At 51.8% G+C, this 57,671-nt stretch carries 51 protein-coding genes (1 of these 51 running past the window's edge); 21 read left to right on the top strand and 30 right to left on the bottom strand.

The genetic code is table 11. The features are described from left to right. Positions 1-534 precede the first annotated feature (534 nt). Both CHH75_RS22330 and CHH75_RS22335 read left to right on the top strand, forming a co-directional pair. Positions 535-795 carry a hypothetical protein gene (locus tag CHH75_RS22330; protein ID WP_141235875.1) on the top strand — a complete coding sequence of 87 codons (261 nt, stop codon included), beginning with the start codon at positions 535-537 and terminating at the stop codon, positions 793-795. A 201-nt stretch (positions 796-996) separates the two neighbouring features. After that, positions 997-2,523 (top strand): malate:quinone oxidoreductase, encoded by a 1,527-nt coding sequence (locus CHH75_RS22335; RefSeq protein WP_095265147.1) that lies wholly within the window; start codon positions 997-999, stop codon positions 2,521-2,523. A gap of 117 nt (positions 2,524-2,640) precedes the next feature. On the opposite strand, the gene CHH75_RS22340 is transcribed toward CHH75_RS22335, so the two are convergent. The 6 genes from CHH75_RS22340 to CHH75_RS22365 all read right to left on the bottom strand — a co-directional run bounded on the left by CHH75_RS22340 (position 2,641) and on the right by CHH75_RS22365 (position 8,336). After that, a complete protein-coding gene (locus CHH75_RS22340; protein WP_095265175.1) occupies positions 2,641-3,363 on the bottom strand; it encodes an amino acid ABC transporter ATP-binding protein in 723 nt (240 codons plus the stop codon). A 10-nt stretch (positions 3,364-3,373) separates the two neighbouring features. After that, positions 3,374-4,021, bottom strand: a complete 648-nt coding sequence (locus tag CHH75_RS22345; RefSeq protein WP_095265146.1) for an amino acid ABC transporter permease — start codon at positions 4,019-4,021, stop codon at positions 3,374-3,376. Between the two features lie 94 nt (positions 4,022-4,115). Continuing rightward, positions 4,116-4,943 (bottom strand): basic amino acid ABC transporter substrate-binding protein, encoded by an 828-nt coding sequence (locus CHH75_RS22350; protein WP_095265174.1) that lies wholly within the window; start codon positions 4,941-4,943, stop codon positions 4,116-4,118. A 228-nt stretch (positions 4,944-5,171) separates the two neighbouring features. Continuing rightward, complete coding sequence (aguB, locus tag CHH75_RS22355) at positions 5,172-6,047, bottom strand: N-carbamoylputrescine amidase (protein ID WP_095265145.1); 876 nt, start codon at positions 6,045-6,047, stop codon at positions 5,172-5,174. 51 nt (positions 6,048-6,098) lie between these two features. Then, positions 6,099-7,127, bottom strand: coding sequence for an agmatine deiminase family protein (locus tag CHH75_RS22360; RefSeq protein WP_095399187.1), 1,029 nt, complete (start codon positions 7,125-7,127; stop codon positions 6,099-6,101). 354 nt (positions 7,128-7,481) lie between these two features. Next, positions 7,482-8,336 carry a manganese catalase family protein gene (locus tag CHH75_RS22365; protein WP_095399188.1) on the bottom strand — a complete coding sequence of 285 codons (855 nt, stop codon included), beginning with the start codon at positions 8,334-8,336 and terminating at the stop codon, positions 7,482-7,484. Positions 8,337-8,553: 217 nt separating this feature from the next. Here CHH75_RS22365 and CHH75_RS22370 point away from each other — a divergent pair, with 217 nt between their 5' ends. Further along, a complete protein-coding gene (locus CHH75_RS22370) occupies positions 8,554-9,060 on the top strand; it encodes a DUF3231 family protein (protein WP_095399189.1) in 507 nt (168 codons plus the stop codon). A 67-nt stretch (positions 9,061-9,127) separates the two neighbouring features. On the opposite strand, the gene CHH75_RS22375 is transcribed toward CHH75_RS22370, so the two are convergent. From CHH75_RS22375 to infC, 9 genes are all read right to left on the bottom strand, one after another. Then, positions 9,128-9,424, bottom strand: a complete 297-nt coding sequence (locus CHH75_RS22375; protein WP_095265141.1) for a spore coat protein — start codon at positions 9,422-9,424, stop codon at positions 9,128-9,130. Beyond that, complete coding sequence (locus tag CHH75_RS22380) at positions 9,421-9,639, bottom strand: hypothetical protein (protein ID WP_095399190.1); 219 nt, start codon at positions 9,637-9,639, stop codon at positions 9,421-9,423. The genes CHH75_RS22375 and CHH75_RS22380 overlap by 4 nt, the downstream gene beginning before the upstream one ends. Before the next feature lie 30 nt (positions 9,640-9,669). Then, positions 9,670-10,806, bottom strand: coding sequence for a zinc-dependent alcohol dehydrogenase (locus tag CHH75_RS22385; protein WP_095399191.1), 1,137 nt, complete (start codon positions 10,804-10,806; stop codon positions 9,670-9,672). Then, a complete protein-coding gene (locus CHH75_RS22390; protein ID WP_095265138.1) occupies positions 10,803-11,189 on the bottom strand; it encodes a spore coat protein in 387 nt (128 codons plus the stop codon). The genes CHH75_RS22385 and CHH75_RS22390 overlap by 4 nt, the downstream gene beginning before the upstream one ends. After that, positions 11,186-11,449, bottom strand: coding sequence for a spore gernimation protein GerQ (locus CHH75_RS22395; protein WP_095265137.1), 264 nt, complete (start codon positions 11,447-11,449; stop codon positions 11,186-11,188). Before CHH75_RS22395 ends, CHH75_RS22390 begins: the two co-directional genes overlap by 4 nt. A 286-nt stretch (positions 11,450-11,735) precedes the next feature. After that, positions 11,736-12,722 (bottom strand): DMT family transporter, encoded by a 987-nt coding sequence (locus CHH75_RS22400; protein ID WP_095265136.1) that lies wholly within the window; start codon positions 12,720-12,722, stop codon positions 11,736-11,738. Between the two features lie 7 nt (positions 12,723-12,729). Beyond that, positions 12,730-13,395, bottom strand: a complete 666-nt coding sequence (locus tag CHH75_RS22405; protein WP_095265135.1) for a GntR family transcriptional regulator — start codon at positions 13,393-13,395, stop codon at positions 12,730-12,732. A 139-nt stretch (positions 13,396-13,534) separates the two neighbouring features. Then, the gene (locus tag CHH75_RS22410; protein WP_176475637.1) at positions 13,535-16,801 is read right to left on the bottom strand and encodes an S-layer homology domain-containing protein; all 3,267 of its coding nucleotides are present in this window, start codon (positions 16,799-16,801) and stop codon (positions 13,535-13,537) included. A 371-nt stretch (positions 16,802-17,172) separates the two neighbouring features. Continuing rightward, on the bottom strand, positions 17,173-17,694 hold the full coding sequence (gene infC, locus CHH75_RS22415) for a translation initiation factor IF-3 (protein ID WP_095399193.1): 522 nt from the start codon (positions 17,692-17,694) through the stop codon (positions 17,173-17,175). Positions 17,695-17,959: 265 nt separating this feature from the next. Between infC and CHH75_RS22420 the strand changes: the two genes are divergently transcribed. From CHH75_RS22420 to CHH75_RS22430, 3 genes are all read left to right on the top strand, one after another. After that, complete coding sequence (locus CHH75_RS22420; RefSeq protein ID WP_255223096.1) at positions 17,960-18,796, top strand: sugar phosphate isomerase/epimerase family protein; 837 nt, start codon at positions 17,960-17,962, stop codon at positions 18,794-18,796. Between the two features lie 176 nt (positions 18,797-18,972). Next, positions 18,973-19,869 (top strand): SMI1/KNR4 family protein, encoded by an 897-nt coding sequence (locus tag CHH75_RS22425; protein WP_095399195.1) that lies wholly within the window; start codon positions 18,973-18,975, stop codon positions 19,867-19,869. A gap of 150 nt (positions 19,870-20,019) precedes the next feature. Continuing rightward, positions 20,020-20,511, top strand: coding sequence for a pyridoxamine 5'-phosphate oxidase family protein (locus CHH75_RS22430; RefSeq protein WP_095265129.1), 492 nt, complete (start codon positions 20,020-20,022; stop codon positions 20,509-20,511). Between the two features lie 115 nt (positions 20,512-20,626). Here CHH75_RS22430 and CHH75_RS22435 read toward each other — a convergent pair whose 3' ends face one another. The 3 genes from CHH75_RS22435 to CHH75_RS22445 are packed head-to-tail and all read right to left on the bottom strand — an operon-like array spanning position 20,627 to position 23,513. Beyond that, a complete protein-coding gene (locus CHH75_RS22435; protein ID WP_095399196.1) occupies positions 20,627-21,232 on the bottom strand; it encodes a response regulator transcription factor in 606 nt (201 codons plus the stop codon). Continuing rightward, entirely contained in the window at positions 21,229-22,350 is a 1,122-nt protein-coding gene (locus CHH75_RS22440; protein WP_095399197.1) for a sensor histidine kinase, read from the bottom strand. Before CHH75_RS22440 ends, CHH75_RS22435 begins: the two co-directional genes overlap by 4 nt. Before the next feature lie 26 nt (positions 22,351-22,376). Then, positions 22,377-23,513, bottom strand: coding sequence for a DUF418 domain-containing protein (locus CHH75_RS22445; protein ID WP_095399217.1), 1,137 nt, complete (start codon positions 23,511-23,513; stop codon positions 22,377-22,379). Positions 23,514-23,699: 186 nt separating this feature from the next. Between CHH75_RS22445 and CHH75_RS22450 the strand changes: the two genes are divergently transcribed. From CHH75_RS22450 to CHH75_RS22465, 4 genes are all read left to right on the top strand, one after another. Next, positions 23,700-24,824, top strand: coding sequence for a CdaR family transcriptional regulator (locus CHH75_RS22450; protein ID WP_095265126.1), 1,125 nt, complete (start codon positions 23,700-23,702; stop codon positions 24,822-24,824). A 134-nt stretch (positions 24,825-24,958) separates the two neighbouring features. After that, on the top strand, positions 24,959-26,227 hold the full coding sequence (locus CHH75_RS22455) for a GntP family permease (RefSeq protein ID WP_095265125.1): 1,269 nt from the start codon (positions 24,959-24,961) through the stop codon (positions 26,225-26,227). Between the two features lie 57 nt (positions 26,228-26,284). After that, positions 26,285-27,439 carry a glycerate kinase gene (locus CHH75_RS22460; protein WP_095265124.1) on the top strand — a complete coding sequence of 385 codons (1,155 nt, stop codon included), beginning with the start codon at positions 26,285-26,287 and terminating at the stop codon, positions 27,437-27,439. 329 nt (positions 27,440-27,768) lie between these two features. Next, positions 27,769-29,250, top strand: a complete 1,482-nt coding sequence (locus CHH75_RS22465) for a protein adenylyltransferase SelO (RefSeq protein ID WP_095399198.1) — start codon at positions 27,769-27,771, stop codon at positions 29,248-29,250. Between the two features lie 270 nt (positions 29,251-29,520). Here CHH75_RS22465 and CHH75_RS22470 read toward each other — a convergent pair whose 3' ends face one another. Further along, positions 29,521-30,510 (bottom strand): glycerophosphodiester phosphodiesterase family protein, encoded by a 990-nt coding sequence (locus CHH75_RS22470; RefSeq protein WP_244908145.1) that lies wholly within the window; start codon positions 30,508-30,510, stop codon positions 29,521-29,523. A gap of 162 nt (positions 30,511-30,672) precedes the next feature. Between CHH75_RS22470 and CHH75_RS22475 the strand changes: the two genes are divergently transcribed. From CHH75_RS22475 to CHH75_RS22495, 5 genes are all read left to right on the top strand, one after another. Then, complete coding sequence (locus CHH75_RS22475; protein WP_095265105.1) at positions 30,673-31,362, top strand: FHA domain-containing protein; 690 nt, start codon at positions 30,673-30,675, stop codon at positions 31,360-31,362. Positions 31,363-32,136: 774 nt separating this feature from the next. Continuing rightward, positions 32,137-33,576: a PTS mannitol transporter subunit IIBC gene (locus tag CHH75_RS22480; protein ID WP_095265104.1), complete on the top strand. Its 1,440-nt coding sequence runs from the start codon at positions 32,137-32,139 to the stop codon at positions 33,574-33,576. A gap of 29 nt (positions 33,577-33,605) precedes the next feature. After that, on the top strand, positions 33,606-35,705 hold the full coding sequence (locus CHH75_RS22485; RefSeq protein WP_330164024.1) for a BglG family transcription antiterminator: 2,100 nt from the start codon (positions 33,606-33,608) through the stop codon (positions 35,703-35,705). Positions 35,706-35,739: 34 nt separating this feature from the next. Continuing rightward, positions 35,740-36,180, top strand: a complete 441-nt coding sequence (locus CHH75_RS22490) for a PTS mannitol transporter subunit IIA (protein WP_095265103.1) — start codon at positions 35,740-35,742, stop codon at positions 36,178-36,180. Further along, positions 36,177-37,334 carry a mannitol-1-phosphate 5-dehydrogenase gene (locus CHH75_RS22495; RefSeq protein ID WP_095265102.1) on the top strand — a complete coding sequence of 386 codons (1,158 nt, stop codon included), beginning with the start codon at positions 36,177-36,179 and terminating at the stop codon, positions 37,332-37,334. The genes CHH75_RS22490 and CHH75_RS22495 overlap by 4 nt, the downstream gene beginning before the upstream one ends. 73 nt (positions 37,335-37,407) lie before the next feature. Here the strand turns inward: CHH75_RS22495 and CHH75_RS22500 are convergent, their stop codons facing one another. The 4 genes from CHH75_RS22500 to CHH75_RS25625 all read right to left on the bottom strand — a co-directional run bounded on the left by CHH75_RS22500 (position 37,408) and on the right by CHH75_RS25625 (position 40,946). After that, entirely contained in the window at positions 37,408-37,959 is a 552-nt protein-coding gene (locus CHH75_RS22500) for a class D sortase (RefSeq protein WP_255223097.1), read from the bottom strand. A gap of 233 nt (positions 37,960-38,192) precedes the next feature. After that, on the bottom strand, positions 38,193-38,756 hold the full coding sequence (locus tag CHH75_RS22505; RefSeq protein WP_176475638.1) for a hypothetical protein: 564 nt from the start codon (positions 38,754-38,756) through the stop codon (positions 38,193-38,195). Between the two features lie 140 nt (positions 38,757-38,896). After that, positions 38,897-40,285 (bottom strand): hypothetical protein, encoded by a 1,389-nt coding sequence (locus CHH75_RS22510; RefSeq protein ID WP_176475639.1) that lies wholly within the window; start codon positions 40,283-40,285, stop codon positions 38,897-38,899. 232 nt (positions 40,286-40,517) lie between these two features. Continuing rightward, a complete protein-coding gene (locus tag CHH75_RS25625) occupies positions 40,518-40,946 on the bottom strand; it encodes an integrase core domain-containing protein (protein WP_095399202.1) in 429 nt (142 codons plus the stop codon). A gap of 173 nt (positions 40,947-41,119) precedes the next feature. On the opposite strand from CHH75_RS25625, the gene CHH75_RS22520 reads away from it, so the two are divergent. Then, positions 41,120-42,181 carry an LLM class flavin-dependent oxidoreductase gene (locus tag CHH75_RS22520; protein ID WP_095399203.1) on the top strand — a complete coding sequence of 354 codons (1,062 nt, stop codon included), beginning with the start codon at positions 41,120-41,122 and terminating at the stop codon, positions 42,179-42,181. A gap of 128 nt (positions 42,182-42,309) precedes the next feature. On the opposite strand, the gene CHH75_RS22525 is transcribed toward CHH75_RS22520, so the two are convergent. From CHH75_RS22525 to CHH75_RS22555, 7 genes are all read right to left on the bottom strand, one after another. Then, positions 42,310-43,266: a DUF5643 domain-containing protein gene (locus CHH75_RS22525; RefSeq protein ID WP_095399204.1), complete on the bottom strand. Its 957-nt coding sequence runs from the start codon at positions 43,264-43,266 to the stop codon at positions 42,310-42,312. Between the two features lie 60 nt (positions 43,267-43,326). Further along, on the bottom strand, positions 43,327-44,508 hold the full coding sequence (locus tag CHH75_RS22530; RefSeq protein WP_095399205.1) for a DUF4179 domain-containing protein: 1,182 nt from the start codon (positions 44,506-44,508) through the stop codon (positions 43,327-43,329). Beyond that, a complete protein-coding gene (locus CHH75_RS22535; RefSeq protein WP_445670836.1) occupies positions 44,495-45,031 on the bottom strand; it encodes a sigma-70 family RNA polymerase sigma factor in 537 nt (178 codons plus the stop codon). The genes CHH75_RS22530 and CHH75_RS22535 overlap by 14 nt, the downstream gene beginning before the upstream one ends. 808 nt (positions 45,032-45,839) lie before the next feature. Further along, positions 45,840-47,777, bottom strand: a complete 1,938-nt coding sequence (locus CHH75_RS22540) for an FtsX-like permease family protein (RefSeq protein WP_095399207.1) — start codon at positions 47,775-47,777, stop codon at positions 45,840-45,842. Further along, the gene (locus CHH75_RS22545; protein ID WP_095265096.1) at positions 47,774-48,529 is read right to left on the bottom strand and encodes an ABC transporter ATP-binding protein; all 756 of its coding nucleotides are present in this window, start codon (positions 48,527-48,529) and stop codon (positions 47,774-47,776) included. Before CHH75_RS22545 ends, CHH75_RS22540 begins: the two co-directional genes overlap by 4 nt. A 92-nt stretch (positions 48,530-48,621) precedes the next feature. After that, complete coding sequence (locus tag CHH75_RS22550) at positions 48,622-49,632, bottom strand: sensor histidine kinase (RefSeq protein ID WP_095399208.1); 1,011 nt, start codon at positions 49,630-49,632, stop codon at positions 48,622-48,624. Then, positions 49,629-50,321, bottom strand: a complete 693-nt coding sequence (locus tag CHH75_RS22555; protein ID WP_095399209.1) for a response regulator transcription factor — start codon at positions 50,319-50,321, stop codon at positions 49,629-49,631. The genes CHH75_RS22550 and CHH75_RS22555 overlap by 4 nt, the downstream gene beginning before the upstream one ends. A gap of 238 nt (positions 50,322-50,559) precedes the next feature. Between CHH75_RS22555 and CHH75_RS22560 the strand changes: the two genes are divergently transcribed. The 5 genes from CHH75_RS22560 to CHH75_RS22580 form a co-directional block, all read left to right on the top strand. Continuing rightward, a complete protein-coding gene (locus tag CHH75_RS22560) occupies positions 50,560-54,138 on the top strand; it encodes a collagen binding domain-containing protein (RefSeq protein WP_095399210.1) in 3,579 nt (1,192 codons plus the stop codon). Positions 54,139-54,245: 107 nt separating this feature from the next. Further along, complete coding sequence (locus CHH75_RS22565) at positions 54,246-54,893, top strand: class D sortase (RefSeq protein WP_095399211.1); 648 nt, start codon at positions 54,246-54,248, stop codon at positions 54,891-54,893. A 122-nt stretch (positions 54,894-55,015) separates the two neighbouring features. Beyond that, positions 55,016-56,026: a GNAT family N-acetyltransferase gene (locus CHH75_RS22570; protein ID WP_176475641.1), complete on the top strand. Its 1,011-nt coding sequence runs from the start codon at positions 55,016-55,018 to the stop codon at positions 56,024-56,026. Between the two features lie 294 nt (positions 56,027-56,320). After that, positions 56,321-57,298: a ring-cleaving dioxygenase gene (locus tag CHH75_RS22575; protein WP_095399213.1), complete on the top strand. Its 978-nt coding sequence runs from the start codon at positions 56,321-56,323 to the stop codon at positions 57,296-57,298. A gap of 219 nt (positions 57,299-57,517) precedes the next feature. Continuing rightward, on the top strand, positions 57,518-57,671 hold the start of the coding sequence (locus CHH75_RS22580; protein ID WP_095399214.1) for a BCCT family transporter. Its footprint extends 1,397 nt past the window's final position; only the first 154 of its 1,551 coding nucleotides appear in the window; it begins with the start codon at positions 57,518-57,520; its stop codon lies off the right edge, out of view.

Consider the following 57,671-nt stretch of genomic DNA (forward strand, 5'->3'; position numbering starts at 1 on the left):
CCTCTTTTGCTGTTGTCTGCTTTAAGCGTTGGTGGTCCGGCCATGAGGCGATCATCAGTGATAAGCCAGCCCGAAGCGGCACGGCTTCCAGCTCTGTATGTATCGAGCGGAACGTCGATGATGACTAGAAAGATAGACCGGGAAGGCCGGCAGCGGTCGGAACAGACCTTGGCGGTTTATTCGGATCATTCCATGGCCAGACACCGGTGCTTCGGACTCTTAATGGCTAGCTTATATGCTTATAGTCTGTCTTCTGCTGGAACATGCCGGCTTCGAGGATCGCGAGATTGGCTTGTTCATTCAGACGTTATGGACAAATCAATCCACGCGTTGGCCCGCTCCGTTAGAGCAGGCTGCTGCTCGTACACATGATCAAAATCAAGCACCGTCACATCATGATGTAGAAGTCCCATGATCATCATCTCCTTACAGAAATAAGACTTCATGTTCATTCCGAATCGTTAAGGATGAGCGCTGCCATGATTAAGTTTATCATAAAATTTTGCCGTTTCTCATGTACAAGGTCACACGACTGTGTTCATCACTGCAGAGGAAGCAGCGACGGAGCGGATGTTCCCGGAGGCTCATGCCCAATATCGCTTCCTCTCGCCGCTCCAGTTCACCAGTGGAGAGCTGCCGGAGATGTCGGTCATGCTGGTCAGGATAGAGGCAGGCAAGTCGGACTATGATGAAATGGTCGTCCATGATTTTGTGGAATTTACCCCAAAGGGAGGGAACACGGGCGCCTTCGTTGATGGTTCGTGGGCCTGCCCTATTCCAATGATTCGGTTATAAGTCATGCGCCTATCCAATCTATAAAAAATTTAGATAAATATGATATTAAAATCTACAAATAATAGTGATACACTAGGAATAGGACATCTTGGATCCGAAGGGTGTGGCATGCTATGCAAGCGCGCCCTGGCTTATTGTGGCGTCTGAGCAGGAGCGCCTTTCATCCTTCCTGCAAAATCGTAGGGTAGAGGGACGGTAAATATGGACAACCGACAAACGAAAACCGACGTAATTTTAATTGGTGCGGGCATTATGAGCGCAACTTTGGGATCACTGCTGAAACAATTAGTACCCGAATGGGACATCACCGTATTTGAGAGGCGCTCGGCCGCAGGGGAGGAAAGTTCCAACGAATGGAACAATGCCGGAACCGGGCATTCTTCGCTGTGTGAGCTGAACTACACCGTGGAACAGCCAGACGGGTCTATCAATATTAGCAAAGCGATTCAAGTGAATGAAGAGTTTCAGTTCTCCAAGCAGTTCTGGGCTTATCTCGTCAACAGCGGCGTCATATCCAATCCGAAGGATTTTATTATGCCAGTGCCTCATATGAGCTTTGTTCAGGGGGAGTCGAATGTCGCTTTTCTGAAGAAAAGATTTGAAGCGCTTTCGGTTAATCCTCTGTTCGAGGGCATGGAATACTCGGATAATCCGGATCTGCTGAAGCAGTGGGTTCCGCTGATGATGAAGGACCGGATCGTGGATCAGCCGATTGCGGCTACACGAATTGAATCAGGCACCGATGTCAACTTTGGCGCTTTAACACGTTTACTATTTGATCATCTGCAGAAGAACAATGTCGGTATGCATTTCAATCATCAAGTTGATGATATTAAGCGAAATAGCGAAGGTTTATGGGAACTGAAGGTGCGGGATCTTGCCAGCGGCGCCGTTCGCCGTCATGCAGCCAAGTTCGTCTTTATCGGCGGCGGGGGCGGCAGCCTGCATTTGCTGCAGAAATCGGGCATTCCGGAAGGCAAGGGTATCGGAGGATTTCCGGTGAGCGGGCTGTTCATGGTATGTCACAATCCGGAGGTTGTGGCCCAGCATCATGCCAAAGTGTACGGAAAAGCGGCAGTAGGCGCTCCGCCGATGTCGGTTCCGCATTTGGATACCCGCGTCATTAACAACAAAGAGTCGCTGTTCTTCGGGCCATTCGCTGGCTTCTCGCCGAAGTTTCTGAAGTACGGCTCGATATTTGATCTAATCACCTCGGTGAAGCCGCATAATCTGGTGACGATGCTGGCTGCGGGTGCGAAGAACTTCCAGCTCACCAAATATTTGATCGGGCAGCTGATGCTGTCCAAGGAGCAGCGCCTCGAAGCGCTGCGCGAGTTCGTCCCTAATGCCAAGGGCGAGGACTGGGAGCTTGTGGTGGCTGGCCAGCGCGTTCAGATCATCAAAGATACAGCTTCCGGGAGAGGAACCCTGCAATTCGGGACGGAAGTGATCAGCGCTGCCGATGGTTCGATTGCTGCACTGCTCGGCGCCTCGCCGGGCGCATCGACCGCCGTGTCGGTCATGCTGGAGGTAATCTCCAAGTGCTTCCCGCAGCATATCAAGGCATGGGAGCCGAAGCTGAGAGAGATGATTCCTGCGTACGGCACTTCCTTGCTGCAAGAGCCTGCGCTGCTTCGGGAGATCCAGGCAGAGACATCGCGGACGCTGGGATTAACGAACGGCAATGGCGCGTCGGGTCACGGAGACAAGACTTCTGCGCTTGCATAAGAATTATCGGTGAATAACATGAAAGAGGTTCGATTATGCTCGTCATGGAGCAATCGAACCTCTTTTTTTTGCATATCAGCTTCATGCTGGATGATGGCGATACTCGGGACAAGATACTTATAGCACTTTTGACAGAAAGGAACGGGTGCGTTCCTGCTGCGGGTTGGAGAACAGCTGATCAGGCGGCCCTTCCTCCACAATGCTTCCGCCCTCCATGAAGATGACGCGGTCTCCGACTTCACGGGCGAAGCCCATCTCATGCGTGACGACCACCATCGTCATGCCTTCCCTGGCGAGATCCTGCATGACCGTCAGCACTTCGCCGACCATCTCGGGATCAAGCGCCGACGTTGGCTCGTCAAACAGCATCACCTTCGGCTCCATCGCCAGCGCACGGGCAATGGCCACGCGCTGCGCCTGACCGCCAGACAGAGAGGCAGGATACATATTCGCCTTGTCCTCCAGGCCGACCTTGCGCAGCAGCTCCATCGCCTTCGCTCTGGCCTTGTCCGGCGCCCACTTCCGAACCCGGAGCGGAGCAAGTGTAATGTTATCCAAGACCTTCATGTGCGGAAACAGGTTGAACTGCTGGAATACCATACCGACTTCGGCGCGCATTTCAGTGATGTTGGTGTTCTTGTCCATCAGCGACTGGCCTTCGATGCTTATGTCACCGTGCTCGGGTACCTCAAGCAGATTGAGACAGCGCAGAAAGGTCGATTTGCCCGAGCCGGACGGCCCGATCACAACGACAACCTCCTGGGGCATGATGCGGGCATCGATCTCGCTTAGCACCGTAACCGAACCGAAGGACTTGCTCAGCTTCTTCACTTCGATGATAGGCTGCATGCTACATTCTCCTTTCGATATAGTTCAGCAGCTTGCTGAGGCTATAAGTCAGGATGAAATAGACCAGGGCCGCGGTCAGGTAAGGCTCCCAAATGCGGTAATACTGCCCGGACATCGCCTGGCTCCAGTACATGAGCTCCTGCGCCGCGATGACGGCCACCAGAGAGGAGTCCTTGATCAGCACGATGAACTCATTCCCGAAGGCCGGAATCATTCGTTTGATGGCCTGGGGCAGAATGACATATCGCATCGCTTGAACATTCGTCATGCCCAGCGACTGAGCGGCCTCCCGTTGCCCTTTATCAATGGACTGAATCCCGGCACGATAGATCTCTGCCGTATAGGCAGCCGAGTTCAGCGAGAGGGCGGTTATGGCTGCTATGAAAGGATCGGTGCGTCCAATAATCGCCGGAATTACCCCGAAATGGACGATAAAGATCTGAACAAACAGCGGGGTGCCCCGGAAGAAATTAATATAACTTTGAAAAGGCCATCTGATGTACCAGCGGCTTGACATCTTTCCGAATCCGATTCCAAGTCCAAGGATGGAGCCGAGAATGATCGAGAGGATCGAGATTCCGATCGTCAGCATCGTTCCCCGGAGGATCAGCGGCATGTAGTCGATAATAATGTCGAATCTGAAATCCATGCTATTCGCTCTTCCTTTCTGTCAATAAAAGAGCATGCGTGGTGTGATGCGTACGCATGCTCTTTCAGTGCTTATTGCGAAAACCGGCCGCTGCTTACTCGGCCGCTTCCTGAAGTACCGTAATGTCCGGTGTTTCACCGAACCACTTCTCATAAATCTCGGCATATTTGCCGTTTTCGATCACCGTTTTGATCGCTGGGTCAAGCTTGGCCTTGAGCTCGCTGCCCTTCGGCAGGAGGATGGCATAGAACTCCGAACCGAAGTTCTCGACATCGGTAATGCCGATGAAATGCTTGGTCGGGTTGTTCTTGATGTACTCGCCCACGATGGCGTTGTCAGCGACAACGGCGTCAGCCCCGCCTTTGTCCAGCTCCATCAGCGCGACGGTGTTGCTGTCGAAGCGGCTGATATTCGGGTTGTTCTGTCCGAACAGCTCGCTGACGATAATGTCGGCCGTGGTGCCGCCCTGAACGGCGACCTTCTTGCCTTCCAGATCAAGCGCGCTCTGGATGTCGCTGCCTTCCTTCACCATGATCATGTTCGTGGATTCAAAATAAGGGATCGTATAATCATAGCTTGCCTTGCGGTCCTCCGTAATCGATACGGAAGAGATGCCTGCCTGATACTCGGTACCCTGTCTCACACTGGCTAGCATCGTATCCCAGCCGGTATTGGCTACTTCATAAGGAAGGCCTGCCTCTTCCATGACCGCAGCCAGAAAATCAATGTCAAAGCCAACGATCTTGTCTTTGTCCATGTACTCCATCGGTGCATAGTTCGCGTCGGTCGCGAATTTAATCACTTGTTCTCCCTCTGAGGCGCCGCCTTGCGCACCTTCGCCGCTGCCGTTCGAATTCGATCCGCAGCCGACAATCGACACGGTCAATATGGCGGAGATGAGGAACAAACCCCATTTCTTCATGTTCATGTAAGAATCCCCCTATTTTTATGGATAACATCTTAAAGAGATTTTAGCAGAATCAGGTCAGTGTGACAATTAACTTTTCTGAACTGCGTGAGGTAATCTAACATGTGAAGGAATGCACATGTGGAAGGAACCGCCATCCCAGCCCTTTGACCATGAAAAAAAAGCGGCACGACGTTGTTCAACGTCGCACCGCTCATCGCTTGCTGCTTCAATAAATGTCTGTTACAGGGTGGTCTCCCCATCATAAGTAATGATTCGCTTGTACAGCTCAGGACGGCGGTCGCGGAATACTCCCCATTCGATCCGCATCGTCTCCAGCTCATCCAGATCGAACTCGGCGGTCAGCACCGTCTCCTCGGTCCGTCCAGCTTCGACGATTTTATTCCCTTGCGGTCCAGCGATGAAGGAAGAACCGTAGAAGTCAATGGCTGAATCCTCATCTTCCTCGCGGCCAATCCGGTTGGAGGCGATGACGGGAATCAGGTTGGCTGCTGCATGGCCCAGCATGCAGGTCTGCCAGTGATCCTTGGAATCGATGCTCGTATCCTGCGGCTCTGATCCGATCGCGGTCGGATAAAGCAGCAGTTCAGCGCCCATCAGCGCCATGACGCGGGCGGCTTCCGGATACCATTGGTCCCAGCAGATGCCTACGCCGATTTTGCCGTAACGGGTTTTCCACACCTGGAATCCGGTGTCGCCGGGGTTGAAATAGAACTTCTCTTCATAGCCCGGACCATCGGGGATGTGGCTCTTGCGATAGTGACCGAGCACTTCGCCATCGGCATCGATAACGGCCAGCGAGTTATAACGGGCATAGTTCTTCTTCTCGTAGAAGCTGATCGGCAGCACGACCTTCAGTTCCTTGGCCACCTGACGGAAATGATTCACCGCTTTGTTATGCTCAAGCTCTGTAGCATACGTATAATAATCCGACTTCTCCTTCTGGCAGAAATACGGGGTTTCGAACAATTCCTGAAGCAAAATAATTTGCGCACCCTGCCGGGCCGCTTCCCGAACGAGCTTATCCGCCTTGGCGATATTCTCTTCGATGCTGCCCGAGCAGCTCATTTGTGTCGCTGCAACCTTTACTTTTCTCAAGCGGTTCCCCTCCTTGTATCGTTTATCCCTACATTAGCTCGTCAGCTGCTGTTACGATCTTGCCGGCATTTGCTGGGTGATGCAGTGCACGTTTCCGCCCTCACCGATGATGGCCATGCCGTCGATCGTGCGAATTCGGCGATCCGGGAATACGGCCTGAAGCGTCTCGACCGCCAGACGGTCGGTTTCAGCAGCTGCGCCCCCGAATACCGGCAGGATGATTCCGCCATTCACGAAATAGAAATTCAAGTAGCTAAGCGTCAGGCGGCTCTCCTTGTAAAAGGCCTTCGGCGGCTGCAGGAGCTTCACAATTTCAAGGGCGCGTCCGCGCGCATCGCGTGCCTGCTCCAGAATCTGCAGATTTTCCTGGGTGATGGCGTAGTTCTCATCCTTCGGATCTTCGCACACTTGGAGAATGACTTTCCCCGGTGCCGCGAAGCAGGCGATGTTGTCAATATGACCATCGGTCTCGTCCCCATCCAGTCCGCGCTTTAGCCAAATGACCTTCTCGGTACCGGTATAGGCTTGTACCAATTCTTCGATTTGCTCCCGGCTTAGATCCGCGTTCCGATTCCGGTTCAGCAGGCATTCCTCGGTCGAGAGCAGCGTCCCGTCACCATCAACATGAATGGAGCCACCCTCCAGGATGAGCGGAGCATCGAACTGCTTGACGCCATAATGCTTCAGCAGCGCTGTAGGCACCGCGTTGTCCAAATCCCACGGCGCATATTTCTCGCCCCATGCGTTGAATTTCCAGTTCACACCCGCCAGCTCGCCCGATTCGTTCTTCACGAAGGTCGGGCCGTTGTCGCGCAGCCAGGCGTCACTGTGTTCCAGGGGAAGCAGCTCAATGTTGTCCTCACCCAGCATAAGCGATACTTTCTTCACTTCCTGAGGATCGACCAGAACGGTGACCGGCTCGAACTCAGCGATCGCCTTGATCACCTCGGCATAGCCGTTGCATACCGTTTCATAATCCTCCGGAAAAGTCATTGACTCCTGCACCGGCCAGGAAATCAGGGTTCGTTCATGCTCTGCCCATTCGGGCGGCATTCTATAATTTAACGCACTCGGATTCATCTCGTGTCCTCGACTCACTTTATTTAAAATTTGAAGGACCGGCACCCGGCCGGTCTCCCTAACCATAATACAATAAGATGTCGACTGTCTCAAACGATAAATTCAGCGGGATTATTCGAAAGATCATGCCGTCAGGCAGGGTCATCTGTTCGAGTTTAAGTCCAGCGGCAAAATGACTTGCTATTGGTCCGACTCAAGGAGGGGGTCAGGGCAATGTCTGCTCGTGGATACCGCTTGTTCCTTACTGTGTCCCGTTTCCAGCCTGACTATGAGCCTGAACCGGGCATAACCTTTTCGAACATAACAACACCGCCTTGTTAATAACAGGGCGGCATTGATGAGGGGGGACTTGTATCAAGCGTTCAGATCGTGCAGGCCAGGGCTGTGTTCATTAGGCATCTCGGGCATCATTGGTAGCGGGAACCCTTCCGGAGGCTGGGTGACCTGCAGACTGCCGCCGTTTCTGCTCGGCGTCTGGCCGCTGAATATTTCGCCAATGCGCGTGTTGTCGAGGCGGAAATTGAATTGGGCATTATGGAAGCCCATGTCGACGTATTTCTGACATTCCGGGTACTTGTGAATATCGTAATTCGGTACCGGGAACAGTTTGCCCCATTCCACACCGAGCGTTTCCAACGCCTTGGCAAACGCATTTTGATGGGCATTGTCGCGAACGATCAGAAAAGCAAGGGTTTCCCGAAACGTTTTATTGGTGCTCATCTCATAAATTCTTGATTTCTGAAGCACGCCTGTGGATTCCAGCACAAGATTGTCCATGAGATTGGCTACGAGATTCCCGTGATCGTACACATAGTTGCCGTTCCACGGGTTTCCGGCTGCATCAACCGGCAGGGAGCTTTGCGCGCCCATAATATAGTGGTGGGGGTTCGCATGCTTCACAGCTTCATCTAGCGGAGCGCCGTCAGCGCCAGCGTCGCCAACGCCTTCTGCTCCAGATCCCGTCAGCAGCTGGTTGATCGTATGCTGTACCAACTCCACATGGCTGATTTCTTCCAGGAACACACCGCGGATCAAATCGCGGAATTGCGTTGCCTTGCCCCGATAGTTGTTGCTCTGGAAGAAGAATTGCATCATCGTCCGCATTTCTCCGAATCTTCCCCCGAGCGTCTCCTGCAACACTTTGGCGGCCGCCGGGTCTGGCTTGTCCGGCACAATGATATTGATCAGGTCTTCCTTGTAAAAGTACATATCGTTTGCCTCCGATTTCCTGGGATGGTGAGTCATCTTCAGTTTTATTCGCTAACGCCGGTTCTATGCGGTCTGTTTGCAAGCAATCATTTCCATGCGGTGTGCCGGTTAGTCTCCATGAAGGGGATGCAATGATCTTCGGCCTGGAAGCATGAAATGGACGATTTCAGCGCATAATGGCATTGTTTCAACACCATGATTAAAGGAGCTGGACAGTATGGGAATATTAAGCGGCAACCCGAAGGACGAGCCTTTGCATTACGGTGAAGTATTCAGCATATGGGAAGCGTCCATGATGGCAAAAGGAAGCATTTCATGTTACGAAGCGTTTATGTATCATGCTGGGGACAAGGAGCTGAAAAAGCTCATTCAGGACTTTCTGGATCAAGCCAGGCTGGAAGTGAAGGAATGCGACGAGCTGCTGACGGATAACGGAATCTCTCCGTCGCCTATGCTGGCGGAACGCCCTGCTGCAGAGCTGAAGGACATCCCTCCAGGAGCCCGGTTCACCGATCCGGAGATCGCAGCCAAGCTGGCGGCGGATAATGCACTGGGTCTTGTCTCCTGCAGCAAGACGATGGGGCTTAGCATTAGGGAGGATGTAGGAGCTCTGTTTGCGAAGTATCATGTGACCAAAACAGCACTGGGACTTCGTGTTCTGCGTATGAACAAGGAGAAGGGGTGGCTGGTGCCGCCGCCGCTGGTTGCTAAACAACCGGAATAACCAGGCTAACATATCCAAATAGCAAAGAGGCTCCGCAGATCGTATGCAGAGCCTCTTTGCTATGGGTTCATGATGGAATGTTCAAAGCGGTTTGAATATTGGTCAGATCCCGCTCAATCTGTTCATTCATCTCATAAGGCTTGTAGAAGCCGCGTTCCATCATGTAGCCGATGATTTTCTCATGGGTGTCTACCGCTTCCTCCAGCTGCTGGATCAGAATGGACTTGATCTCCGGGCTGGCGCATTCGGTTACAGCCATCGCATAGTTTCGGACCCCGGTTTTGGCGCTAATGAGAAAATCCATGGCCACCATCTCGTCCGTCAGTTTATCCAGCCCCATAATGCGCTCAATAATTGGATTCACGATCTCATCTCCCTTATGTCCGAGTTGGCTAAAATATGGCTAAGCTCCTGGAGCTGCCTAGTAGATATCTCAACGTCATCCAGTAAAATTTGCTTCAGCTCCGGGTCAGACACGAGCAGCTTCATCGCTTTGGCTTTGGTCATGCAGAGCGTCTTGAAGGCTGCCAGTTCATGCACCTCCAGTGTCTCATGCAAACCGTAGGCGGCTGTATTCATTTGCGTTCTCCCTCCTAAAGTTATAATGGGTCATGGCTTCAGCACCACTTTGATGCAATTGTCTGTCTTGGTATCGAAGATGTCATACCCATGCTTCGCTTCGCTAAGCGGAATGACGTGGGTAATAATGTCGCTGGCATTGATTTTGCCGGAGGTGATCAGATCATACATATGCGGCATGTAGTGAATGACCGGTGCCTGGCCGGAGCGGATATTGATGTTGCGCAGCATGATGTCACCGAGCGGGAATCCGTTATAGCGTCCGCCATACACCCCGGTTATCTGAATCGTGCCGCCTTTGCGTACCGCCTGGGTGGCGATCACGAGCGCACTCATCGTCCCGCCCTGAAGCTTCAGCCCGCTGGCCAGAAACTCCATATCGCTCATCTTGCCGTCCATCCCGACGGCGTCGATGACGACATCCGCACCGCCTTTGGTGATCTCCTTGAGATAGGCGCCTACGTTCTCTTCCTGCTCGAAATTGACAATTTCTACGTTGTTGGTGCGCTTGGCGTGCTCCAGACGGTAGTTGACGTAATCAACAGCAATGACGCGCGAAGCGCCTTTCAGCCATGCGAATTTCTGGGCAATCAGCCCTACAGGGCCGCATCCGAGGACGATCACAACATCTCCCTTTTTGACGCCTGCGTTGTCCACACTCCAGAATGCGGTGGGCAGGACATCACTGATCAGGCACAGGTTCTCATCGGGCTCCTCGCAGCTTTCCGGGATTTTGAAATGGGTGAAATTCGCGAACGGAACGCGCAAGTACTCGGCCTGTCCGCCGGGATACCCGCCAGCATTGCCGGAATAACCGAAATAGGCGCCGATCTGGCCGTTATCATTGGAATTGTCGCATTGGCTTTCCAGCTGATTTTTGCAGAAGAAGCATTCCCCGCACGCGATGGTGAAGGGGATGATGACACGGTCGCCTTTTTTCAGATGCGTAACCTCGGGGCCGACTTCTTCCACAATCCCCATCGGTTCATGGCCGATAATATAGTTCTCCTGGAGATTGGGGATCATCCCGTGAATCAGGTGCAGGTCTGAGCCGCATATGCCCGTACTCGATACTTTAATCACGATATCGTCAGGTTTTTCGATTTTGGGATCAGGGACGTCTTTGACAGTTACATTTTTAATGCCTTGGTAAGTTACGGCTTTCATGCTTGGTGTCCTCCTACATGCTCATCGGGCGTGCGATCGAACATCCCCTTGCGGCTGGTATCGTCAGGGAAGAGGTTCATCTGTCCAATCATGATGGTGTTTTTGGCAGCAAGCTGATCAAGCTGGTACTGTTCGGTCAGCTCATAAGGATGGAACCATTTCTTGCGCATCATCAGATCGGTAATTTCCTGGTGCAGTGCAATTCCTTGGCTTAACTGACGGCGGAGCAGGGAACGGGCTTCTGGCGATACGGTCTCGGTCAGCGCGATAGCCGTGTTGCGGACGCCTTCCTTCGCACGCATCAAGAAATCGACCGCGAGTGTCATATCGGCCATCTCCGGCATGTTAAGCGCGTTAATCGGATCCAAGTAATCGTTATTCATTGAAGTGGTCCTCCATCATTCAGGATGGGTTCCGGCCGACTTTCGGGTACTGGGGCCTGAAAAGGAACGCTTTCGTAGACCGACTGCAGCTCTTGAATCGCCTGTATGGATTGTTCTACATCTTTTTGCATCAGCGCCTTGAGCTCCTGGTCAAACACAAGGCCTTGCATCAACTTGGATTTGGCCAGGCACAATGTCTTAAAGTTGAGCACCTCGTGAAGGTCCATCGACTCATGAGGGGCGAGTGTACGTGGTTTCATAGCGATCGGGAGCACCTCCATCTTTTTTTCAGCGATAGCTTTCCCTTACGCCTGAGAGTTATGCTTTGGGCTTGTTCAGCGTCTGACATGGCGTTACTTGTGGGCAGGCAAAAGCGGGGAATAAGCGGCTTTTCAAATGATGGCGGGTGGCGGTAAGGTTCTAAGAGGCAGTTAGGACGGAGAAGTCGGAGAAAGAACGGTATAGATATGGGGACGGTTGTGGGGAAGGAAGGACGGCCAAGAGCTGTGATTGGCTCGCAGCCGCCCCTCGGTAATGCTCGGGGGATCAACCTTTTTCAACTCGTTGGTTGTGGGGCAGGTGAATATAGCGGGTTTCTTGTCTATTGGACATCAAGCTGTGCAGTGCCATTCCGATCATGACGATGATTACACCGCACCATGCTAAGGGAGAAGGGATCGGCATGGACAGAATCCAGAGCTCGCCGGCCAGGGCGAACAGCACCTCCATCGACTGGGTTGCCTCTACGGCAGCCAGCTGCTGCATATTTCCCCGCACCATGTCAGTCGCCTTGAAGAAGAGTACCGTAGCGATTACACCGGAGAGAAGCGCAACCAGCAGCGCCTGAAAGGTCTGCCCGGTGCTAGGCATCCCGACGGTCATAGCGCCGTAAACGGAGAGCAGCAGCCAGAAAGGCAAACTGGCGATGGTCATACCTAACACACGCTGGGTGGTATCGAGCCGTCCTTCGCACAGCTCCATCATTTTGCGGTTTCCGAGCGGGTAGGCGAAGGAGGCGATCAGCACGGGCACAAATCCGAACAGCAGGTCACGGGTAGAAAGGCTTCCGGCATGATCCAGCTGCATCAGCACAATGCCCAGCAGGATGATGAGCGACATGCCCAGCCCCTTGATCGGAAGTGCTGCCCGGGCCTGGACAGGCCCTTGCGGTGTATGCCTCGTTTCGAAAAATAAAGGGGTCAGAAGCGCGCCCGATATGATGGTGATTTGCCAGGTGCCTGCAATCAGCCAGCCAGGCGAATACGCGGCGGCAAAGCATAGCGGGGCGTAAAACAAGCCGAACCCGATACAGCTCCATAGCAGCCATGCGCCGGGCTTTCTTCGAATCTCGTGCCAGAGCGGGCGCAGCTTGCGTCCTGCAAGCACGATGATTAAGAGAAAAGGAAGCATAAAGAGATACCGCAGCGAGGCGCTCCAGATCCAGCTGCCTCCGGACAGCTGCATCGATGAGTTAAGCACAAAGGTAAAGGCAAAAAAGAAAGCCGCGCCCATTCCGATCAACACAGGTCTCAATAAAGACTCACCTCGGCTCCGTTGGTTGTGTCAGCAATTCGCCAAGACTTAACCAGTTTTCTTCGACAAGCCGGACCGTTTTCTCATACTCCTTGTTGCGGAGTGCCGACAGGATGCGCCGATGCTGCGCTACCGATCCGATCCCTTTAACATGATTGAATTGCGCGACCTCCAGACGGTGAATCTTCGGAACACAGCGCTCCATGGCCAGCAGGATCTCCGGATTGGCAGCCGCATCAAGGAAAACGTGATGAAACCGGGTATCCGCCTCTATGGCCTGAATAACATCGCCCTGCTCAATGGCCAGCCGCAGTTCTTCATTGATCGCTTCCAGAGCGGCGATGTCCTCCTCCTGCATAATAGGACATGCGAGCCTTGCTGCTAATGCGTGCAGCGCGGCAACCACCGTAAATGCATGCTTCGCCTCCTCGAATTGGATGGGTGCCACAAACGTTGAAGAACCGGGGAGTGATCCTATAAGTCCTTCGTCTTCAAGCCTTTTCAATGCCTCTCTGACCGGGGTGCGGCTAATGCCGAACTGGTCGGCTAACTCCTTGTCGCTCAGCCGCTGGCCTGGCTGCAATTCCAGTGTGATAATCGACTTTTTTAATGCATGATAAACCTCATCGCGCAGGGACAGTCGTTTAATGGGTTTAATATGATTCGTATTCATAAAACCAATATATCGGATATCGCCTTTGGTTGCAATGCGGAGAAGTTGGATGTCGTGTTATTTTGGGAACATAAATAGCCCCCAACCAGAGAGTGGTTGGGGGCTATGGATTAGATGTTGTTCTTATGGAGACTATGACTTACTCGACGATGGTCTCACCGCCGTCATTCCGAGTGATATAGCTGTGATCCCGGGACGCTTCTTCAATATGATGGAATGCCCAGTGGGTCGTAGCTACATCGGTCCAAGAGGCTGTGACTTCGTACAGTGGGCCTCTTTGGAGAAGACGGTTGAATACAACCACCGCTTCAGCACGCGTTAATGTTTTGTTAGGCTGGAAGCTGCCATCCGGCATTCCTTCCATGTACCCAGCTACATATACATTCGCGATGCTGCCTTCAGCCCAGTGGCCGCGCACATCACTGAAGCTGTGATTCGCTTCTCCCGTCAGATTCTGCAGACGGGCAATGATGGTGGCCATTTCTGCACGGGAGATCGCTTTTTCCGGTTGGAAGCTGCCATCTGGCATTCCCTGCATTAGGCCAGTGACGGTCGCGAAACGAATGGCCTCGCTTGCCCAATGTGTTTCGGTTACGTCAGGGTAAGCGACAGCTGTACCTGCTGCAGGCAGATCCAGCACCCGAGACAGAATGGTAGCGATTTGGGCACGGGTCAAGGCTTGAGCCGGTTTAAAGGTTCCGTCCGGGAAGCCGACCATATAGGCGCTGTGTGTGCCTTCTGCACCCTGGTCCAGATTCAGGATCGTGAATGTGCTGAACTTCCCGATTTCAAACGTTAGACCTAGGACGCCTTCTGCATATTCGCCAAGTTCAGGTGTAACCAGCTTGCGCTCTCCATCACTATGCTCGATGAAGATGGCCAGATTCGACAGGAACAACGCCCGTTTAGAGGCATCTGCCGGAATATGGCTGCTGTTCATTGGCAAGGTGATCTGTACAGGACGGCTAGGCATGTTCGTTTCGATCGTGAATGGACGATCGACGACATAGATATTGCCATCATTCAATACTTCTCGAACGAGCTGTTCCTTCTTGGCCCGTTCTTCCACTTGCTTGCGCTCATCAACTTGCTTGATAGGCACGAGATGGAAGTACAGATTTTGATTCAAATCACGAAGCGATGCATTCGGAATGGTGATCATCCCGTTATCGGTGAAGATTTCGAGATCGAGTCCTGACTCGTGCACGGTTTTAAGTGCCGCCACAGGAAGCTCTACCCGTACATCCTTCACTTCGTCATTCTCATCAGGAATGACAATGCGAACTGCGGTTGAGCCTGCTGCCAGTGTTTTCTGGACGGCTTCAGTCGCCTTGGACGATTCAAATGTTACTTTATCACTCTTGGTGCCATCGGCATTGCTTGTCCGTTCGATAACGGTCTGAGCCACGACGCCTTTTCCGCTAGCTTCGACATTGACCGTAATTCTTTCAACATTAGACGGTGCTGGGCTAGGAGGAGGTGTAGTGATATTTCCGCTGCCTCCATTATTGCCGTTATTGCCGCCGTTTCCGCCGCCATTGTTACCTCCACCGTTCGGAGCAGCTGCTCTCGTTACGTTAATGGTGTATGTGGAGGTTGTTCCGTCTTTCTCTGTAATAACCATCGTGATTTCATTACTTCCTACATTCAGAGCAATAGCCTCACTGGCTTGTCCACTGTTTACTACGATGCCATTCAATGTAATCGTTGCATCTGGGGTTACCGGATTTACCGTGAATCGAAGCTCGGTTGTGCTGTAGTCCACGTTCATCGAGTATTCATAAACATCTGCAGACACATTCGGATGAAGGGCGCCCGTAGATGGTATGATGAGCTTTCGTGCCAGTGCATTTCTTGCATCGCGTACTGCCTGAAGTGCTTTATTAACTTGCTCTTGTGTAGCATTTCCGTCATTGAGTACCCGGTTAGCTTCGTCCAGCGCATCCTGCAGAGCCTGCCAGGTGGCTGGTGTGTATTCCGCCTGAACCAGGTTTTCGTTGCTAATTTCGGTCACTTTGTTTTCCAGCGCCGTTTTATTGACGGTAGGAATGCGTTCGAGCTTGCTGCGCGCGTCTTCCAGAGCAGTAAGCGCGTCATCGACCTGCTGCTGTGTAGCATTTCCGTCATTGAGTACCCGGTTAGCTTCATCCAGCGCATCCTGCAAAGCCTGCCAGGTTGCTGGTGTGTATTCTGCCTGAACCAGGTTTTCGTTGCTAATTTCGGTCACTTTGTTTTCTAGCGCCGTTTTATCTACTACTACAAATTGTCTATTTACAGGTTCCGACTGAGTTTTCTTATTACTTGCTGAAACTGTGATCGTATATGCACCTGGATTGAGAGTATCATCTAATGGGAGTTCCCAGTTCCCGTTCGCCGTCAGCGTTGTCCCCGTAATCTCACCATCGGTACTCGGTTGGCTTATTTCATTCTTGAATGATCGCCATACCAGAGTATTGTTTGCATCATAACTTGCAAGAAGAGCACCAGAGTCGGCAAACAGATTTTCAATACTGCCCAAGCCGGCATCTGTTGCTTGTCCAAACTGGGTCCCTGCTGTCATACTCTGTGTGGTAATACCTGCCTCTCCAGTAAACGGACCATCTAAAATAAGACTTTTATAGTTTGCCATATTAACGTTTAACGCTTTGCCCGTACTATTGGTATTCCCCGTGATCCGTGCCTCACCCGACATTACGAGCATACCACTAGGATTACTGCGGAAAGAAATTCCTCCACCAATATTGTCCGTGATTAGGCCCCCGGTCATAATAAATTGTGATCCACTATCCACCAAGACCGCCGCGCCGGTAGAAATATTTTCTCTAATTTCTCCACCTTTCATTTCTACGACCGATCCTGTGTTGTCGACATGAATTACGCTTCCAGAAAATCCTGAGTTACTTCCACGTAAAACAGCCCCTTCTTCGATAATCAGTCGTGAACCTCCAAAGACATTAACTATTCTTCCACTGATCCTCTGATTATTGAAATTGCTATCAATGATAATATTTTTTAATGTTAGCTCTCCTGAAGTTAAATCAAATTGCGTGTCTAGAGCGTTATTACCGCTTGGCTCACCACGCTTAATCATAACAGTATTTACTCCAGGAGCCGTTGTTATCGTAACGCGCTTGTCTAAATTAAGCTTAAGTGCCTCTGAGTTTTTAGTAGTTTGTGTGATGTCGTCCAGGAGATATATCGTTCCCCCGTCACTAACCTCTGTATAGGCCGTCTTTAAGGTAGCGTATGGCGTCGCTTCAGATCCATCACCATTGATGTCATCGCCCTTGCTACTGGATACGTAAACTGCCGAAGAAGCGGCATAGCTTACCGGAGCTCCTAAACTTACGCTAATGCCCGTAAAGACTAGCGTAAAAATCAGAAACATAATCCCGATTTTACGCAAATTAATATGGTGGGCGTGCATTCAGATCATTCCTTTCTAAGATGTCTCTAGTGTTACTATCGTACGTCGTTTTACGATTTCGATATCGTTGTCTTATGATCCATTTTCTTCATACACGTAGTTGCTTGATTATTCACCTTCCTTATTAAATGTAATGAAAAAACTACCCAAGATTTCACATGATTTCGCTAAAAAATATCAAAATTCGTCATTGTTAAATTTATCAAGGGGAACTCTACAAAAACTCTACAAAAACTCTACAACCTTGTTATCAAATTGAATTAACGATTAAATGGGCCTTGTTTTCAAGCCAGTTGCATAAAAATAACACCAACCGTGAAGGTTGGTGTGTCAGGATTCACCTTTTCTATTCATTTCGGATTCACTCTCACCTGCGAGCCTTTGCCGCTCGTCTGAATGCCGCTCTCTTTCACTCCGACATCCTTCAGGTCCATCAGCAGCCGCTCCAAAACCGCCTTGGCGGCGGCAGCTTCTTTGGCTCCGGTCGCTTTGACGACGAGCTGAACAGGCTTGCCTGAGCGGAGGTGTTTGTCTGCCTGGCGAAGCTTGGTGTCGTAGTCATGCTCCTCGATATGTGCAGTGAAGCGGAACTCCTTCACCTTTTCCTTGGCGCTCTTGCTCTTCCCGCTATTACGGCTGGCGTCCGGCTTGGTTGACGCTGCTTTCTTCTGTGCCAGGGCCTTTCCTCGACCTTTGGGAACCAAAGTGCATGGCGGAGGACTACTCATGAGCGAGGTGCAGACGAGATCCAGTCCTTGTGACCGTGCCATCGCGAGTGCTTCCTCTCTGGATACCACCCCGAGATGCTCACCGCTTAAGCCGGTTAGATCAACTTCGGAAGCTCTGATTTGTTCATTAATAAGTACTGCCACGTAGGATGCCTCCCAGAAATATAGTTACAGCTATCATATATGCAAGAGCTTTAACATTTCAAATAAAAGCGGGATACTCCCGGGGGGAACTGAACCAATGTTGATGCTAGAATATACCTGCTTAGTCATCTGAACCTCTATCCGTTTCCAGAAGAAGGAAATCATGTTATCTTTAATGAAGGGACCTGGACGTGTCATCATGCATGATGCTGATCAAGCTGCTAAGGCGTACCGGGGGAAATATAGCCATAGGTAGGAGGAGAGGATGATGTCCGTCGGAATTTTAGCGCATCTGTTGGGGAAGCAGCCGTATAAGGAGCTGGCACGGAAGGTCGCTGAATATGGGTTTCCGTATGTTCAGCTTGCGCTGTCCAAAGCGATTACGGATGTGGACTGCTCACTTGGAAAGCTCAGCCCGGGCTTGGCGAGTGAGATTGGCGGTGCTTTTGCGGAGCATCAGGTTCGTATAGCGGTGCTGGGCTGTTACGCAAGCCTGGTTGAACTGGATGATGACGTCTATCGGCACAATATCGACCGGTTTAAGGAGCATCTCCGCTGTGCGCGGCATTTTGGAGCTCCGATCGTGGCTACGGAGGTGGGTAAACCCGAGGATTCTGCTCGCTTGCCGCAATATTGGGAGCGGCTGCATCATGCGCTGGAGGAGCTGGTGGAAGAGGCCGAACGGTGGGGCGTAACGATTGGACTGGAGGCTGCGCAAGGGCATCTGATAGACTCGCCGGATACGATGGCCGCAACGCTCGAACGCTTCCCCTCCTCATGTGTAGGAGTCGTTATCGATCCGTGCAATTTATTAAACGCTTCCAATTATGAACGCCAGGACGAGGTTATCCAATCTGCCTTTGAGCAGTTCGGATCTCGCATCGTTAGCGCCCATGCCAAGGACCTGATCCTCCGTTCGGATGGAGAACTTAAGGAGACAGCGGCAGGGCTTGGAGAACTGCATTATCCGCTGTTTTGGGAGCTGCTGGAGCAGCATAAGCCGCATGGATTTGTCACGTTGGAGGGTGTTCGTGAGGAGCAGTGTGCAGCTGCGGCACAATTCGTAATCGAAGGCAGGACAGCAGCGAGAAGCAGCCGCTGAAGGGAGCTGCCAGGAGGCAGCCAGCGAGCGGTCCATTGTTGCTATAGCGGACGCTGTTCAGAGGTCGCCCCCAATGCAGCCAGAATTGACGTGAAAGCGTCACCTGCAAAGTGGAGAGGCGGCTGTCAAGAATGATATAATTTGCATAAGGGATGATAAGGTAGGAGGCAGAAATGATGCGAGAGGATTTAATCGAACAGCTGGAAACATGGCATGAGGAAGATGAATTCGAAGAAATTGTAGATGCCATCACGGAAATACCTGAGGAGGAAAGGGATTACGAGCTGATCAGCCATTTGGGGCGGGCGCTTAACAATCTGGAGCGTTACGAGGAAGCGGTGGAGCAGTTTCTCTTGATCGAGGAGGAAGGACGGGAGGACGCGTTGTGGCATTACCGCATCGGTCTGGCCTATTACTACTTGAAGCGCTACGAGGATGCCCGTCGTGCCTTTGAGCATGCAGATCGTCTGGAGCCTGACGATGAGGACACGCTGGAGTTCCTGGACTTGATCAAGAAGAAGGAAGAGAAGGCGAAAGCAGCCGCTGCTCGGGCCGCTCGATCAACTGCTGCCAGGAATGTCAACGCAGCAGAATTTTGGGATGACAGTCATCCTGCGGCTGAACAATATACGATGGCTTCTCCGACAGATGGGCTGATCGCCTCGGTGGAAGAAGAGCTCGTATTCAAGCTGCCGCCGCATTATGTACATATGATGAAGCAGCATAACGGAGGGATTCCCCGCAAGCGCCTCTTCGTGCTCGGGGGGACAGACTCGGAGGAGAAGGAGTCGATTACAATTTCAGGAATTCTCGGCATCGGACGGGAGAAGAAGCTTTCCCTTTGCGGATCCGCTGGCAGCCGGCATATCATTGAGCAGGGCGGCTACCCTGAGATCGGTGTTGTCATTGCAACATGTCCGTCGGACAGCGAGGTGGTCATGCTCGATTATCGTGAATCCGGTAACGACGGGGTTCCCGAGGTTGTCCATGTGGACAAGGCAGACGGTTACCGCATTACCCCGCTGGCGCCAAGCTTTGAGGCGTTTGTGAACGGCCTGCAGTCCGAGAACTGAGCAGAGTGCGAAAGCACGGAAAGTCTTAAGTCAAGACCAAGACAGCCGGAGACGGAGGTTTTGGTCTTTTTGCGTTGTCTGTTTATTTTGGGTCCGGCTTGCTTAACCTAACGTTGAAACAATCAACCACGAAGAACTGGAGTGAGAACAATGGCGAATGGTCAAACAACGGCACATCAGGAGGCAGTGGAGACGGTCCGGGAGCTGATCAAAGGGATTGATATAGCTATGCTGACAACCGTTTCTGAGGACGGGCTCGTTTCGCGCCCGATGAAGACGCAGGAGGTGGAGTTTGACGGTGATCTTTGGTTTCTGACCAAGGAAGATACGGACAAGTACCATCAGCTTCAAGACAATCCGCATGTCAACGTGGCTTATGTCGGGAAATCCTATGTATCGATTCGCGGACAAGGCGAACGGATTGAGGATCGGGCGAAAATCAAGGAACTGTGGAACCCGGGATATGCCAAGCTGCTGCAAACGACAAGCGATGATCCGCAGCTTGTTCTGATCAAGGTGAAGGCGGAAGCGGCTGAATATTGGGAGACAGGCAACTGGACCAAAATGATGAAGCGGATGTTCTCCCAGCTTACAGGCGCCCGCTCTGAGACCGAGCTCAACCACACGGTCAATCTGAAGTAGCCGGAGGATCACATTTTTTCCTTCTTGCCGCGATCGCGGTGTATCACAGGGCCGCCGCGAGGGCGGCTCTTCTACTTTCTAATATCCATAAGAACCAGCTGCTCCTCGATTTCTGTTAAATCCAGCCCTTCTCCTCCGCAATCTGAACCGCCTGCTGCCGCGAGTCGGCTTCCAGCTTCTGAATGGCTGAGGATAGATAGTTTCTGACGGTGCCCTTCGTAAGATACAGGGCTTTGCTAATCTCGCTGGTGGTCATGCCTTTCTTGGTCAGGCGGAGCATTTCCACCTCCCGGTCGCTCAGCGGATTCTCTTCTCTCATGAAGAGCGCAGCTGCGAGATCCGTGCTGATCACGCGCTCGCCGGCGACTACCCGGCGGATGGCTTCAATCAGGTAATCAATCGGCTCATCCTTGAGCAGATAGCCTTCGACCCGGGCGTCCATCGCTTTTTGCAGGTAGCCGGGGCGGGCGAATGTGGTTACAATCATGACCTTGCAGGGCAAATCGGCTGCCCGGATACGCTCTGCCAGCTCCAGTCCGCTGATGCCTGGCATCTCAATGTCGAGCACGCATACATCAGGCTGATGGCGCTGGATCGCTTCCCAGGCCTCATTTCCGTCCGGTACCTCGGCAGCAACCTCGATATCTTCTTCAAATCGAAGCAGCGAGGTGAGCGCTCCTCGGAGCAGTTGCTGATCCTCTGCAATCACCACTCGAATCATGATGGCTTGTCCTCCTTCTCTTGCTGGCGGAACGGAAGCAGCAACGACACCACGGTCCCACCGCCCTCAGCATCGTCCACGGTCAGGCTTCCCTGAAGCGACTTCATTCGCTCCATCATGGACGAAATTCCATTTCCGCTATTTCTTCCGCCAAGCCCTACACCGTCATCAGCAATCGTGACATGAACATGATCGCCGGCGGTATCAATTCGGATGAAGCAATGCTTGGCCTGGCTATGCTTGATAATGTTGGTTGTCGCCTCACGGACGCAGAGCGCAAGCATCGTCTCCTCGACGCTGGAGAGCAGCGGCAGCGTGCTGTGCCCCGCAGCCTCCAGCTGGATGCCTGCGGTTCGCAGCAGATCCCGGGAGCGCTCGATTTCCTGAGTAAGGGAGATGAACTTCATGTCGGACACGAGCTCTCTCACCTGCTTCAGTGCGGTTCTTGATGAGGTCAGAATGTCCATCAGCTCCGCCTTGGCTTTGGAGGAGTCCCGATCGATCCAGCGGGCAGCCAGCTCGCTCTTCAGCTTGATCATGGCCAGGGTCTGTCCCAGCGTATCATGCAGATCTCTTGCAATTCGCTGCCGCTCCTCCTGCTGGATATAATGCTCCAGCTGCTGGTTGGCTGCATCCAGCTTGCCCTGGAGGCTTTTGGTACGCTCTATGATATGGATGACGACAGGCAGGATCATCTGCACAATCATGACAGGTAGAAAGGTAATGCTCTGTACAAAAGGATCATCCGCCTCGAGCCGCGAGACGATAAATGTCATGAGACCAATGGCTGCAATTCCGATCGTAATATGCCACTTCGACCTCGCTCTTCCCAGCAGGTCTGCGAACACAAATCCAAACACCAGCATGCTTGCACTAAGATGCACACCGAGCAGTGTCAGTATTGCAACGCCGGCAAGCACGGCCACCAGCAGATAGAAATCCCGCCGCCACAGCGCGACATAGAAGGCGATAAGGTAGGCTGTCAGCAGCCCCAGCTTCGCCCACAGGCCAAGCGCCGAAGGGGCGGTCAGCACCATATATAACAAAAACACGAGTGCGATGACATCAATGAGCAGATATTGCTTGATCTGATCCCGCGGGTATATTTTACTGATCATCCAACCCCTCCGCTTCTCCCATCCGTTTATCTTGAAGTGATCCCGCTGAGTAGACGCCTCCGTACAGCCTCCATCGGACCGAGCTTACAATAGCGCAGCCACAGCGAAGCGAACGTTAACTGTAGGGCGGATAGGGCAAGCCATATGAATAGGATGGCCCATGAGTCGAGCCTTCCTCCCAGTCCGAGCCCCCAGCCATAGAAGATGCAGGAAGCGATGATATTCTGCATGACATAACAGCTGAGCGACATTTTGCCGGCGTTCTCAAGCAAGTGCCACAGTCCGTTCCATTTGGTATATTGTATCATTTTTCCGATGAGGGCTATATAGCCGAGCGACAGCAGCGGAGCGAAGAGATAGCGCACGGTCAGGTCGAAGGCGCCGCCGGGAACAAATATAAGAAGGTTTAACGGAAGGCCCAGATAGAGCCCGATGGCGAGCAGTCTGGCGCGAATCTTCTTTCCCTTCTCGTCCGGTGCGAACGCACCTGCGCGCATGAGCCGAACACCCAGCAGAAATAGAAATATATTCATCGGAATCGTGAAAATAGCTTCCAGTCGCAGCACCAGGAAATGGGATAGGCGGTATTGTACTTGTTCCAGCCAAGTTCCGCTCTGATAGAGGGCGACCACTCCGGAATCGCTGCCGAACGATATGTTGCCACCTGCAGCGAGAAGGAGCGCGAGAATCGCCAGCATGAAGGCGGCATGGAGGCTCCCGATCAGGGCCATCGTCCGCTTGATCCACCGTTCGCCGCCTTTCACGATGAAGGCCGATATGAGCGCCGTAACGGCATAACTCATCAGAATATCGTACTCCATCACGAAGATGAAATGCAGCAGGCCTTCCATGAACAGAAACAGGACTACCCAGATGTACACGCCAGGCCAGGGCTTGCCCCGCCGCATAGCCTGACGGTACTTCAATTCCATCCCGACGCCGAACATGATGGTCAGCAGCCCAAGCAGCTTGCCGTTCACCAGAAACAGCACGATCATGCGGAGAAGATCGTTGCTTTCCCACCACCCGCTCTGATTGAAGGTTGTAATGAAAGACAAGTCCCCGAGATGGGCGAATATCCATATGTTGGTTCCCAGCGTGCCGAGAATTGCGAATCCTCGAAGAATGTCCAGGAGGCGAATCCGTTGAGGTTGTGTTTCCATCATTCTCACTCTTTCTATACATTAGGATAGGATGCCATTCTAGTGTAGCGAGACAGGAAGCAGTGGAACATTCACAGCTGTAAAGAGATTGATATGACAGGTGTCATCCATCCACATTTCATTGTGCATTCTCACTATGATACAGTGGATACAACACGGTAAGGAGAAGGGCAGGTTATACGAGTCATGCAATTTCTAACCCGGGAGCTGGCACAGGAAATCGTGGAGCGCACGATGAGCATTCTAAACCGCAATATTAATGTCATGAATGAGAGCGGCGTCATCATCGGTTCGGGGGATCCGGAGCGAATCGGTCAGCTTCACGATGGCGCGCTGCTGGTGCTCAGGACAGGAGAGCGTGTCGAGATCGACCAGTTAAGGGCGGCGGAGCTGAAATCTTCAAGACCGGGCATCAATCTGCCTATCAGTTTTAACGGCCAGACTGTCGGCGTTGTAGGAATTACAGGAGAGCCCGAGGACATTCGCAACTATGCTGAGCTGGTCAGAATGGCAGCCGAGCTTGTACTGGAGCAGTCGTTCCTGCTTGAGAATGTTCAGTGGAAACAGCGGATTCAGAATGACATTGTCAACCAGCTGATCTCGGAAGAGAACGTGGATGAAGAGAGTGTCATTGAGCGGGCGAGAGCGGTAGGGATTGCGCTCAGGCAGCCGCGGATGGTCATTGTGCTCGATGGGCCTGATAGTACGGAAGCAGCAGTGCAGAAGCGGGTTCGGGCCGTTCAGTATGAAGTTGGCAGGTCGGATCTGATCGGTGTCACCTTCAATCATGAAATCGTCATTCTTAAATCGGTGCCTGAGGCGCCCCAAGCGCAAAATACGGAGCTGACACTGTTTCTGAAACGGCTCCTGCAGGTGGCGGGCGGCAGCGTTCTGATCGGATGCGGCAGTCTGGCTGAACGACCGAAGGGACTGCAAGCTTCCTTTAACCAAGCAAGAAGCGCGATCCAGGTTGGAGGCAGGCTCCGGGCCGGAGCGAGGGTATACCGGTACGAGGACTACCGGCTGGAGATTATGCTATCCCAACTCGCTTGGGAAGAGGAGGATCAGCAGGCTTTTGCCTTCTACGAGCAACTGCTGGGTCATGAGAAGAAGGGCGAGCTTGCGCATACGCTGGAGGTGTTCATCGAGGAGGGCGGGGAGCTGCACAGCATCGCGGAGCGATTGTTCATTCACCGAAACACACTGCGCTACCGGCTCGACAAAATTACAGAACTGACCGGCAGAGACCCCCGGAACTTGAAGGGATTGATGGAGCTGTACATCGCGCGGCTGTGGCATCACCTTCGTTAATTGTGCATATGCACAATAGATGCCGGGTTTTACGCATCATTTTTCATCCTGTCCGCCAATGTAATCGCATTCGGTAAACGCTTACAATAAAGGTGAAGCTTCACTATAACGTCAACATCGGGGAGGAATTCGCCGTGGAAGTAACCGTAAGCGCTTTGGGAGCTATATGTGCCTTAATCATAGCGATTGTATTGATTCTGAGAAAAGTGCCGCCAGCCTACGGCATGATCGCCGGTGCCTTAATCGGCGGGCTGATTGGCGGTGTCGATATTGCCAGTACGGTCAATCTGATGGTGGAAGGGGCCAAGGGCATTATTCCGGCGGTGTTGAGGATTATGGCGGCGGGCATACTTGCAGGCGTGCTGATCGAGTCAGGAGCCGCATCGTCCATCGCCGAGACCATCGTCAAGAAGCTGGGGGAATCGCGTGCGCTGCTCGCGCTGGCGGTCGCGACGATGATTCTGACCACGGTCGGGGTGTTCGTCGACGTTGCGGTCATTACCGTATCGCCGATTGCGCTGGCTATTGCGAGCCGCGCACAATTGTCCAAAACCGCCATATTGCTGGCGATGATTGGCGGCGGTAAAGCCGGCAACATCATGTCGCCGAATCCGAACGCCATCGCAGCTTCGGATGCATTCGGCATCCCGCTGACATCGATCATGGCTGCAGGGATCATCCCGGCAGTGTTCGGCATTGCGGTGACGTACATGCTGGCCAAGCGAATGGCGAACAAGGGCTCTGCTGTTTCGGACCGGGATATTGAAGCCTCCGGAGACAGCAGAATGCCGACTTTCCTGACGGCCCTGATCGCACCGCTGGTGACGATAGTCCTGCTGGCACTGCGGCCGCTGTTCAACATCAACATTGACCCGATGATCGCGCTGCCCGTTGGCGGACTGATTGGCGCCATCGCGATGGGGAAGGCAAGGAAGATCAACGAGTACGCAATTTCCGGTCTTGGCAAAATGTCGGGCGTCGCCATCATGCTGCTCGGTACAGGGACGCTGGCCGGCATTATCGCCAACTCATCCCTAAGAGATGTCATTATTGACGCGCTGAGCGCATCCGGTCTGCCGGCATATCTGCTGGCACCGATCTCCGGTATCTTCATGTCGGCGGCGACGGCCTCGACAACAGCCGGAACGGCGGTGGCCAGCGGCGTGTTCAGCAGCACCATTCTTGGACTCGGCATATCTGCACTGGCAGGGGCGGCGATGATTCATGCGGGAGCCACGGTGCTCGACCATATGCCGCACGGCAGCTTCTTCCATGCAACAGCCGGAAGTGTGAACATGAATATCAAGGAGCGTCTGAAGCTGGTGCCGTACGAGTCGGCTGTCGGTCTGACGCTGGCGGTGGTTTCAACCCTCCTGTTCGGTGTCTTTAAACTCTGGGGTTAGTGCGCATCGGCGGTTTGGTCATGAAGGAGAATGCCACAAAAAAGGGAGATGTCAACGATGAAGATAGTCATTGCTCCGGATTCGTTCAAGGAGAGCTTGTCCGCGCTGGAGGCGGCGGAGGCGATTGAGAAGGGGTTTCGATCGGTGTTTCCTGATGCCGATTATTATAAAATGCCGATGGCTGATGGAGGCGAGGGAACCGTTCGTTCCCTTGTTGACGCCACGGGCGGCACGATCATGGAACGGGTGGTTACAGGCCCGCTCGGCGAGCCGGTTCAGGCCTTCTTCGGCATCACGGGCGATGGCCGGACCGCGATCATCGAAATGGCCGCAGCTTCGGGCCTGCACCTCGTGCCTGCCGAGCGTCGCAACCCGCTCCTCACCTCAACCCGGGGAACCGGTGAACTGATTCGGTTCGCCCTGGAGGAGGGGGTGGAGCATATGATCATCGGGATTGGCGGAAGCGCCACGAACGATGGCGGGGCGGGGATGGTCCAGGCCTTGGGCGGCAGGCTGCTGGATCGCTCGGGAAGAGAGATTGGCCCCGGAGGCGGCGCGCTTTCCGACCTGCATGAGGTGGATATGTCCGGACTGGATGCCAGACTGGCGGGTGTTCGGATCGAGGTGGCCTGCGATGTGGATAATCCGTTAACGGGACCGCGAGGCGCATCGGCCGTGTTCGGCCCGCAGAAAGGCGCAACTCCGGATATGGTGCAGCTGCTGGATCGGAACCTGTCTCATTTTGCAGATGTAGCAGAGCAAGCGCTTGGCAAGACATTTCGGGAGAAGGAGGGCGCGGGGGCGGCAGGCGGCCTTGGCGCCGGACTGATCGCTTTCCTGAATGCGGATCTGCGGCGGGGAATCGATATCGTCCTGAATGCTTCACGCTTTGAGGACATCGTGAGGGATGCGGATCTGGTCATCACCGGGGAAGGCCGCATCGATCGTCAGACGATCTATGGCAAGACCCCGATCGGAGTTGCCAAGGCCGCGAAGAAGTATGACGTGCCAGTTATCGGGATCGCCGGCTCCTTGTCTGACGACAGCGCCGTCGTCCATGATCACGGCATCGACGCGCTGTTCAGCATCGTGCCCGGAGTGGTTACTTTGCCCGAGGCTTTTGAATCCGCCGCTGTGAATATGGAGCGGACGGCCAGGAACATTGCTGCCTCCATGAAGATGAGCTTGCGTATCACTCGGGCTATACAGTGACGACCCAGTCCAGTCAGGGACTGCAGCCGCCATCAGCACGCTTGAAGCCGCCGCAGTGCGTAATAAGGGGAACACACGGATGATGAGGAGCCTGCGGGGAACCGCGGGTTCTTTGTCATTTCTTCATGTTTTTCGTGCCAGTAAATGTTATATTCTCTATAGTCATGTGGAAGCCTACGAAGGATCAGATGAGATCGTCTTTTTAGTTCGGATTGTAGATAAAAGCCTAAGGTCACTGGTTAGGCAGAGGCCGAAGCAGGGTTATAGTTGAATAAGCATAAGCACATGGAAGGCATGGCCTGTCCGTGCCTTAGGGAAAGGAAGATTCGATGACGGATAAGGACGTTGGAACTGACAAGCGTGCAGGATGGAATCTGGATAACAGTTATGCCGGCCTGCCGGAGGTGATGTTCAGCAGGCAGGAACCGGAGCCAGTGGCATCGCCGAGGCTGGTGGTATTGAATGACTCGCTGGCGGCATCGCTCGGACTGGATGCTGCGGCGCTGAGAGTGAAGGATGGTGTAGAAGTGTTCGCCGGCAACCGGATACCGGAGGGGGCGGAGCCGCTCGCGCAAGCGTATGCGGGCCATCAGTTCGGTTATTTCACCAAGCTGGGGGACGGTCGTGCCGTGCTGCTCGGCGAGCAGCTGACTCCGCAGGGCGAGCGTGTGGATATTCAGCTGAAAGGGTCCGGCAGAACCCCGTACTCCCGCCAAGGGGATGGCCGGGCTGCGCTCGGCCCGATGCTGCGCGAATATATTATCAGTGAAGCGATGCACGCGCTTGGCATCCCGACGACGCGCAGTCTGGCGGTGGTAACGACCGGTGAGCCCGTCTTCCGCGAGACGGAGCTGCCTGGGGCGATTCTGACCCGCGTGGCGGAGAGTCATATTCGCGTCGGGACGTTTCAATATGCGGCCCGCTGGGGGACGGTGGAAGATTTGCGCGCGCTCGCGGATTATACGTGGCAGCGGCATTATGCGGATCGGGACCCTGGAGAGAACCGCTACGTATCGCTGATCCGGGAAGTAAGCGAGCGGCAGGCATCCCTGATCGCCAAGTGGCAGCTTGTCGGGTTTATTCACGGCGTTATGAATACCGATAATATGACGCTGAGCGGAGAGACAATTGATTACGGCCCCTGCGCCTTCATGGACATCTACGATCCGGCGACGGTGTTCAGCTCAATCGACACCCAAGGGAGATATGCGTACGGCAACCAGCCGGAGATCGGGGGCTGGAATCTGGCCCGCTTGGCCGAGGCGCTGCTGCCGCTGCTGCACGAGGACGAGGCGCAGGCGATTGCCATGGCAGAGGAGGCGCTGGGCCATTATGTGGACAGCTTCCATCGCCACTGGCTGGACGGCATGAGAGCGAAGCTGGGGTTATTCCATGCAGAGCCGGAGGACGAAGCGCTGGTGAAGCGCCTGCTTCAAGTGATGTACAAGCAGCGTGCTGACTACACCAATACGTTCCGGGCATTAAGTCTGGCCGAGCCGGAGAAGACTGGGCTGGCTGACATTGACGCATTCCAGGACTGGTACAGCCAGTGGCAGTCCCGGTTAAGCAGGCAGGAGGAGTCTGCGGAGTCGGCCTATCAGCGGATGCGTCAGCACAATCCGTCCGTCATCCCGAGGAATCACCGGGTCGAGGAGGCACTTTCGGCAGCCGTGGAGCAAGGCGATTACCGTGTGATGCAGCAGCTCCTAAACGCACTGGCGCAGCCGTATGCTTATTTGCCCGAGCAGGAGACGTATTGCCGCGTTCCGGATCCATCCGGAAGGCCGTATCGCACTTATTGCGGTACGTAACTGATCCTCATGCAACACAATAAAGGGCCGTTTGCCTATGAGGCAAGCGGCCTTATTTGTATGAAACGTTCGTTCCTTATTTGTATGAAACGTTCGTTCCTTATTTTGTATGAAACGTTCCTTATTGCGGAGATGGAGCTTACGTGCAGATGAAGTTAGTTGTGCAGTCAACGCTTATTGTGCGGATCGTTCAGATTATGCAGACGGCGTATGTCGTACTGATAATACGATGATGCAGAAGATTCTATGGAGAAATTCCCTGGCATGGCGCTAGTCCGCGATTTTGTAGCTGGGTCCGATGACATCAATGCGATTCGTCCATATGCCTCCGGTATACCCGTCCGGCAGCCGCTCAAGATCCTCCAAGGTGTCATAGCCCTCTGACCATTCGCCGTCGCCTCCCACGAGAATGACGCGTGTATTTACCTTCTCCATCCGGCTCAGGAATTTGTCCGGCCACCCCCATAGAAGACGTGCATATTTCTCGGGAATATGCAGCTGCGTGTTCCGGCACACGGCAGGGACGTACCCGGTCCAGCCCGCCCCTTCATAGGAGATGAGACAGCTTTTTAGGGTTTCTTTGGACATGGCCCGAACGGTGGGCAGCTCATTTTTTAACGTGTAGACCGGCATATCTCCCCCGTATACCGACAGGCGGCTGCGCTGCTCGGCAGGCAACCGGCGCAGAAATTCGGCGAGAAGAGCGCCTTCCTCGGGATCGTTGCTTTTGATATGCAGAAGGAACTCTCCTTCAGGGATGTCGCGCAGCACCTCGTCCAGCGAGGGCATAAGTCCAATTCCTTTTCCTCGGAACGGGTAGGTCTTACCGCCGTCAGCCGTGTATCCGTAACCGATATCCAGCTGCTTCAGCTCCTCCATCGTATAATCCTTGATCGCGCCGGCAGCTTCGGTTCGGCAATCGAGGGATGCATCATGGAACACCGCAAACTGCTGATCCTTGGTCATCTGGATATCCAGCTCGACGATGTCGGCGCCCGCCTCAAAGGCGGCCTTCATCGACGGGATCGTATTCTCCAGATAGGGGTGCTCCGGCTCGAATATCCACTCTGCCGTACAAGTGTCCGCTTCGATTCCCTCCATCGGGAAGGTCTGCCCAAGGCCGCGATGGGCCAGCAGCAGCGGCTCGCTGTCAGGGCTTTTTGTAAATATGGATGTATTATTGAGAAATAGAAACCCTGCTATCATGATGCCCACAAGCAAGAACTTTCGCGTTATTTTCCACTTTTTTTGTTTACGCACAGTATGATCCTCCTGAAACCAATTGAAATGTACGGTATGATAGAAATAGATTCTTCTTATGATGGTAGTGATTTTGGCAGCTTACTCAATAGATGAACTATAATAATTGCATGATAATTGATGGCGAATCATTCGCTGACGGCAGGAACAGGAGGGAAAAGGATGGATAGGTCCTCCTTTTTGATGGTGGAACGGGGCAATCCCTATGAACATGGAGATGTTATATTGCTGACCCGGCCGGTGACGGTGCTTGGCCGAAGAGGGACACAAGGGGCGCCGGATGTTTCCTTTGATAATATCTATGTATCTCGGAGGCATGCGGCCATAATCTACCGGGACGGCGGTTTCTTCATTCAGGACTTGGAGAGCAAGCATGGTACCTTCGTCAACCAGCGGCGGCTCGCACCGGGCGAAGAGGTTCCGCTGGCCAGCGGGGATTCCCTGGCGCTTGCGCGGGATATGGTAGCCCTCCGATTCTCGGTGCTCAGCACAGATGAGACGATGGACATGACCCCGTTTATGAAACAGCTGGCGTTGACGGAGAGCGGAGCGATCCGGCTCGATCCCTACAAGCAGGAGCTGATCTTCCGCGGGGAGACGTATGCTTTTTCCGAGAAGGAGTTCAAATGTGTGGAGCTGCTGTTTCATCATAAAGGGCAGTTTGTATCGAAGGAGCAGGTGAAGCTCTCGGTCTGGCCGGAGCGAAGCTATGGGGAGGATGAAATTCCGGATGTCAGCACGGAGGAGCTGAATGCGCTCATCTACCGGGTCCGGAAGAAAACAAAGGATTTGTTCCAGATTGAGAGCATCCGTGGCCGAGGATATATTCTGGACGTGGAAGAAGAGCAATGAGGTTGTGCCAGGGCAATGATATTCGGGACGCCATACATGTGACAAGCGGTTGAACAGGGGAGCGTTGTAGACGGTATTTCCTCTGGTGCGGATAGGCGGTTTCGGTGTTCGTTCACTCCGGCGGCTCTCCATTGCCGATCTACGGAAGTGTTCTTGTGCGCATTGGGTATACTTGGTGGAGTTGGCTGGTTTGGTGATTGGTGTTTGGTGTTTGGTGTCGTGGATCTTCGGGGGCTGACCTTCACACAAAATTGGAGCTTTATATGAGCTGACGAGGATATTTGTATGATAAATCGTACAAATGGATTGTCATCGCTGGATGTAGCATAGGCTTTGTACGATACATCGTACAAAGTCACCTGTGGCGCAGCACGCCCCGATCCTTCTGCCTGAGCAGGAGTGAGCGGGGCGTTGTTACTGTGCTGTGGCCTGTTTCCGTGTCGTGCACCCTATTAGCGTGCTATGCGCCTTGTTCATCTGCCTTGTCCCTGTCCTCGTTAATGCTCCTGTTTAGGCGTTGTGTCCCTGTTAATGAGCCGGGCTGCGGTCAACTTCCATTCGGGGAGTCTTCCCTGACGATGCCGACATAATCTCCAGCCTCGCCCGGGCATTTCTTCAACCGAGAACATGTTCCTTTTAAAAGTTGTCAACAATATTCATGACGAAACCGGGTTTTCCTTTCGTTGAGCCTTGGGTCACTATGTCTTAACATAGAGATGTCAGAGTTTCAAGACCACACATAAGGTTCAATTCATCATACAGGAGGTTAATATAATGTCCAACGAGACAAATAAAAACGCTTCCGGCGGCATTCGAGTCAAAGTACAGCAGCTCGGCCGTCTCCTGAGCGGCATGGTAATGCCTAACATCGGGGCGTTTATCGCTTGGGGACTCATTACCGCGCTGTTCATTCCAGACGGATGGTTCCCGAATGAAGCGTTTGCAAGCCTTGTCGGCCCGATGATCAACTATCTGCTCCCGCTCTTGATCGGTTATACCGGCGGACAGATGATCCACGGCAAGCGCGGTGCGGTTATCGGTGCGATTGCAACGATCGGGGTGATTGTAGGCTCGGACATTCCGATGTTCCTCGGCGCCATGATTGTAGGTCCGATTGCGGCCTGGATCTTGAAGCAATTCGACAAACTGGTTGACGGCAAAATCAAATCCGGTTTTGAAATGCTGGTCAACAACTTCTCGCTGGGGATCATCGGCGGCGTTCTGCTCCTCATATCCTACAGCGGTATCGGCCCGCTGGTTCAGGGCATCACCAGAGTTCTTGCCTCCGGCGTGGATGTTCTTGTCAATGCGAACCTGCTCCCGCTGGTCAACATCATCATTGAGCCGGCGAAGATTCTGTTCTTGAATAACGCGATCAATCACGGGATATTGAACCCGATCGCGGCGGAAGAATCCGCACGTCTGGGCAAATCGATTCTGTTCATGCTGGAATCGAACCCAGGACCGGGTCTTGGTATTCTGCTGGCCTTCTGGCTGGTGGGCCGCGGTTCGGCGAAATCCTCGGCGCCAGGTGCGGTTGTGATTCACTTCTTCGGCGGGATTCATGAGATTTACTTCCCTTACATTCTGATGAAGCCGGTTCTGATTCTTGCGGCGATTGCTGGTGGTGTATCCGGTACATTCACCTTCCAGCTCCTCGGTGCAGCGCTTAACGGACCGCCATCCCCGGGCAGCATCATTGCCTATCTGACTCTGGCGCCTAAAGGCGGGCTGATTCCGGTTCTGGCCGGTGTGCTGGTAGCAACAATCGTCTCCTTCCTGGTTGCGGCTGTGCTGCTTAGAACAGGCAAGAAGGATGAGGAAGAGCTTGATCTGCAAGAAGCTTCTGCGAAGATGAAAGAGATGAAGACCGGCGGCATGAACGATCAGGTTGCTCCTGCATCGGCAGCGGTTGCGAACGCGCAGAAGGAGAATGTTAACAAAATCGTATTTGCATGCGACGCAGGAATGGGTTCAAGTGCCATGGGCGCTTCTGTTCTCAGAAAGAAACTGCAGCAGGCGGGTGTCGATATCACCGTCACGAATTCCGCGGTCAGCGAAATTCCGGATGATGCCGATATTGTTATTACACAGAAGACGCTGACGGATCGGGCGATTGCCAAAAATCCGAATGCCGAGCATATTTCGATTGACAACTTCCTGAAGAGCCCAAGATACGACGAGCTCGTAGAACGCTTGAAGGATAAATCATAATCCATGCCTTATGACACGCTGGCGCGTATGTGCCGGCGTTGTCTCCATTTCATGAGAAGAGGGGGGCAAGAATCCTGGGACAATTAACTGCTAGACAACGCCAGATCCTTCTGCTTTTGCTGAATAGAACCGAAGGGATGACCGCTGCTGAGATCGCCTCCGACATTGGCGTGAGCGTTAGAACGGTTCATCGGGAAATGGAAGAGATCGAAAGCGGGCTGCAGGGAGTCGGGGTTCTGCTTCACAAGAAGTCGGGAACAGGTATCCGGCTGGAGGGGAGTTCCCCCGAAGCGGTCACCGGCTTGAGGGAGCGTCTTCTGGCCGGCATGCCTGCCGACTATTCAGCCGAGGAGCGCAAGGTGCTTATTCTCTGCGCGCTGCTGGAGGCGGATGAGCCGATCAAGCTGTTTGCCCTTGGGCACAGCCTGAAGGTAACGGTAGGAACGATCAGCAATGATCTGGATGAGCTGGAGTCCTGGCTGGCCCGGTTTGAGCTGCAGGTGATCCGGCGCAGAGGGTACGGTGTCGAACTGGAGGGGACCGAGACCGAAAGGCGGCGGGCCATCTGCCGCTTAGCCTCTGAATATTTGGATTATTCGGATCTAATCGGGGATGGGGAAGCGAATCATCTTCAGCCGGTGACCGCGCGGCTATTGACGATGATTGGCAAGCCAGTCCTCCTGGATGTGGAAAGAAGTCTGTGGGATATGGACTGGGGCTGGACCGAGCGGCTTAACGAAAATGTATACACGCAGCTTCTGATCGCACTGTCCGTAGCGGTCAGCCGAATTCGCCAAAGGCATGATCTGGAAGTAACCGATCCAGTGACTGAAGATGCCCGCACGCCGCCTATGACAGAGGGGGCGCGGCAGTTTGCCGACAGGCTTCAGAAGACGCTGGGGCTATCGATGTCAGAGGCCGAGACGGCGCATATTTCAAGGCTGTTCGACGAGGCGAGGGAGCAGTCGGAAGGAACCGAATTGCCCCATGTCGATGTGGAGACGATGGAAATCGTCCATCGGCTGGTTGAGGCGGTTAGCAGGCGCACGGGCTTTCCGTTCGGGGAGGATCGCACGCTTCGGGACGGACTTGTGGAGCATGTCGGCAATGCCGTGAAGAGGCTGCGCGAAGGAACGCGCATCCGCAATCCGCTGCTCAGTCCGATCCGCAAGGATTACGAAGAACTGTTTACGGTCGCAAGACAATCGGTGGATGAGATTACGCAGGGGCTTGACGTGCCCGATGAGGAGATCGGCTTTCTCGTGATGCACTTCGGTGCCTCCATGGAACGTCTCAACCAGCTGGGCCACCATCTGAAGGCGATTCTCGTATGCTCCAGCGGGCTCAGCTCGTCGAGGCTGCTCGGGATTCGGTTATCCAAGGAGATGCCGCAGATTGAGGTGCTTGGCAATGCTTCCTGGTATGAGGCGGCCCGCATTCCGGAGGACGACTATGATCTGATCATCTCTACAATCGACCTCCCGCTGCCAGGCGAGAAGTATATCAAGTTAAGTCCTCTGCTGACGGCCGAGGACAAGGAGAAGCTGCTTCAGTATATACAGAATGAGGTTGCTCCCGCCGGGAGCAGACCGGTCATCAAGCGGGAAGAACAGCGGAAGACCGCCTCGCTGGAGCGCCTGCGGTCCCAGGCGCTGCTATTGAATGAGGTCGTGTCCCTGCTCGATGACTTCCATGTGCATCAGCTGGATAACCGGCCTCGGGATTTGGAGGGGACTCTGGCTGCGGCTTTGGCTATACTAAGCAAGCAAGGCGCAGTCAGCAATGCGGCGCATGTCAAGGCGCGCCTGCTGGAGCGGGAGCGGATGGGCACTCAGCTGATCCCCGACACCGCGCTGGCTCTGTTCCACACGCGCAGCCGGGAGGTTGCGAAACCTTCATTGTCTCTGTTCAGACTGGCCGCTCCCGTGCCGCTTGAAGACGGGGCGGAAGCGCGGGTCATTCTGATGATGCTGGCGCCTAAGAAGCTTCCGAAGGAGAGTCTTGAGGTGCTTAGCGAGATTAGTGCGATGCTGCTGGGCACCGAGCTGATTGAACTGATGGAGCGGGGCGGGGAGGAAGAGATCAAGTCTTATCTAGCCGAAGAGCTGCAGCTGTTTTTTCGTGACTGACCATATAATCAACTTACAGAAAGAGGGAGAAACAATGAGCAACATACTGTCGAAAGATAAAGTGATTCTGAATGGTACGGCACAAGACAAAACCGAGGCGATCCGCATGGCGGGCGAGCTGCTTGTGAAAGCAGGTCATGTGTCGGCCGATTATGTAGACAAAATGCTGGAGCGCGAAGAGATTGCCTCCACGTATATGGGGGGCGGACTGGCGATTCCTCATGGTACGAAAGAAGCCAAGAGCATGGTGGCTTCGACGGGGCTGTCGATCGTTCGTTTTCCGGAGGGTGTTGATTTTGGCGGCGATGAGCCGGCCTTTGTGGTTATCGGGATTGCCGCAGCGGGTGGCGACCATATGGAAATTCTGACGAATGTCGCGATGATCTTCACCGATGATGAGAGCATCGGCAAGGTGATGGACGCTACAACCGAGGAGGAGATCCTTGCCATCTTCGAAGGGGGCATGGGAGCATGAAGGCGGTCCACTTTGGAGCGGGGAATATCGGGCGCGGCTTCATCGGACTGCTGCTGTCACAGGCAGGATATGAGGTCTGCTTCCTTGATGTGAATGAGGGACTTGTGTCCGAACTGAAGCAGCGCGGGGAGTATCCGGTAACGCTCGCCAGCGAAGGCCAAGAGACTACGATTGTAAAAGGGGTCACCGCGCTGAATAGTGCCGCTGAGCCTGAAGCGGCGGCGCGCGCGGTTGCGGAGGCGGACCTGGTCACAACGGCCGTCGGGGTCAACATCCTTAAATTTATCGCTCCGACGATTGCCGAGGGATTAAAGCTCCGGGCGCAGTCCGAAGCAGCGCCGCTGCATGTCATCGCCTGCGAAAACGCCATTGGCGGAAGCACGCAGCTGAAGGAGCATGTCTACGGGCTGTTGGATGAGAGAACGAAGGCATGGGCGGACCGGGTAGTGGCTTTCCCTGATGCAGCTGTTGACCGCATCGTTCCGCTGCAGCAGCACGAGGATCGTCTCAAGGTGGTTGTTGAGCCGTTCTATGAGTGGGCGGTGGACCGTTCGCAAATGCTGGAGGGCTTCGTGCCTGTGGAGGGCGTGCATTATGTTGATCGCCTGGAGCCTTACATCGAACGCAAGCTGTTCACGGTGAATACCGGCCACTGCTCGGCGGCCTATGTAGGTTTTCTGAAAGGCTATGCAACGATTCAGGAAGCGATGAAGGATGAAGAAGTGGCCGGGCATGTCCGTGCCGTGCTGGAGGAGACAGGCGCGGCGCTGATCCACAAGCATGGCTTCGATCAGGCGGAGCACCAGGCCTACATCCGTACGATTCTGGAACGGTTTGCGAACCCGGCGCTCACAGATGAAGTGTCCCGTGTAGGACGCTCCCCAATCCGCAAGCTGTCCCCTGGAGATCGGCTCGTTTCCCCGGCAATGCTGGCTTTTGAGAGCGGGCTATCCTATAAGAGCCTGGCAAAATCGATGGCGGCAGCGCTGCTGTTCGACGTCCCTGGAGACCCGGAAAGCGTGGAACTGCAGGCCTCTGTGAAAGAAATCGGAGCCAGCGATACCGCGTCCAAATATACCGGCATTGCAGGAGAGCATCCGATTATGGGCGAGCTGATGAGCCAATATGAAGAGCTGCAAGCCGCGGTATCATAAACGATCGAATTGAACGAAGCCCCTTGATTCCATTGTCATGGATCAGGGGGCTTCTTTTAGTGTGGAGTTGTAATCATGAGTGAAGCGGGAAATCGACAGGATAAGCGTAGAAAATAAAACGCTCCGGTGCGTTCCCCAGGTATCGGAACGGATAGCAAGTGGAGACAACTAGCACCTCTGTGCCCATCGGGCGAATGACAGTGGTGTCGTCTTTATCTACAATATCCGTGCTCTGAATTTCATATTCGAACACCCCGTAGGGCAGCTTCACCACAAAACGGTCGCCTACGGACAGTTGGTCAAAATCGCGAAACACGGTGTCGCGATGCCCGGACAGCAGAATCTGCTCGTTGTCCGATGGAAGGGCGGTCGAAGTATAGTGGCCGACTCCGCGCTCAAGCATTTCATCATCCGTTCCCTCGACAATCGGAAGCTCTACGTCAAGCTGGGGAACATACAGCACACCGATGGCTTCGCCCAGCTCCGGCCGAAATTCGGTTCTGTCCATAAGCGGCCCGAATTGCGTTCCCTCAATGAAATTCTCCGCAAGCAAATCCCAGTTGGAGCTACTGCTTGGCTTTTCCCCGCTGCTGCGCAGCGTCGGGGAATGGAAAGAGACCTTCACCCGTTGGTATGACTGCTCACCAAGCATTCGGGCAACTGAAATTGGGTTTAGCCGTTGGTGTCAGCAGTTACAGAGCTGGTATTCAACCGACACAGACTATCTCTTTGAATTGTCAACCACTAATTTTTAGATTGAGTCTTTTAATCATTGAAGCTTTTTTATATGCCTAAAACGCCGACATAGAATGTAGAAACAGAGATTCGCTCAAGAGGAGTCCGATCGCGTATCAAGGTTCACTTTATTTCCGTTCTTGTTATCCATAATTCTTCTATATTTTCGATATTATGTTTCTGTAAGTATTCTTTGGTTCGTTCCTCCAACCCAGCTATGGCTTTGATCCAATTCGAATTATCTAGACCTAAATTTTGAATGCCAAGCTCCTTCGTCTCTAACCATTCATGATTTAAAATGGAGAATTGTCTAATGATCCCCTTTAATTCTTTATCCACAATGGTTTCATTAATCTCTGAAAAAAACAAAGCGATCTTCTGAGCATTCAAGGACGACAAACTGTAGGCAAAGTCCTCCTCTTTATAATCAAGTTTCACAGCCCGAGTCGCATTTTCTAAAATAATTCGTGAAATGGTTTCATTATTATAAGCCAATAGGTATGCCTGATCCGAAGACAGGGCACCCGTGCCTAAAATTGCCTCATAAATGTTGTTATTCTCATATAAGATTGTATTTAAAGACTGAAGATTTTGCATAATATCGCTTGAAATATAGGATTTATATTTTGCCTTGGCCTGATATTGGGTAATTGCTGCTATCATTAAGCAAATAATAAGTGCCGTCACGAATAAGCCTTTAATTTTGCTTTTATTCACATACCTATTCATATTTATCAAATCACCTCTGAATGTGTTAGTTACTTATAAGATATTCAGCATGACAGCAAAAATACGGCGACTATCTAGTCGCCGTCGTATTAGGCAGTTTATTTTGAAACATTATATTTAAAACTAACATCTTTACTACTTGAATTATACAATAATCCATCATAGTAAACATCCCATTTTGCTTTCATTACGCCGTTAGCTGTTGCAGAAGTTCCAGTCGAACTCTCATATTGAACTGTAGTTTGCAATAATAAATGATGACCAGTGTTAGCTCCAGAAATATCAGTATACTTAAACATCTGATGATTCCCTGAATTAGCACTTTCAACAACTGTTGGATTAGAGTTCAATTTAATATTAGTAGTCCCTAATTTTATAGTCTTATTGGTTCCTGTATCTATGATCGCATTTATCCATCCTGTAATTTCACTTATTGAAGGTAGGGCAGGAAGTGCAGTTGACCATGCCTTTTCTGCAATTTTCATTACGAGTGATGATCCAGTACTATAGCCGGAAAGTCTTCCATCTACGATGGCGTTAACAATTGTAGATTTTGCTCCAACACCTGTGCTTAATTTCACGTTTCTATAACGAAATGGATTATCTACATTTCTATTAGTGGTTCCATTTATAGTGACATGCTCTGCAATCTTAAAACTATTTGTCCACGTTGATTGATTGTTCACATCAAGCGCCTTCCACGAACCATAGGGTAGAGACCATGCTTGTACATAATCAGAACCGATATAGAACGACTTATAATATGTTGTGGTGTGGGTCCAGTCCGAGAAATAACCCACCGCATTTGGAGAAATTATTGATTTTTGAACTCCAAGTTGGTTCATTAATTTCTCATTCGTTGGAATTTCTTTATCCTCAAAAGGCTTAATTACATTAATAAACCAGAAAAAATCCTTTTCCGTTGCAATTCTCTCATCACTATCAATACTAATTGTTCTCAGCTTCTCTGGTATGTCTAATTCAAACAACAATATATTCCCTTTATTATCTGTTAAATATAATTTTAAATGAGGTGTTTGTTCGTATTCTTGGCTTGTAATAACTTTATCGGGAGAAGAGTCGTTATATATATCAAAAAGAAGTATTTCAAAGTTACCATTTCTATCCTTAAGATCCCCTACAACACTATTAATAAAATCTTGTCTTTTGTAACTATTATAAAGATATCCTTCAGCAAACATTTCATACTCTTGGTTACCATAGCTAATATTAGCATTTAAGCGAAGATTGTTCTCATGAAGATCAACACTATCTATCTTTATTTCTGCGTTTTTTTCAAGGTTTTTGAGTATATCAGGAGAACTATCTGGTGTTCCATAAAGTTCATTAAACTTGTCTACAGACACAACAATCCCTGATCCAGAAAGTTCGCTAGAAGTATCCTTTTCAGCGTAGGAAGAGATGGTAGAAGAAAGCGTTACTAGAACAAGCAATAAGGTAATAGCAATTTTTTTCACAAAATTCATCTCCTACTCTTAATATTGTGGCTTTGTTTCCACTAGTTCTATAGGGGTATCAACTGATGCTTCCAAAAAATCAAATGAACATTACACTAAACGTTATCGTACAAAACCTCCTTCCCAAGTCTAAAGCAGATATAATCTATAAATTCATTTTCTATTATAATATAAATTACCATTGGAGTAAATAATATAAATTATTGGGATTTTATGGTTTTCTCTTAAAATAAGAATATAATTACAGAATCATAGAAACAGCAACCAAGGCCAGAGTGAACTGTGACCTAGTTGAAATAAACCGCCTAGAGCTGTAGCTAGCAAGCAGATGACCTCTGAAATCATCGAGGGTCATCCTTATTAATGTCCACTGGTATCTTTCTGAGTTGTAATAGCTTATGTATTCCTTCACTTGCACTCTCACTTCATCAATAGTGTGGCAGTCGCTAAAATCAACGTCGTCTTTCAAGCGACCGAAGAATGATTCCATTGGGGCGTTGTCCCAGCAATTTCCTTTGCGCGACATCGACTGCTTAAATCCTTCATCAGCAATAAAAAGACGAGTTTTAGGATGCGTGTAATGCATCCCTTGGTCAGAGTGCAGGATCGCTACTGGATGAATGTTTCCATCTAATCGCTCTAAAAAGATGTTGTAATGTCTGCTCGACAATCGGAAGTCCGAGTGTTGCTGTCACGTTGTCGGCAAGGATCGGCAATTGTTGTGACACGATATAAATAAACTTGAAAGTGGTTCACAAAAGGTTCAATATAAAGATATATAATATTAAAAGTTTTAGAAGGATATGCAATAACCAACTTGATATGATTAATGGAGGGAATAGGATGGAGATCGGAATCAGTTCGTTTGTAGAGACATGGCCGGACCCCGTGACTGGAGAGGTGATGAGTCACGATCAGCGAATTCGCGAGGTTGTAGAGGAGATCGTCCTCGCCGATCAGGTAGGACTTGATGTATACGGAGTAGGAGAACATCATCGCAAGGATTATGCGGCCTCTTCTCCAGCGATGGTGCTGGCAGCAGCAGCGTCAATGACCAAATATATTCGCTTAACCAGTGCGGTTACCGTGCTGTCATCGGATGACCCGGTCCGTGTGTTTCAGGATTTTGCCACCTTGGATGCTATTTCGAACGGACGTGCAGAGATTATGGCAGGGCGCGGCTCGTTTATTGAGTCCTTCCCATTGTTCGGCTATGATCTGAATGATTATGACGAGCTTTTTGATGAAAAGCTGGACCTGCTTTTGAAGCTCCGGGAGTCGGAGAAGGTCACATGGTCCGGCAAGCATCGTCCGCCGATTCATAACCTGGGCATCTATCCGCGTCCGGTTCAGCAACCGCTGCCCGTATGGATCGGCAGCGGGGGCAACACGGAATCGGTCATTCGTGCAGGATTGCTTGGATTGCCGCTGGTGCTGGCGATCATTGGAGGAAGCCCGCTTCAGTTTGCCCCTCTTGTTAAGCTGTACAAGGAAGCGGCTGCGCATGCCGGCCATGATCCGGCGAAGCTGTCTGTCGCATCGCACTCCCACGGGTTCGTAGGGACGGAAACGGAGGCGGCTGCGGACAAGTTCTTCCCATCCACCCAGGTATGTATGAATGTGCTGGGGCGGGAGCGCGGCTGGGGCTATTATGATCGCGGCAGATTTGACGCTGCACGAAGCTTTGAGGGAGCACTTTATGTAGGGGATCCCGAACTGGTAGCCCAGAAGATCATCCACCTCCGCAAGCATGTCGGCATTACCCGCTTCATGCTTCATGTGCCTGTCGGAACGATGCCGCATGATGATGTAATGAACGCAATAGAGCTGCTTGGAACCGAGGTCGCGCCAAGGGTCCGTGAAGAGATCCGCCGCTGGGAGGCCGCTGGAGCGCCTGAAGAATAACCAGGGCAAGAACATAAGGGAAGGTAAGCAGCCTTATGACTATGCCTCTATTCCGTACAGGAGGTCGAATCGGAACGAACGAAAGTGCCCGTAAGATGGAGATCTTACGGGCACTTTTTCAATCGAGATCATGACTTTACGGGAATTGTCATCTCCAGCTCTTTAATATAATGTTTGATGACATTGCCCTCACTGTCCAATTTATATAGGCCGGAATTGTCTTCTTTAAACTCAGGCTTGTATGGCTTCACGGTGATGGACTTTGCGCTCTTATCCAGTCCCTCCAGAATGAAGTCATGGTACATGTCGTCATTCTTGTTGTTCTCATCCGTGCCTTTTCCGCTGAGCATCTTCAGCTCGTTTCCTTGGTCATCCACAAAATCGTAAGAGATGCTTTGATACTCTCCGCGGGTTTTCATATATCCTTTCAAGATCAGCTGTACTCGGGAAGAAGTGGACGTAAGAGATGCCTTCTTGAGCATCATGGTCATTTTACCCGATGTTTTGGTTACATTCGGCTGTAGCATAATCGGTTTCTCTGCCGACTTTTGGATCGGAATGTTCAGCTTAAATGGTTCTTTGGAACCTTTCAAGTGCACCTTAGCGGTGAGCGTGAACTTGTCCGGCAAAGCTTTGATATTGTCACCAAGCCAAGAAGCGTCGGTTAATGAGATCAGGACAGCGTTTTCGCCTACAGCGCTCCAACGCAAGTCCGGTCTATTAGCATGGCTGCTGCCGAGGCTATGGAGTGGCTTGCCGTCGATCAGCATCTCCATATTATCGATGGAACCTTCAGCATAGATCACTTCTTCGAGCTCAGGATCATATTTCCCGGTCATCTCGCCGGAGAACTCTTTTCCGCTCCGTACAAGTTTGACTTGGATGAGGTTGCCGTCGTGAATGGCCTTGGTAGCGCTGAGGGTAATCCCTCCTTGGGTCGTGCTGGCAATCGCGGAAGCTTTCTTGGTCTCCTTGTTTTGGACTGCTGTTTTGGCCGGAGCTGCTTCAACGTAGCTCCAAGCCGCTCCCCCCAGCATGATGGCTGCAAGTGCAGCGGTCGATAGAACTTTATATGCTTTTTTCATAATACCCTCCGTGGTTGTTTTCTTCTTTCTTGCGAATGGTGATGATGTCTCCGTCCGCATTTACTGCTGGCCGTACATTTTTTTCAGGCTGGCCCGATCTACAGGTACCGTGATTTCTAGATCCTGTACGTATGTTTTGATAATCTCGCTATTCTCATCGAGTTTATATGGACCGCTATTTGCGGAAGGGTCCTCGAACTCGGGCAGAAACGCTTTGAGTGTGATGTGAGCCGGCGCGTCTGCAAAGCGGTCAAACAGCAGTTCATCTCGCTGATGCTTTTGGCTGTTATCCTCGTAGACGCCCATACCGCCTACCATTCCGAGCACCCGGCCCTGATCATCCCATATCTCATAGAGCAAGCTATCGCTGTTGAGGCTTTTTGCTGAATCGGTCCGCTCGATATTCATTCGGATTACCGTTGTGATCGGTGTAAATGTAACCTCTTCGAGCGTCAATCGGAGACTGCCCCATTCCCTTGTCTCTCCTGAAGGCATCACAATAAGTTCATTGTTTTTGCGAACAGGAATTTCCATAATAAACGGCTCCGCAATTCCTTCAAGCGCGATCTTGGCCGTTAATTGAAACTGATCGGGGATGGCTGCTTTCCCACCGTTCAAGTAGGAGTAATCAAACAGTTCATACAGTACAGCATGAGGATCCAAGGTCGGCTTACCGATCAATGCCAGCCTACCCCCGTTGGATTCGTTATTCATGGTTTGGCCGTTGATAAGCACATTAACATCACGTATGGATCCTCTAGCTGATGTGCTTTCGTTATGATCCATCATCCCGTGGGCCAATCCTTCACCTTCCCGCTTCACGGCCATGGACAAGCGAATTCCATCATATGAGACCTCCGGGATGCTAAGCGTGACCCCTTCATGGGTAATCCTGGTATCCGTCATAGCTACCAGACCTCGTTCTTCTGCCGTTTGTAATCCCAGGTTGTTGGTTAGTTTAAAAATACTGCCGATCACTGGTATTCTCTTGAGCGATTCGGCCATGGCCGGGGATAGATACGCGCTGCTCATCACCCCAATGAAAGCAGCCGCGGCTACGGCTCCAACGACTCTCCGTATCTTTTTGCGAGAGCGGTGTTTTCGATCGGCCTTGGTCTGCATCGGGATTTCAGCCAAGGAAGCATAAACCTCATCCTGCCGGCGGCGAATCATATCGGGAACCTTGGGATGCAGCTGTTTTCCCGCTTCCCGGAGTTCTTTATCCAGTTCAATGTGTTTCATAAGACAGCTTCCCCTCCCGAGTATGCTTTACCCGATCCGCCAGGATCCCACGCGCTCTGTGAAGGCGCGCTCGAACCGCTCCCTCTGAAATATCCAATACGCCTGAGATCTGTTTGATGGGCAAGTCCTGAAAATAAAACAAATGAATCACGATGCGCAGCGATTCGTCCAAGCTCTCAACCGCTTCATGAAGATCGAGCTTGTGACTGTCTTCGTAATAACCAGCGGATCTTGACGCTTCAGGCACTTCAGCCATAGCTACGGTCTTAACACGATTCCGAAGCAGCTGATTGCACTCATTGATCAAGATTCGGATTACCCAGGTTTTGAAATACTTAGGTTTTTGCAATGTTGCCAAAGATTTATACGCCTTCAGTGTCGTTTCCTGAAATGCGTCCGCAATATCTTCATCACGTCTTACAATGGACTTTGCCAAGCGGTACAACTCGGGCTCCAGCCTCCGGAAGAGCCGGATGAAAGCTTCCCGATCCCCTCGCTGTGCTCCCTTGACTTCCAGTTCCATATCGTGCACGACTGTCATCTCCTTTTGAGGGCCCTCTATAAGATTAGATGGACCAGCATGCCTAAATGTTATATTTAGACCTGAAAAATGTATTTCTTTTGAATTCCGTATGGGCGATAAGCTGCCGAATCGCGTGATTGCCGGGAACCGCTGGGAGTAATTGCGGTGTACGGGCTGCATCTTTTCGATCGGTTTATTTTGTCATAGGAGCTTCGCTTTCGGCAATAAAACTTGCAGGTGAGGGATCAGGGATGTCCTATCAATGTAAAAGCTTCCTAGCTTACAACAGATGATAGATAAAATAATAGGCCTGCTAAAAAAGAAGGAGGCTTATTTATTATAGAGAGAAGTTCTCCTAACAGTCTTTCGCAAATCTTGCGTATGGCAGGTTGGAGATCTGTATATATGTGGGCAGGATCTAAGAGCTGTAAGTAAATAAATATCAGGAAATGAACTGGCTGTCGAGATCTATCGGCAGCCGGTTCTTTTATTAAGTCATACGACAATAACATGCAAAAGACCGAGTCTCAGAGGTTGAATCTTCTCAGGATTTACCTCACACCCACTATCAAAAGTGGCTGGGTGAATTCGAACCTCTCTACCGGTATCATTAAAAAAATCAAATCTCATACGAAACCCCTTCTCGAAGTAGCCATCTGCATGGCGATCATCATCACAGAACAAAGAACTCCTGTGTGAATACAGGAAAATATCATCATTTAGGCTGGGCCAATGGTTTGAATAAATAAGACGTGACAGGATTGATCACGATACTCGATCGATCCGATCACGTCTTATAGCTATTGGATCACAGCGATTCTTTAATCAATCGTTTGTAATACAGCACCGACAGGAAGCCGAAGATCCAATACAGCGCGGTGTACAGCAGCATAACGATTACCATCGGCGTCCACAGCTCGGTTCCGAAGAGGAACCAGCCGGACTTCACGGCGAAGTAGCTGTGCAACAGCCCGACGATCAGTGGGATACCGAAGTTGAACAATTGCTTGATCTGAATGCCGCGCAGCAGATTGCCTTGGGTAAAGCCGAGCTTTCGCAGAATGGTATAGTTCGGTTTCTCCTCTTCGCCTTCGTCCATTTGCTTGAAGTATAGAATACAGCCCGAAGTTATGAGGAAGGTCAGCCCCAGGAAACCGACGATGAACATGATCAGCCCCATACTGCTTTTCTGGTCGAATATCAACGCCGGCTGGGACATGTAACCTGATTGTTCCGAGAAGCCGAGGTCATGAAATATCGCGTCAGCCTTCCCCAGCATGGAAGCATCGGGAATATCGATCCCGATATACACGGAGCTTTTGGACTGGAGCTTGGGGTCCAGATCTTGAGCTAGCTGCGCATAGATGCTTTGGTCCACGATTGCGGTGGGCAGACCCAGCGAGAAATACTGGGATACGACCGCGTCCTTGTCCACTCCAACCAGTTGTTGAGGAATGGACAGGGTCAGCCCCCTCAGTTCGATCTGACCTGTGGAACGCAGTGACATGAACTGGTTCAGGGCATTGTTCGAGCCGGTAAACAGCGTCTCTTCAGGGGATACGTCGACCCCTTCCACCTGATGGTCGCTCACGACAGGGAGGATCATCGTATTGCCGAATTCTTCCCCGAGATCTGAGCCTACAATGCCGGCAACGTCAGCCTCGATCTGGATCACGTCCCGCCGCGTCTCAGTATATTCAATGTTCTCCCCATTCAGCGCTTGTGTAAACTTGGCCGCATCCTCGGGCAGCAGTAAGGAGAAATGATTCGGTACGCTGTGCCGAGCGGACTGCTCTGTTGAGTAATAGGCAATATAGCTAAGCGACAGCAGGCCGATGGCCAGCGCGGATACGGTCGTAATGATGGTGAGCAGCAGGGCGTTCGATTTCATCCGGAACATGATCGACGACAGGGATAATACGTGGTTCAGTGACAGGTAACCGCCTTTGCTTTTGCGAATGGCATTAAAAATAAAGCTGACCGACCCCTTGTAGAACAAATAGGTGCCGATAATGACCGAGCCGAGAATGAAGATCATCGTGGCGAACAGCTCGGTGGTGCCTGTAAGCTTACCTGAGAACAGGATGGAGGACACGTAGTATCCTGCCAGAATCATCACCATGCCGAGCAGACCGATGAGGATCTCCAGCACGGACATCCTTTTCACCCTGATCTCCGCTGTGGATACGACCCGGAACAGGGAGAGAATGCTCTGCCCCTTAATGAACATGTAGTTCATCAGCATAATGAGCAGATAGATGCAGCCGAACACAATCAGTGTCTGCCTCAGGGCGCCGGATGAGAAAGAGAGCGTGGCCTGTGCCTCCAGCCCGACCAATTTGAACAATATCATCAGAATCAGTCTGGAAAAGGAGAAGCCCAGAAATATCCCGATCAGTATGGAGCTGAAGTACAATATCAGATTCTCGCTGCTTAGGATTCGGAAGATCCGCCCCTTGGTCAGGCCGATCAGTTGAAACAGGCCGATTTCCTTGCTGCGGCGTTTAATAAAGATCGTGTTCGCATACAGCAGAAAGACGGCAACGATGGCTACCAACAGCACTGACGAGGCTCCAAGCGCCGCGGCACCTTTGATGGAGCCCTTGTACTCTTCCATAGCCGGGTCATATTGCAGGGTGACAAAAGAGAAATAGAGCGCCACGCTGAAGATCAACGCAAAGACGTAGAGATAATAGTTCTTTATATTCTTTTTCAAGTTCCGGAAGATGATGTAGTTGAGATTCATGCCTGGACACCGCCCAATACGCCCTGGGTACGGATAATATCGTTGAAGAAGTGCTGGCGCGTTTCCTCGCCCTTGTTCAGCTGGGTGTAGATTTGACCGTCTTTAATAAACACGACCCGGCTGCAGTAGCTGGCGGCCACCGGATCATGCGTGACCATAATGATGGTGGCGTTGATCTTTCGGTTCAGCTCGCTCAGCTTGTTCAAGAGATCCGAAGCGGATTTGGAATCGAGTGCTCCGGTCGGCTCATCCGCAAAAATAATGCTCGGATCATGGATGAACGCCCGTGCGGCCGAGGTACGCTGCTTCTGTCCGCCGGATATTTCATTCGGATACTTGCTTGCGATCTCGTAGATCCCAAGCTCGGAGGCGATCTGCTGGAACTTCTGATCCGCTTCCTTCTTCGATACCTTCATGATGGATAAAGGAAGCAGCACATTTTCCTTCACGGTGAGCGTGTCGAGCAGGTTGTAATCCTGAAAAATAAACCCCAGATGCTGCTTCCGAAATTCAGCCAGCTCCTTCTCCTTCATGCCGGTAAAATCTTTTCCTTCGATCTTGATGCTGCCAAGGCTCACCTTATCGATGGAGGACAGCACGTTCAGCAGTGTGGTCTTTCCGGAACCGGATGCGCCCATAATGCTGACAAACTCGCCCTTCTCCACGCGAAGGTCGATTCCTCGCAACACCTCCTGTTTGTTGAATTTATTTCCGTAGCTTTTATGAATTTGGGTTGCTTCCAATATCGCCATGTGTATCACTCCTTGAGCTTATCATAACCCGGCCTGGTCCTTGTTTTCCTTCGATTGAACGAACAAAAGCATAAAGGCATGTGACATTGTTGTCACATGCCTGTCGTCTGAACCACATCCTGGCTGCGGGGAAAGGTCAGCGTGAAGGTCGTTCCGGCTCCTAACTTCGATGCAACCTCGATCCGAATGGAGAGGGCATCGGCTGCTTTTCTGGCCAGATAGAGTCCCATGCCGGTCGACGCGGTATCCTTGTGCATGGAGGTCGAGGTGAAGCCTTTGTCATAAATCCGCGGTACATCCTTCGGGTCAATCCCGCGTCCGAAATCCCGGACGTGAAGCTGCACATGGCCCTCGTCATCCCAGCCGCTTGTCACGGAGATATCGGAGCCGTCGCTACTGTATTTTACCGCATTGGTCAGCAGCTGCCGGACGATAAACCCAAGCCATTTGGCGTCTGACAGCACCTCACTGCCCGGGATGTCGAGTTCAAAACCGATGCCTTTTTGAAGGCACCAGGACTGCAAGGACTTGATCTCCTTGGAAAGGATGGGGGCAAGCGGGATTGTCTCGATGAACAAGTCATTCTCGATAAAGGCGATCCGCTTCTGGTGGAGCTGCTGATCCAGCAGCAGGTGCACACGGAGCCACTCGTACATCAGTCTGGACTTCAGTGAGGGGTCCTCCAGCCGCTCGATCATTAACTGCATCGTCGTCAGCGGGGTTTTCACTTCATGAATCCAGGACATCAGGTCGTCCTTCTCCCCCTCCAGCTCAGCCTTGTAGCCTGATACTTCCCGCCGATAGCGATTCGTTTGCTGGTGGAGAGCCTGCATGACGAGTTCCTCAAACGGACGTTCAGGGTGAGCAAGTGCACCCAGGTCATACGTGTCGTCCCAGGCAGCCAGTTGTCTGTAGAACCGGGTTTCCCTCTGGTATCTGACAAACAGGAACACAATGAACACGAGCGTTGACAAAAACACGATATACAGCAGGGAGCGAAGCGGGATCGAAATGTCGATGGCGGCCACGGACAGCACGAGCAGCTGCAGGAACAGGAACAACCCGATCCAGCTGAGCCGCTCCCGTAGATATTGCCTGATCATAGCTCGCCGGCCTCTTCCGTGGCGATATACCCTTGACCGACCTTCGTTTCAATGAACGAGGCCAGCCCGATGGACTCCAGCTTCTTGCGCAGCCGGTTCACATTGACGGTCAGCGTATTGTCACTGACAAACTGCTCGTTATCCCACAGGCTCTGAATGAGCTCTTCGCGGCGGACAATCTGATTTTTGCGCTCGATGAGCATCTTCAGAATATACATCTCGTTCTTCGTCAGCTCCACAGTGCCCGCTTCGTTCGTCATTGTATTCTTCACATATTCGACGGTGGCGCCGCGCCAGGTTCGCAGATCGATTCGCTCTGTATTATAGTTGTACACCCGGCGCAGGGTGGCCTGGATCTTCGCAATCAGCACCTCGAAATGGAACGGCTTCTGAATGAAGTCATCGGCCCCGAGCTGCATCGACATCACCATGTCGGTTGGATGGTCCCGCGAGGACAGAAAGATAATCGGCACATTGGAATGGGCCCGGATCATTCTGCACCAATGGAAGCCGTCGAACTTCGGCAGCTGGATATCGATGATGACCAGATCGGGCTGAATGTCAGCAAATTCCTGCATGACCTTCCCGAAGTCCTGTACGCCATAGACGTTGTAGGACCACTGCTGCAGCCGGTCTCTAATTTCATGGTATAGCGTGATATCATCCTCAATTAGCATAATTTTAAACATGGAATCACCAAGTCACCACATTTCTTGTCATCAGCTTGTCTTTATAGTGTATAGCAAAAGCGTGGGATGATGCTATCTACGCTTCCAGAATCAGATTCCGAGGAATGTTAGGTTTGTAGAGAAATTGTAAAGAACCCAACTATATGATTGTTTGAGATACCCTTCTCTTCTTAATGTTATAGACAGCCAGTGTTCTTTGGACAGGGATCAATATACTAAGAGGGTGGATATTTCAGGTATGAGAAAAAAAGGGATGATGCTGACTTTGGCTATCCTGCTGCTCCTGCATGGCATGTTCGGATCGGGATGGGGGATAGTACACGCCCAGAACGCGGACGATGTTGTTGGGGGGGCACCCGGAGCTGGCGCTACCGTAACCGATACGGTGTACGGAGACGATCTGTTACGATCAGGTCAATTGTTTAACACTCAGAGCACCGAGAGCATTCTGACAAGAGTTAGTATTCAAGACAACAATGGTACAGTCATAGATTCGGTATACAACCCTGGTGTGGGGCGGATTGAGCTGGGGATGGATACCGTCCTAATCTTCGAATGGGAATTGCCGAATAACCACGGTTATACGAACGGCTCTACATTCGAGTTTGATATTCCGGCGGAATTCAAACTGTACACCCCCTTCACCGGAACGCTGGTAACGGACGGGCCGGATGATGTCGGAACCTTCTCGGTATCTGTCGATGGACGTGTGGTCATGACATTTAATGAGCATGTCGATAATTCCGAAGTACGGGGAATGGTTCAAATTCAGACAGAGCTGAGCAAGGAGAGTGTTAAGGGAGACGTGGATGTCCCTATTACTTTCCCTGTTCGCGGTGGTAGTCAGGTAGCCGTTCTGAAGGTAAAGCCGACCGGGGGTTCACTGATTGCCAAGAACGGTGAGGTCGCTAAAGATGCAGCTGGAAGACCCTCTACCATCAACTGGACGATTGATGTGAACACCAAGCTGGAGACAATTGAAGGAGCTGTGATAGCGGACCCGGTCCCGGCCGGGCTTACGCTTGAACCGGGTTCCATTAAAGTCTATAACCTTCAGGTTAATGTGGATGGCAGTGCGGTGCCTAAGGATCAAGTGACCACAGGATTTACGGTAGATTCTGATCCTACTGGCTTCGAAATATCTTTCGACTCGGCGGTTAGCACCGCTTACCGGATTGTCTATTCCACGACGATTGGTAAGGGAGATGAAGCGAACTTCCACAACATTGCTACGCTGTCAGGCGATAATATCGCAGATGCGATTGGCGATGCGAATGTGCCGGTAGACCGCGGGGAAATATTGACCAAGCAGGCTGGCCTTTACAACGAGGAATTAAGAACAATTGATTGGGAGATTAGCTACAATTTCCGTGGGAAGGAGATTCCACAGCAGGATGCAAGGCTTGAGGACCGTTTTGACGCCAGTCAGGAACTGGTTAATGGTTCACTGGTAGTAGAGGATGCGGCTACGGGAACGATTCTGAGCGAGAACACTGATTATGAGCTGAACCTTGTGGCCGCAGTTGACGGTAAACACGGCTTTGACCTGCAGTTCAAGCGCGATGTTGATTCCGCTTATGTGATCACATATCAGACCCAGGCTTCGGATCGCGTCATCGAGGATATAACGGTAACCAACAGCGTGTATGCCAATAACGTGACCCGAACAGCCCGGCAAGAGATGAAGAGCCTGGTTCTGGTTAAAGAACGAGGACATGTGGATTACAATGCAAAGACGGTATCCTGGACGATTAGGATCAACCAAGACCGCAAGATCATGGATAATGTTGTACTAACGGATACATTTACTCGTGCGGGGCTCGAGTTGCTGCCGGATACGGTAAGGTTAAATGGCCAGGAAATGGATCCAGCGGAAGTCGATTTTGACCCCATTGATGATGATGTGAAAAAGGGATTTGTCCTCTCCTTCCACAATCCGATCGATAGCGAATACGTCTTGACTTACACGACAGCGTTTAATTATGATGACCTGTCGTCTGGGGGAAGCTTCCGCAATCATGCGGATATTACCTGGGAGGTGGCGGGCGCTAATAAAGCGGCAGCCAGAACCATTGACTTCTCGCCGGACGCTTTGACAAGAAACAATGGCGACAAGAACGGCAGATATGATGCGACCACGAAGGAAATTACCTGGACGATCAGAGCGAATTACAACAAAAAGCCGGTAGCAGCTCCAGTGATTACAGATCAATTGCTGCATAATCAGAAGTTTAAGGAAGATTCACTGCGCGTGTACCGCATGATTCTGACCGGTAGTGCCAATGGAACGGAGCGGGGAGATGAGATCGATTCGTCTCAATATACGTTCACTCCGCCATCTGCAAGCAACGGCAATGAGCTGCGGTTGGAGTTTGCGGGAGCGGTCGATTATCCGTTCCAAATCGTGTTCAGCACGACGCTTGATGGAGAGGTAACAGAGAAGCAGATATCTAACCAAGCTGTATTCCTGAATGGAGCTAACCCGCTTCACCGCTGGAACAGCCAGGCGGAAATTCCGCAGGGCGGAGAGTATGTTGCCAAGACGGGGACTCAGAATGGTGAGAAGATCGAATGGGAGGTTTACATCAATCGGGGTCAATCCTACGTGGAAGAAGCCAAGATTGTGGACATGCCTTCAAGCAACCTTGTACTGGTTGAAGATTCCTTCCAACTGTACGAGACCGAAGTCAGAGCGGATGGTTCCATCATTAAGACCGGTACCACGCTAGAGAGAGATCAAGATTATGAGCTTACGTTCATTTATGGAGATGCCGAAAGTTTCGAGCTGAGCTTTCTCCAACCGATTGAACGGCCGTTTATTCTGGAATATGAAACACTGATTGATGCGAAGGACCGTGATAAAGTCAGCAATACAGTCAGCTTTATGGGATCGGGCATTACAGCTGGTGAAACGGATGCTGTTGAGGAGTTTGAGGTTCGTTTATCCTCAGGTTCCGGTTCAGGTTCCGGGGTTCGAGCCGACCTTGAGATCCTTAAGGTGGACAGTGAGGACTCTTCTATAGTATTGGAAGGGGCAACCTTCGTTCTGAAGGATGCCGCGGGCCTGCGGCCGGATGTGGAATTAACGACAGACGCGGAAGGCAAGGCACTGTTCACCAAGCTCCGGTATGGCGATTATATGATGAAAGAGACTATAGCACCGGATGGCTACACTCTTGATGTGAACGAATTACTTATTAAGATTGACGCTGACGTCAGAAATACCGGCGGCGTCAAAAAGATCACTATAACGAACGCTAAAGTGTCTGTCCCGGAAGAACCGGGAACCGACCCGGAAGAACCGGGAACTGACCCGGAAGAACCGGGAACTGATCCAGGCACCCCGGGCACGAATCCGAGTACGCCGGGAACAACTCCGGATACACCGGGCACGAACCCAAGTACGCCGGGAACAACTCCGGATACACCGGGCACGAATCCGAGTACGCCGGGAACGACTCCGGATACACCGGACACGAATCCGAGTACGCCGGGAACAACTCCGAATACACCGGGCACGGACCCGAGCACCCCGGGAACGACTCCGGATACACCAGAGATGGATGAGGGCGCAGCTGATGGAACGGATGAAGCTTTACTTCCTGGTTCGGAGACCAATGATTTAGGAGGCGGGCTTGCTACTGACAACCAAGCCACCGGTCAGAAGGCCTCTGAAGGAGGTATGGCAGCTGAGGGCAATAACCCTCCTATGTTGCCTAAGACGGGAGAGCGCAGCCCGCTTCCGCTTCAATTGGCAGGCTTCGCGCTGATCATAGCGGGTCTTTTCCTAAGACGCCTGCGTCTAAAACGTTCATAATTGTGAATTCCCCTTCCCTTGGGTCTTGCTTCTGAGGGAAGGGGATTTTAACATTATACGTACAACGAAAGCGCCTAGAGTCTATGCAATGACAAGGAGGAGCACCATTGAAAAAAATTCTCTCCTATGTACTTATTTTGGCGGGTATTGCCATTCTTCTGTTCCCTGTGCTTCGGGATTGGTACCATGACAGACAGCAACAAGCGCTGCTTGAGGAGGCGAAACAAGCAGCTGCCCAAACGAGAGAATCCCGGACGCCTAACGGGGATTTGACCCGTAACTATCAGCAGTTGTCTCACATTTTGGAGGCCGGTGAGAGTGCTTCGGAGGCACCGGAGGCCGGAGAGATTGAAGAAGGAGATCTGATCGGAATTATTGTGATCGATAAGATTAACGTGGAGCTTCCGATTTTGGAAGGGGCAACCCAGGCCAACCTGAAGAATGCAGCTGCACATTTAACGGGCACGGCCCCCTTAGGAGAAGCGGGCAATGGCGCAATCGCTGCACACCGAGCACACAAAACCGGTCGGCTTTTTAATCGTTTGAATGAAGTCACTTATGGGGATCAGATTATCATTAGAACCGACGGGCGTGAGTTGACGTATAGCGTTCACCATATTTCGGTGGTCGAGCCGACGGATGTGACTGTATTGGAAGGGTCGCCGGATGAATCGATCATTACGCTTATAACATGTGATCCGCTGTATGAAGCCACCCACCGTCTTATTGTGCAGGGTCGGCTAATAGAAGTCTAGGGGCTGCTGTTTCTGTATCAAGTTGGCGGATAGATTGGTTATAAACAATTTTTCCCTACCCATCCATATATGAGCATGCCATAATGACGGAGTATAGCGACTGGGGAGGGGGGTCACCTGTAGTGACCAGTACAATCCGGCCGCTGCAGCTCCCGGAGGATTACGAGGGGATTGCACGGCTGTTAAACAGTTATTGGCCTGAGCCGACGACGGCAGAGCGGCTGATGGAAGACGATGCTAAGATGTATACCGAGGGCCACACCTACCTGAATGCGGATGGACTGCTTGCAGGCTATGATCGGACTCGTAGGGTAGCCGTAACAGCGGCGGGTGAAATTGTTGGTTATTTGTTATCGTGGCGTGCTCCTTGGACTGAGCCTGGGCAGATCAACAATACGTTAATTGTGATGAAATCTTATCGCCGACAAGGAGTCGGTCAGCTCTTGGCTAGGCATGCGGCCCTTTGGAGCCAGGGTCTAGGCGCGAAGAGGCTGGTGTCAGAGATATGGGACGATTGTGAGGACTCGTTGCGCTTTGCCAGACATCAAGGATTCACTGTAGAGCGGCATACATACCAATCTGTCTTACCAATGGAGCATTTCGATAGGAGCAGCTTTGGCGGAGTGGAGCTATTTCGAAAGCTGGAAGGGCGCGGACTGAGATTTACAACCCTGAAAGATGAGTTCACCCCTCAGAATGAAGAAAAGCTGTATGAGCTATATAAAGAGACACTTGTTGATATTCCAGGCTTTCATGAGGAGGTGCCTCCGATTAGGGAATGGAGAACATGGCTTCTGGAAGTCGATGGTTACGCTCCGGATCAGGTGCTCATTGCAGCAGATCGTGACCGGTATATTGGCGTTACTAACGTGCTGTATAATCCGAGTACCAAGGGGATGTATCATGAGTATACTGGCGTTAGCAGGAAGTACCGGGGCCAAGGGATTGGGCTGGCATTGAAGCTGAAAGCGATACAGCTCGCCAAGCAGCGGGGGGCTGTGTACATCCGCACTGACAATGACTCTTTAAATGAGCCTATTCTGAGAATTAACAGTCAGCTCGGCTACAAACCTCTACGGGGACAATATAAAATTACCGCCAATATTGAAGATATAGTTCGCTGCTCGTCTTAACAAACGAGTGATCTGAACCCAAAAGAAGAATGCCATGCCTGTTCGTTGGTATTCTTCTTTTTGTTTTGTTTAAAATATCGATATGTATGCTGCATGCTGATTAAGGGAAGGCTTTGAACGTCGCTTTGGGGATAAAGGCTATAGATTGCCTTTTTCACACTATTGACGAATCACATGAAATACTATAGTATTATCTTTAAATTAAGAATTATTATTTAAAATTAAATGAGGGAGCCGGAAGGAACTTGTCGTTAACCAGACTTCCTATATATTTGGAGATGGAGGGCTTCAATCATGAATCAATTAAAAGGGATACATCACGTTACAGCCATTACGAGCAGCGCGGAGAAGAACTACGAGTTCTTCACCTATGTACTGGGCATGCGCCTCGTGAAGAAAACGGTGAATCAGGACGATATCCGGACCTATCATTTGTTTTTTGCCGATGACAAGGGAAGTGCCGGGACGGACATGACGTTTTTCGACTTTCCGGGAATTCCGAAGGGCATGCATGGCACGGACGAGATTTATAGAACGTCATTCCGGGTGCCAACCGATGCGGCGCTGGACTATTGGGTTAAACGCTTTGACCGGCTGCAGGTGAAACACAGAGGCATTCAAGAGCTATTCGGGAAAAAGGTGCTGGTGTTTGTCGATTTCGACGATCAAGAGTATCAGCTTATCTCTGATGAGCTGAACGAGGGCGTGGCATCGGGCACACCATGGCAGAATGGCCCGATTCCGCTGGAGTATGCGATTACCGGCCTAGGTCCGATTTTTGTCCGCGTCTCGAACTTTGCGCAGTTCAAGGAAGTGTTGGAGAAGGTGCTTGCGTTCACCGAGATTGACCAGGCGGGCTCCCTGCATTTGTTCGAGGTCGGAGAAGGCGGAAACGGCGCGCAGGTTGTCGTTGATTACAACACGGTTCTTCCCCGGGCGCGCCAAGGCTTCGGTACGGTTCACCATGCAGCCTTCCGCGTGGAGGACCGCGCTGCACTGGAGCACTGGATCGAGCGTCTGGACAGCTTCAATTTCCGTCATTCGGGACATGTGGATCGCTTCTTCTTCGAATCCTTGTATACCCGGGTGGCGCCGCAGATTCTGTTTGAGTTCGCCACGGACGGCCCCGGCTTTATGGGCGATGAGCCTTACGAGACGCTTGGCGAGAAGCTGTCGCTGCCTCCGTTCCTGGAGTCCAAGCGGGAGCAGATCGAGCGAATGGTACGGCCGATTGATACGGTACGAAGCACGAGAACGTTCGTGAAGGAATAATCGCTTGGCACAGTAAGTGATGAATATGGCCCGGACAGCGGAAGAGGGGAGAGCGTTCCCGGATTTTGCTGTCCGGGCTTTTATCGTATGTTCAGCCGTTCCCCGCACTTGGGTCTCGAAACCCAGCTTCCCCAATTTACCGATTAAGTACATCAAATTTGGTTTAAAAAGAAATACTGAACAGAGTACGATAAACCAGATCAGGTTGGGGTGACACATATGAAAGGGAATCTCCTGAAAAATACGGTGTTTACTGTTGCTGCAATCATTATTGCGGTTCTCGCCGTATTAGGAGCCGTGATGCCGAACGCGTTTGGCGCAACCGCCAGCTTTTTATTCAATGTCACAACAAGCAGTTTCGGCTGGTTCTATC

Origin of the sequence: Paenibacillus sp. 7541, from assembly GCF_002276395.1 — a bacterium.
Taxonomy (GTDB): Bacteria; Bacillota; Bacilli; order Paenibacillales; family Paenibacillaceae; genus Paenibacillus_AQ; species Paenibacillus_AQ campinasensis.

What these genes read in the sequence shown, in the direction of transcription:
- CHH75_RS22335 (WP_095265147.1), top strand. Translation starts at nt 997, where the DNA reads ATGGACAACCGACAAACGAAAACCGACGTAATTTTAATTGGTGCGGGC.
- CHH75_RS22345 (WP_095265146.1), bottom strand. Translation starts at nt 4,021, where the DNA reads ATGGATTTCAGATTCGACATTATTATCGACTACATGCCGCTGATCCTC.
- CHH75_RS22350 (WP_095265174.1), bottom strand. Translation starts at nt 4,943, where the DNA reads ATGAAGAAATGGGGTTTGTTCCTCATCTCCGCCATATTGACCGTGTCG.
- CHH75_RS22360 (WP_095399187.1), bottom strand. Translation starts at nt 7,127, where the DNA reads ATGAATCCGAGTGCGTTAAATTATAGAATGCCGCCCGAATGGGCAGAG.
- CHH75_RS22365 (WP_095399188.1), bottom strand. Translation starts at nt 8,336, where the DNA reads ATGTACTTTTACAAGGAAGACCTGATCAATATCATTGTGCCGGACAAG.
- CHH75_RS22370 (WP_095399189.1), top strand. Translation starts at nt 8,554, where the DNA reads ATGGGAATATTAAGCGGCAACCCGAAGGACGAGCCTTTGCATTACGGT.
- CHH75_RS22380 (WP_095399190.1), bottom strand. Translation starts at nt 9,639, where the DNA reads ATGAATACAGCCGCCTACGGTTTGCATGAGACACTGGAGGTGCATGAA.
- CHH75_RS22385 (WP_095399191.1), bottom strand. Translation starts at nt 10,806, where the DNA reads ATGAAAGCCGTAACTTACCAAGGCATTAAAAATGTAACTGTCAAAGAC.
- CHH75_RS22390 (WP_095265138.1), bottom strand. Translation starts at nt 11,189, where the DNA reads ATGAATAACGATTACTTGGATCCGATTAACGCGCTTAACATGCCGGAG.
- CHH75_RS22395 (WP_095265137.1), bottom strand. Translation starts at nt 11,449, where the DNA reads ATGAAACCACGTACACTCGCCCCTCATGAGTCGATGGACCTTCACGAG.
- CHH75_RS22405 (WP_095265135.1), bottom strand. Translation starts at nt 13,395, where the DNA reads ATGAATACGAATCATATTAAACCCATTAAACGACTGTCCCTGCGCGAT.
- CHH75_RS22420 (WP_255223096.1), top strand. Translation starts at nt 17,960, where the DNA reads ATGATGTCCGTCGGAATTTTAGCGCATCTGTTGGGGAAGCAGCCGTAT.
- CHH75_RS22425 (WP_095399195.1), top strand. Translation starts at nt 18,973, where the DNA reads ATGCGAGAGGATTTAATCGAACAGCTGGAAACATGGCATGAGGAAGAT.
- CHH75_RS22430 (WP_095265129.1), top strand. Translation starts at nt 20,020, where the DNA reads ATGGCGAATGGTCAAACAACGGCACATCAGGAGGCAGTGGAGACGGTC.
- CHH75_RS22435 (WP_095399196.1), bottom strand. Translation starts at nt 21,232, where the DNA reads ATGATTCGAGTGGTGATTGCAGAGGATCAGCAACTGCTCCGAGGAGCG.
- CHH75_RS22440 (WP_095399197.1), bottom strand. Translation starts at nt 22,350, where the DNA reads ATGATCAGTAAAATATACCCGCGGGATCAGATCAAGCAATATCTGCTC.
- CHH75_RS22445 (WP_095399217.1), bottom strand. Translation starts at nt 23,513, where the DNA reads ATGGAAACACAACCTCAACGGATTCGCCTCCTGGACATTCTTCGAGGA.
- CHH75_RS22450 (WP_095265126.1), top strand. Translation starts at nt 23,700, where the DNA reads ATGCAATTTCTAACCCGGGAGCTGGCACAGGAAATCGTGGAGCGCACG.
- CHH75_RS22460 (WP_095265124.1), top strand. Translation starts at nt 26,285, where the DNA reads ATGAAGATAGTCATTGCTCCGGATTCGTTCAAGGAGAGCTTGTCCGCG.
- CHH75_RS22465 (WP_095399198.1), top strand. Translation starts at nt 27,769, where the DNA reads ATGACGGATAAGGACGTTGGAACTGACAAGCGTGCAGGATGGAATCTG.
- CHH75_RS22475 (WP_095265105.1), top strand. Translation starts at nt 30,673, where the DNA reads ATGGATAGGTCCTCCTTTTTGATGGTGGAACGGGGCAATCCCTATGAA.
- CHH75_RS22480 (WP_095265104.1), top strand. Translation starts at nt 32,137, where the DNA reads ATGTCCAACGAGACAAATAAAAACGCTTCCGGCGGCATTCGAGTCAAA.
- CHH75_RS22490 (WP_095265103.1), top strand. Translation starts at nt 35,740, where the DNA reads ATGAGCAACATACTGTCGAAAGATAAAGTGATTCTGAATGGTACGGCA.
- CHH75_RS22495 (WP_095265102.1), top strand. Translation starts at nt 36,177, where the DNA reads ATGAAGGCGGTCCACTTTGGAGCGGGGAATATCGGGCGCGGCTTCATC.
- CHH75_RS22510 (WP_176475639.1), bottom strand. Translation starts at nt 40,285, where the DNA reads ATGAATTTTGTGAAAAAAATTGCTATTACCTTATTGCTTGTTCTAGTA.
- CHH75_RS22520 (WP_095399203.1), top strand. Translation starts at nt 41,120, where the DNA reads ATGGAGATCGGAATCAGTTCGTTTGTAGAGACATGGCCGGACCCCGTG.
- CHH75_RS22525 (WP_095399204.1), bottom strand. Translation starts at nt 43,266, where the DNA reads ATGAAAAAAGCATATAAAGTTCTATCGACCGCTGCACTTGCAGCCATC.
- CHH75_RS22530 (WP_095399205.1), bottom strand. Translation starts at nt 44,508, where the DNA reads ATGAAACACATTGAACTGGATAAAGAACTCCGGGAAGCGGGAAAACAG.
- CHH75_RS22535 (WP_445670836.1), bottom strand. Translation starts at nt 45,031, where the DNA reads ATGGAACTGGAAGTCAAGGGAGCACAGCGAGGGGATCGGGAAGCTTTC.
- CHH75_RS22540 (WP_095399207.1), bottom strand. Translation starts at nt 47,777, where the DNA reads ATGAATCTCAACTACATCATCTTCCGGAACTTGAAAAAGAATATAAAG.
- CHH75_RS22545 (WP_095265096.1), bottom strand. Translation starts at nt 48,529, where the DNA reads ATGGCGATATTGGAAGCAACCCAAATTCATAAAAGCTACGGAAATAAA.
- CHH75_RS22550 (WP_095399208.1), bottom strand. Translation starts at nt 49,632, where the DNA reads ATGATCAGGCAATATCTACGGGAGCGGCTCAGCTGGATCGGGTTGTTC.
- CHH75_RS22555 (WP_095399209.1), bottom strand. Translation starts at nt 50,321, where the DNA reads ATGTTTAAAATTATGCTAATTGAGGATGATATCACGCTATACCATGAA.
- CHH75_RS22560 (WP_095399210.1), top strand. Translation starts at nt 50,560, where the DNA reads ATGAGAAAAAAAGGGATGATGCTGACTTTGGCTATCCTGCTGCTCCTG.
- CHH75_RS22575 (WP_095399213.1), top strand. Translation starts at nt 56,321, where the DNA reads ATGAATCAATTAAAAGGGATACATCACGTTACAGCCATTACGAGCAGC.